The sequence below is a fragment of the Paraburkholderia sp. HP33-1 genome (assembly GCF_021390595.1).
GTDB lineage: Bacteria > Pseudomonadota > Gammaproteobacteria > Burkholderiales > Burkholderiaceae > Paraburkholderia.
Genome location: NZ_JAJEJR010000003.1, coordinates 461,374 through 517,774, shown reverse-complemented (window position 1 = coordinate 517,774; position 56,401 = coordinate 461,374). Strand labels below are relative to the sequence as shown.

Here is a 56,401-nt window from a genome sequence, read left to right as displayed (position 1 = left end):
GTGCGCCAGCAGCAGCCCCCACAACTCCTGCCGCACGAGCTCTGGCGTCTTGCTGCGCAGCACCGTGCTGTTGGCCCTCAGGTGCGTCTTGAATTCGTCGAACACACCCTCGATCTCCCAGCGCTCGTGGTACAGCGCCGCCAACTCCAGCGCATCGGCTTGGGCCGGCTCCAGGATGTTGGTCACCAGCCGGTAGCTGTCCTGTGGCGGGATCGCGCAGGCTTGCAGCGTGTAGTCGATGACACGCACCGTCAGTGGCCGGCGACGCTGGCGATCCTGACTGTCAAAGACCTCGCTCAGGTACGAGCCGTCGGCCAGTATTCGCCGCACCGGCAGCTTCAAGGAGGATTTGACCCGCCAGGCCAGCTTGGCCCCGCTGGCGCAGGCCAGCTCCCACAGCTTGAAGCCGTAGAAGTTGCGATCGGCCAGCACCAGCATGTCCGCTTGCAGCTTCGCAGGCAGCAGCTTGGCCGCCATGGCTTGCTCGCTGTCGCTGTACGGGCCGATCTGGGCGGCCGTCACCACGTGCGTGCCGCATTCCACCAACCCGAGCAGCCGCGCCTGCGGGAAGGCGCTGCTGCCGCGCGAGGCCGCCGGGTAGCCAAAGAACTGGGCGTTGGCGCGCTCGTCAGCCACGTCCATGGTGCTGCCATCGAGCGCCATCACGCGCAGTCCCCGGTACCACGCGCCTGGCAGCCCCGGGGGTGCCACCGGGCGCAGCACACGCTGGGCCAACTGGTGCATGACGTCGGCGCCCAGGCGTGTGCGCGCTTGCGAGATGGCCGACTTGCTGGCCTGCACCGCAGCGCCCTGACCCTGGCCCAGCCAGGACAATCCCTCGCAGACCACGCGCAGCACTTCTTCCAGCGGCGCCTCACGCCACAGTGCCAGGGCCATCACGTAGTACACTACCGCCGGCGCCGGCAGCCGCCGCTCGCGCTGGCTCGCCCGGCCCGTGTGCGCCAGAACTTCCTCGATCAAGGCTCTCGGGCATACGCTGGCCAGCACCCCCGCACTGATCAGGTGCGCTACATCGACCTTCGCTGGCAGTGTCTTGCGTGTTCGGGCCATCGTTCTCCAATTTGCATGTCTCGATGGCTTGAGATTATCGAGGGGAATATGATATCTAAACAGTGTTGGAGTAAGCCCCCAAGCATGCAACACGTCCTCGTCTACGCCGACTCGATGTCCTGGGGCATCGTCCCCGGCACGCGCCAGCGCCTGCCCTTCGAGGCGCGCTGGCCCGGCGTCATGGAGGGCGCGCTGGCGGCGCAGGGCCTGCGCGTGCGCGTGACCGAGGACTGCCTGAACGGCCGCCGCACCGTCTGGGACGACCCTTTCAAGCCCGGCCGCAACGGGCTCGAAGGGCTGGCGCAGCGCATCGAAGCCCAGTCGCCGCTGGCGCTGGTGCTGCTGATGCTGGGCACCAACGACTTCCAGGTCATGCACCCCGCCAACAACGCCTGGGGCAGCGCCCAGGGCACGGCCGCGCTGATCCACGCCATCCGCACCGCGCCCATCGAGCCCGGCATGCCGGTACCGCCCATCCTGGTGGTGGCGCCGCCCCCGGCCCAGGTGGCACGCGGGCCCATCGCGCCCAGGTTCGAGGGCTCGGAAAGCAAGTGCGTGGGCCTGGCCGACGCCCTGCGCGCCGTGTGCGAGGCGGAGGGCTGCGCCTTCTTCGACGCCGGCAGCGTCACGCCGGCCAGCGCGGTCGATGGCGTGCACCTGGACGCGCCGCAGCACGCGGTGCTGGGACGGGCCTTGGCGGATGTGGTGGTGCGCTTGCTCGCTTGAAGACTAAAATTCTGGCCAGTCTGTCAAGAAAAGGAGCCAATCATGTCCACAGTCTGGCAAGTTCAGGAAGCCAAGAACCACTTCAGCGAAGTCATCGACCGGGCGCTCTCCTAAAGGGCCGCAGACCGTCACGCGCCATGGCAAGCCCGTGGTGCGGGTGGTGGCGGTGGATGGCAAAGAGGTGACTGGCGGGCCGCGTGCGGATGACGGTTTTCTCGAATTTCTGCTGAGCATTCCCAAGGTCGAGGGCTTTGCCGAGGCGCCCGCAGCCGCCGCTCGCGCTGGCTCGCCCGGCCCGTGTGCCCCAGAACTTCCTCGATCAAGGCTCTCGGGCATACGCTGGCCAGCACCCCCGCACTGATCAGGTGCGCTACATCGACCTTCGCTGGCAGTGTCTTGCGTGTTCGGGCCATCGTTCTCCAATTTGCATGTCTCGATGGCTTGGGATTATCGAGGGGAATATGATATCTAAACAGTATTGTGCCTAGGTGCGCGCTTCGTACCGCATCAACGGACCGCGGCTACACGGCCTCCGGGCTTCCCCTCGCGCAAGCTCAGCCAGCGCGCAGGGGAGAGGAGCGCCGAGCTACGCGAGCAGTTGCATCGCGAGGTCCATCTGTTCGTTCTCGAACGCGGGTGCAAACGCGTCGAGGTCGTCCTCGGTCATCGCAACCGGCTCGGACTTCGCGATCGCTTTCCAGCCCTGCACAGCCGCGCATATCTCGCCGAGAACACGCAAAGCGTCGTCATCCGACAGATCAAAATAGCCTGCCTGGCCGACCACATCGAGGATGGAATTGACCGGGCCGGACTCGGGCGTGAGCCACAGCTTCAACTCCGGATCCTTGTCCGGGAACGGGTTGATGTCGAAGGCCGGGGCGAGCCGCCATTGGCCGTGCTCGACATGGAGGAACCCGTGATTGTGCAGGTGGTCGTCCACGTTCGTGATGAGCAGGTTAAACGCCATTCGGCGCCATAGCTCTTCGAGATCACGCGTCGGCTCGACCGAATGGATCCGGATCGTGTCGGCGATCTCGGTGTACGCGTGATCGTCCGCGCGCAGCGCTTGCAGCATCGACCCTGCCGACAGATAGGGGATGCGGCTGCCGTCGGCCGTGCGATCGAAGCGCCGCACAAGTGCCACCGGTATGTCGTCGGACATGACGATGCGCGATGAGGCCGCGGTGATGCCCGCCGCGCTCGCCAGATGCAGCGCCAAGATCTCGCCGCGCGTGACACTACGGTCGTCCTTCACGCTCGGGAACTTGCCGATCGCGAGGTGCCCGTCCTCGTCGAGAATTGTGCACTTCGGCCGCATGCCACCAAGCGACGTTCCGCGCCCGCGCAGGTACCGGAGATCCGCCTCTGTTTCCTTGTTCATCTCCACCGCGCGCGTGGCGCCAATGAGTTGCGCCAGCTCCATCAGGGGCGGCGTCCCGCGACCGCCATTCTCAATGGTCCGCAGAAAATTGCCCGCCTCGCCGACCAGGCGCAGCGCGCCGATACGGCTCATGTCGTCCACACCCAGCAGATAATCCATTTCTGTGAGCGCGGCCCGAGGCGCAGCCTGACCGGCCGCCAGCGCCGCCTTGCGGTTCCTGGCATGGTCGCGCGCAATCACGCGGCAGCCCCAGCCATCGGGCTCAGTGTCCGCCAGCGCGAAATGGAACATCGAGTCGTCCTTCGACGGCGCCTTGCGGAACTGGTGACCCTCGACGAGTCCGAGATCAGGCGAGATCTCGAATCGGTCCGGTGCTTCCAGCCATGCAGCGTCGTAAGCGAACGAGCTGAATTCGCGAGCACCTTCCTTGTTGTACGTGAGCGTTCCAACCGGGCGCGCCGCGGCGCCCAGCGCAACCCTGACCGTCTGCTTGATCGAGGCCTTGCTCATAGGGCTCCAGAGTTCGGCTTAACGCGCTTTCTGCGCACGCGCAGGGGCAACTGCTCGTTCATCAGCGACAGCCCGATATTGTCCGTCGATGTATCGAGCAGCTTCCCAATCTTGTCCACCTCGCCGAGCACAAAAAAAGCCAGAGCGATCGTCCCGATGGAGATTCCGGTGTCTCCGCGCTCCATGCGGCGCACCGTGACTTCGGACACGCGCAGTCGTTCCGCCATCGACGCCTGCGTCAGGTGGCGCCGCCGGCGCGCGAGCGCCAGGTCCGCACCCAGCTTCTTCACGGCGCGCGTCACGGGGGCCGGGAAAAAATCCCGCGGCGTTTTACCGATCGTATTTGACCGGTTATCTGGCTTTAACGTGCTCATTTGATCGATTAGTGAAAGAGAAGGCGGTCTGCCGATTTTCCCGCCACAGGCGCCGCGCGTCAAGCTACGGGAGCGGAAAGCGGTCATATTTGATCGGTTAAGGCGCTTGGCCGCTCAAATATGACCGATAAGGCAAATCGTGACGGGAGCAGAGGACAGGGTACTGCACCAACGGGATCCCCACGCAGATGATCAGTCGCGGGCGGCTGCGGCCGGACCCGACGGGAAACGTGGAGTTTCTCAAGGCGCCCTTCGAGTTGAACCGCACCCCTGGGCTGGTCGACAACGTCGTCTATCCCGTGCTCGTGTACGCCGATCTCGTCGCGAGCGGTGACTCGCGCAACCTCGAAACCGCGCAGCTGATTGGTGACCAGTACATCCAACGTGGCAATTAAGCTGCACGAGGCCCATCCTTTCCCCGAGATGTCCGTCGCCGTCCTGCGTGACGTCTCGATCGCCGCGAATCAGGCAGGCGCAGCATGGTTTGTGAGCGGGGCGACGGCCCGCGATATCCTGACCACGCACCGGTTTCGGGATCGAGCAGTCGCGGGCGACCGCCGACGTCGACATTGGTGTGTGCATCGAAAGCTGGCAAGGCGGCCGGGAACTGTGCGACGCGCTCGTTGGGACAGGAAGGTTCGAGCCCAGTGGGGAAGCTCAGCGGCTCTATTACACCGCGCCCGACTCAGGCGAAAGGATGTGGCTAGAGATCGTTCCCTTCGGGGGACTCGAGCGCGAGGGCGACCGCGAGATTGAATGGCCAGGTGGCGCATTCCGGATGAACGTCGCCGGTTTTGGCGAAGCGCTGGAGGCGGCCGTCGAGGTTGAACTGGCAGACGACGTCGTTGTCCTCGTTGCGTCCCTTCCGGCGCTCGCGATGCTCAAGATCCTCGCCTGGCGAGACAGGCACACCGCGCATGCAAGGGACGCGACAGATCTGCGGTTCCTGATGTCGAGATATGCAGACGCTGGTAACTACAATCGCCTCTACGACGGCGACGCTCTGGATCTTCTCGAAGCCTACGGTTTCGATCCGGATGTCGCAGGGGCTGCACTGCTCGCGCGGGACATGGCGGCTCTCGTCGCACCAGCAATCCGGCCGCTGATTCTGGAGGCGTTGGCACCGGGCGTTGCCTACCCGCTGTTGCTGAACCAGATGCTGGGCGGGGGACACCGTATGCTACAGCTCGAAGGAGAAGGAACTGGTGCGATCGAGGGCTTGTTCAACGCATTTCGAATGACGCTCGAGCGAGCATTCGCGGCCGCTACCTGAGTGGATGCGACGTTCGAATGTCCGTGTGAAAGCCTGAGCCACCGGCCGGTCCTGGCCGGCGGACTAAACCGCTCGCGCGGTAGGGGCTACGGTCAGACGCCGGTGGTCAGGGAGAGGCCGGCATCGCGGTTCCGTATGTTGGCGAATGAGGCAATCCGCCTCGTTCTCCAGCAGGAGCCGAATCATGACCTCCTCACAGTCAAACGTCAGTCCGCTGCGCCAGCGCATGATCGACGACATGCGCATGCGCCAGCTTGCCCCCAAGACGCAGGACATCTATCTGCACATTGTGCGTGAGTTCGCCCGGTTTCTCGGGCGCTCACCTGACACGGCCACCGTCGAGGACCTGCGGCGCTACCAGCTCTATCTGGTCGACCACGGCACCTCGGCCGTGTCCCTGAACCATGCGATCACCGGCCTGAAGTTCTTCTTCACAGTCACGCTCGACCGGCCCGAGCTGATGGTCAGGATGCAACCCGTGCGCGTGCCCCGCGTATTACCCGTCGTGCTCAGCCCCGATGAAGTGCGGCGGCTCATCGAGGCCGCCGGCAACCTGAAGCACCAGACCGCGCTGTCGGTCGCGTACGGCGCGGGGCTACGTGCCAGCGAAGTGGTCGCGCTGAAGGTCACCGACGTTGACAGCGAACGCATGACACTGCGTATCGAGCAGGGCAAGGGCCGCCGTGACCGCTACGCCATGCTCTCGCCGGTGCTGCTTGAGCGTCTGCGTGTGTGGTGGCGCGTGGCCCGTACGCAGGGCAGGATGCTCGATGGTGGGTGGCTGTTTCCCGGGCTCGACCCGCTCGATCCATTAAGCACGCGACAGCTGAACCGTGCCATTCATGCCGCCGCCGAGGCTGCGAACATCGACAAGCGCGTGTCCATGCACACGCTGCGCCATAGCTTCGCGACACACCTGCTCGAACAGAAGGTGGACATCCGCGTGATCCAGGTGCTGCTCGGCCATGCGAAGCTCGAGAACACCGCGCTCTACGTCCAGGTGGCCACCGACCTGCTGCACGAGGTCACCAGTCCGCTGGACCGTCTGCCCTCCGAGTAGGCCCGCGCGCTGTCACGCCTCATGCTGGAGGTTGCGGACATCTTCCGCAGCCACGGGCCAGCGTGGCGAGCCACGGCACACCTGAGCCTGGGGCAGCTGAAGGTCATGTCGGCCATCGAACGGTGCCGCACGGCGGCACTGGGCGGACATGTGCTGCGCTGTTCAGGCTGCGCAAGGTCAGAGGTGTCCTTCAACTCCTGTCGCAACCGGCATTGCCCGAAGTGCCAGGCCAGCGCCGCACACCGCTGGCTGGAGGCACGCCAGGCCGACCTGCTACCCGTCGAATACTTCCACGTCGTCTTCACGCTGCCCGCGCCCGTCAGTGCGATCGCCTGGTACAACAAACGGATCATCTACGGCCTGCTGCTCGACATCGCCGCCGACACGCTGCGCACGATCGCCGCCGATCCCAGGCATCTCGGCGCCCAGATTGGCGCCACCCTCGTACTGCACACCTGGGGCTCGGCGCTCACGCATCACCCGCATGTGCACGGCATCGTCCCCGGTGGCGGGCTGTCGCCTGACGGTGAGCGCTGGATTGCGTGCCGGCCCGGCTTCTTCCTGCCCGTGCGCGTGCTCTCACGCCTGTTCCGCCGGCGCTTCCTCGAAGCGCTCGAAGTGGCCCACCGGCATGGCCAGCTGCAGTTCTTCGGCGAGTACACCAGGCTCGCTGATCCCGCTTCCTTTGCCCGGTGGCTTGCGCCGCTGCGTAGCTGCGAATGGGTGGTCTACGCCAAGCGCCCGTTCGCCGGACCGAAGGCGGTGCTCGAGTACCTCTCCCGCTACACGCACCGCGTCGCCATCTCCAACCAGCGCCTGATCGCCTTCGATGAGCGTGGCGTGACGTTCCGCTGGAAGGATTACCGTACGAAGGGACGCACCCGCTACAAGACCATGACGCTGGAGGCCGGCGAATTCATGCGCCGCTTCCTGCTCCATGTGCTGCCCGGTGGTTTCCATCGGATCCGTCACTACGGGCTGCTCGCCAACCCGGTGCGCCGCGCCAGTCTCGCGAAGGTGCGCGATCTGCTGCACGTCGCACCCGGGGTCAGCCCGTCACCGCACGACACCGTCATCGCAGTCCGGACCGTGTTCATCTGCCGGCGCTGCGGCGCACCGATGATCGTCGTCGATATCCTCGCGCGCAGCGCCCCGATCCGCGCACCACCGATGTGCCGGGGTCAGACATGAGCGCAACGGTTCCCCGATATCTGAACCGACCGTCGGCTTTGCGGCAACGCGGCCCACGAGCGGACGTTTGCGCCTGGCGCTTCGCAAAGCGCCTCCCTCGTCTGCTTCACCATCGTGATTGCCCGACAGCGCCGCTTCGCTACGGCTTCCGCGCCTGTCCAGCATCCCGCCTGGCCGCACCGCATCCGACATCGCTGAGCATCCTGACCTATCAATCGCCATAGCGGCGAGTTCCGACCACATCGGAGCACTCCGCGGTTTCCTCCATCGGGTTTATTCGACGCCTGCCGGCACGCGCGGAAGCATTCACATTCCTGCGGCCGATGGCAGGCATCGAATAAACCTTAACGAACACGGACCGACATTGAATCGACGACGTCCGCTATGCCGACGCCTGAAATAGCGCCCGGTCGACCTTCGGCACGCTGGGCGCGAGCTTGAGAAAAAGCCCGGCCTGTCCGCAGACGAAGTCTGACACGCGCTGGACGAGCTCGCGTTCCTCGGCTGTGTAGAACGCCTCGCGCGCGAGCTCGGGCGCTATCTTGAGGGCGGCATTTGCCATACGCTGCATCTCGCGCGCGAGCATCGCGGGACGGGTGCCCGTGCGGTGCGCGAAATCGGCGAGGGCGTACGGGGTGATGTTTTCGATTCGGAACTCATCGCCATAGCCCATGGCCATTTCCTGTTCGACCGACTCTCCATAGGCATTCACTGACACCAGGTCGTACATGGGCGTGGGCTGGATTCCCGCCTCACCCACGAAGAACGAGAAGTTCTTGCCGTGTGCGTCGCTGTTGCCGACAAGCAGTTGCAGCAGCGCCCAGCGGATCATGTAGGTGCGCGCGGCCGCCGGGTTGTCCAGGTGCGGCGTGAGCGAAAAGAGCTTCTCGAAGCTCACTCCCTCCCGGATGTTGCGCACGTCCGGCGTATTGCCGAAGTTGCGTTCGTACTTGAACGTCACGGGAAGGTCGAGCGCCTGGCAGCCGTCGATGACGTGCCGGCGCAGCACCTTGAGCGCCTGTTGCGGGTTTTCCGGGGACCGCTCAACGATCCGGTCAAAGCGCTCGATCAGCAGAACCGGGTCGGGTGTCCGACGCAGCGTGACTGGCGCCACCGGCAGTCGCAGGCGTCGGGCGAACGTCATGCAGAAGTGCTCGTTGGCCACCATGAATGGCGTGTGCGCGTTGCGCGTCTCCGGCTTCAGGATGTGCGTCGAGCTCAGCGAGCCCTCGACGAGGAAGATGCGGCCATCCGCTTCGTCGACCAGCACCTGCAACTTGTCCTGGTAGCCGGCCACCGACAGGCGTACCTTCCCATCCCAGACCGGGAACGGAATGTTGTCGCGCTCGCGGATGCGCGCACTTAGCTCCTCATTGCTGATTTCCCGCCTGATAGGCTCAAGCTCGATGGCGATCGCAGGTTCGGCAGGACCTTCCGCAGACTGCGCCACACCGGCGTCCTGGCCCCGCGCGGCCTCAGCGAGAAAACTCAGCGCCCCGACGGGTTCCTTGCCGAGCATGCGCACCAGTCCGAAGATGTTGTCTTTCGACATCTGGTACATCACCGACGCGATTTCGAGCGCGCGCCCCTCCGGCAGCAGGTTGGCCAGAAACCGGTGGACGACGCCGGAGCGTGGCACATCGCCGGTCAGCGGAATGTGCGGCGACAGGGGGAACGCGCCCTCACGGCCGGGCCACGCCTGCGTGTAGTTGAAGGTGTACTGGTCCTGCGCGGCGTCGAAGCCGATATGCCCGACCCGTTCGGTGTTGGTGGCAACCAGCAGGCGGTGCTCCATCACGCCTCCTGCGACGGGCGCAGCACACGCACCGCCTTGAGCGCTTCGTTCTTTGTCACGACGAGCATGCTCAGGCCGAGGCCTTCGAGCACCCGAAACAGCATGTCCAGATTGACCGGTTTGCCGTTTTCGAGCCGGGACAGTGCACTCTTGGACACGCCGAGCTGGTCGGCGGCATCCACGATGCCCAGCTCACTCTGCGCACGCCGGTTGCGCACGAGCATGCCCAGCGCGGCCATGTCGCGTGCGAGCGGGTCGGGCGTCGGGAGGGGGCGCGTGACGGTACGGGCCATATTTCCTACCTCGCGGGAATTAATGTTTGCGGACAGGGCATCGTCCACATAATGACTCAAATATGGGAATTATAGAGGAAATTCGACGGTTCGAACTGATAATTCCCGCCATGAGGGAAAAACATGACATCGTGACCAGCCAATGCTTTAATTCCCGAAACGAGGGAATAAAGCGTGTGCTCGGCCGGACTGGATGATAATTCCCGCGTGACGGGATATTCGTGAAACCAGCCCGGACAGATGGGTGTTGACACCCATCTGTCCATCGACGCCTTTCCGCGCACACGCGGCTCGGACAAGGCATGTCGCGCAGTCGGGTTCGTGCATGCGCAATGCGCGGCGCCGGGGGTGCGCGGCGTGCAAGCCCAAGCTCACCTCGACAAGCCCAGACGCGCAGGCTTGGGTACGTCTCGACTGAAATGAGCCTGCATGTGCTGGCATATAACCTCAAGCGCGTCATCAGGGTTCTCGGCTTCGCCAGGACACTGCGAGCGATGAGGCTGGCAGGCGCGTGATCTCACGCCTGTTATGCTCGACGGCATAGTGCAATCAAAAAACTCGTAGGCGAACCGCAACTGCGAACACGCGGTCTCACACGTGCTCTGCCGGCCTGCCGGTTCAGGCGTTTTTACACAACCTCGGCCAGAGTAAGCCGCCCATCTCTCCGGTCCGGCTCAATGCAGCCCGGCGCCTGCTTGCGACAGCGACGCAGCCGGACACCAAACCGGCAAAGCCATCTGCCAAGTCAAACAAAAAGCCTCAATAACAATCGCGCATTCTCCAAGGAGTCGTATAGCCACGAAGAAGACATCAACAAAAACGGCAGCGAAGAAGATCACAGAACTGCGCCTTCCTCTGTCGATTGACAGCGCGGTGTTCGGCTTTGAGCGATTCGGCCTCCGGGAGCCGGGCGAAGTTGTCGAACATTTCGTTCTGCTCAACCCTGCCGTCGGCATCAACGATCGGGGTGTTATCACGCATCGCAAAGTCCAACGGACATACGTCTACGCCGGTCGCCTGCCGCTTTTCGGCCTTTGCTGACGTTGGAGTGTCGGTCACTGTGAGGCGGCTGATAGGCGCTTCGCCGTCGTTCGCGCCGTCATAGCCTCGAATGTCGGGTGCTGATGCAAGTGAACGCGTACTCGCGACCCGGAACGGACCTTCAGATCGGGCCCAAAGCGGCCGTTTGCCTCGGGTGCTGACTGCGGCACCCGAACGCAGACTTCTTAGTAGCCGATCGTGAAGCGCGCGCGCTGGTGTGCAGGCTTCTCCAGTTCATCGACCAGAGCAACCGCGTAGTCCTCGAAGGAGACCCAGCTCTTGCCTCGTTCGTCGACGATGAGGTCGTCATTACCAAGACGGAACTTGCCCGTGCGCACGCCCGGATCAATCAGCATCGGCGGGCTAAAATACGTCCAGTTGATATCCGATCCCCTCAGCGCCGCAAAAGCCTTGATATGGGAAGTTGCGATCGGAATCAGCTTCTCGGGCCAGTGACCGGAATCGAGCACCGTCACACCGGGCGAAAACCAGAGCGAACCGCATCCGCCTGCCATGATGAGGCGCGGAACGCCGGCCTTGCGAACGGCGGCAATCGCCCGCTCGATCACGTGGGCCAGTTGATCCGTGTAACTCACATCGCTGAAGAAGCGCGCGTCCTCCTTCGGAGGTCCGAAGGCGCTGATGACAGCATCCGCCCCGGCGATGATCTCCGCAATTCGGTCGGCACTGCTTAGATCATCGCGCACGCTGTTGATGCTCTTGGGAAGCTTGTCCGGGTTGCGCGCGACCGCCGTGACTTGATGTTCGCGGCTGATCAGTTCGCTGAGGACCGTGCGGCCAACCTGACCAGTGGCAGCGAGAACGACGACTTTCATATCAATTCCTTAAGGATTGGCACTTCGTTGGTTGAATAGCCGGGAGGCTCACGACGTCCATGGCGTGGTAAACGTCGACGTCACTCCGTCTGGCCCGCCGTTTCCAGCGCGGGATAATCGACATAGCCAGTTGCTCCGCCGCCGTAGAAAGTTGCGCGGTCGTGACGGTTGAGCGGCGCCCCCCGCTTGAGCCGGGCAGGCAGGTCGGGATTCGCGATGAACTGCCTGCCGAATGCCACTGCGTCGGCTTGTCCCGATCGGATCGATTCGTCAGCTGACTCCGCCGTGAACCCACCGGCGAGAATCAGGGTGCCCGGCCAGAAGGGGCGGAGCTGGCTGACTTCCTGCGGGGTATCGATCTCCATTCCGGCGCTCGTGCGTGCCTCGATCAGGCTGACGTACGCGATACCGAGTTCCTTCAGGCGCGTCAGCACGTACCCGTAAAGCCCCACCGGATCCGAGTCCCCGACATCGTTGTAGGTGCCGAACGGTGACAGGCGAGCGCCGACGCGATCTGCGCCACAGACTTCGATCACCGCTTCAGTTACCTCGATCAGCAGGCGCGCGCGGTTCTCGACCGATCCGCCGTAAATATCGGTGCGCTTGTTCGAGCAATCGTCCAGAAACTGCTGCAGCAAATAGCCGTTCGCGCCGTGAATCTCCACGCCGTCGAATCCGGCGGCCATGGCATTGCGCGCACCTTCGCGATAGCCGTCGATGATCCCGGGGATCTCGTCCAGTTCGAGTGCGCGCGGCGTCTCGTACGGCACCGTCTTCCAGTGCGGCGTCAGCGCGGTTTGTCCGGTGATGGCGATCGCCGAGGGCGCGACCGGAAGTTCGCCGTTCGGCTGGAAGCTCGAATGCGACGAGCGCCCCGTATGCCACAGCTGCAGGAAGATAATTCCTCCCTTCGCATGTACCGCGTCGGTCACGTTCCGCCATCCGTCCACCTGTTGCTGGGAATGGATGCCGGGAGTCGCCGGGTAACCCTGCCCGGAGACGGTGACCTGCGTGGCTTCGGCAATGATCAGGCCGCCTTCGGTAGCACGCTGGCCGTAGTACTCGGGGGCAAGTTGATTCGGGACATTCCCGGCGCCAGCGCGCATGCGCGTCAGCGGAGGCATGACGACACGATGGGCCAGTTTGTAACGTCCGACTTCAAGCGGTGTGAAGAGCGATGTCGTGGGCATCTGGAGATCCTTTGCACGGAGGTGCGGCGACAAGGGCGTAAGCCCGTTTCGAGACTTTCGGGGACAGAGCGGCAGGGGGTATCCGGCCAAAGTTGGTAAAGTTAGTATGACCGGTCGTCTTGTATTAGTCAAGAACGGGCGACCGGTTGCATGCGCGTCTGAATCTGCCCCCAAGGCCCATCACGCCACGTCACGCCACGTCACAGCGCGGAATTCTTGCCTGGCTTTGCTTTTCATGGACTTCGCGGCGCTTGACGAGCATCCAAAAATGATGGCGGCAAGAGATATATTCGCCTCTCTGTCCTTGACAGCCGATGCACACTCGCTAGAATAGAAGACGACCGGTCATTTATTTTATGGAAGAACTTCGATGGAAGCGAAGACGACGGCAGGCCGCCGTGGCCCCAGGCCCAACGTCCATACGCGCGGCGACCTGCTCCGGGCAGGTGTGCGGCTACTGCACGATTCCGGCTATGCCGCGACCGGCATCAAGGAAATTGTCGACGCCGTCGAAGTACCGAAGGGGTCCTTTTATAACCACTTCGAGAGCAAGGAAGATTTTGGGAAAGAAGTGGTCGACGCCTATTTCGAACGTGGCCTTGGCGAACTACGCGCGCTCCTGACCAACGAGAGCATCGCGCCGCTGGTGAGGTTGCGTACGTATTTCGACGAACGGATCCGTGGCTATCGGGCGGGCGGATATCTGCGAGGTTGCCTGATGGGCAATCTCAGTCTCGAAGTAGCCGATCACAGCGCGGTGATCCGGGAGCGGCTCGCAACGCATTTCCACACATGGGCAGCTCTCTTCGAGGGTTGCATTGCCGAAGCCCAGGCGACGGGCGCGATTGGCAGCCGACTGCCCGCGGCGTTGCTCGCTCAATTCATTTTGAACAGCTGGGAAGGCGCGCTGCTGCGGATGCGTGCGGAAAAAAACGACGTGCCGTTGTATGAGTTCATGGAAGTCGTCTTCCGATCGGTACTCGCCTGAGAAACGTGTAAGAGGTAGGAATGAATCCATTTGAAATGAGCGGCCTCGAGTTGTTGCGCGCGGTCGTGGCCGGTGACCTGCCACGCTCGCCGATGGCAGAGACCGTACCGATGGCGTTTCTGCAAGTCGATCCGGGGTACGTGAAACTGTCGGCCCGCGCAGGAAAACAGCATCTCAACCCTCTTGGTGGCGTCCACGGCGGTTTTGCTGCAACTGTGCTCGATTCCGCGACCGGTTGTGCCGTCCATTCGCAGCTGGAGCCAGGTGTCGGATACGGGACGATCGATCTTCAGGTGAAGATGTTGCGTCCCGTACCGGTTGATCAGGACGTGGTGGCTGAGGCCCGCACGGTTCACTTCTCGAGAAACATCGCGACCTCGGAGGGCACGCTGAAGTCCTCCGACGGAAAGCTGCTTGCGACTGCTACAGCAACATGCTTTTTGAAGAGAGGGTAGGAACTGGGTCACGGTCATCAGCCTGGTTTCGACTTCACTGAACTCCGTTCCGCCTACCTGAATGTCGCCCGGATGGGCAGATTGTCGGCGATCCAAGCATTCGAGTCGACTGCCGCTCTTGGCCGATAGCACCAGTTCACATCAGATGCCAGTGAGCAGCCATTCAGGATCTCAACGACCGCCCCGCAGAGAGTTCTCGAATTGGTGCTGTCGGCCAGGAACGGTCCTTCGCACTCTGTTGGCAAACGTCTGCTGACGAGTGACGAGCCGCCACTTTGCAAAGCGACGGCGAGTTGATTCGACAGACGAGCAACAAGGCCGACGATGATTCCCTTTCGAGCGATCCGCTCGCGTGCTTCTCGACAAGAGAGGGCTTGTCATCACGGCCAGCACTGTGATTGCCGGTTTTTATGGCCAGCCTATATGTGATAGAGGACATTGTCAGATATAGAAGCCGACAAGCGAATTTAAGACCCGTCCTCCTTGCTGGCCGCCCAATCGATCTGGCACTTTAGCTCTAGCTGATAAATAATATTAGTGCCACGCAACATGCCAGCTCTTAAGAATCGAATGATCTTCATCAGGGCCATGCGCGGTCGTCTAAACCGCGAAGCGCAGCGCGCTTCGACACCACATCACGGGGAAATTGATGGACCAACGCTCTACCAGCGCACAGCCGCGCCTCGCAGCTGACGGCCAGCGTTTCATGTCTGAAGTCTGGCTGAATTATGCAATCTTTGCCGCGCTCGCGGCAGTGTTCGTCGGGATGGTGCATCACTTCATCAGGTAAGCGCGCGAGCGGGGCGGTGAGCCTGCCCCAACCCCCGAATCCTCTGGATTAACAAATTTTTAAACATCATTTAAAAAATAATGCAGCCAAATAAAATCGAGATATTTGATTCATTCATTGAAATTTCTTGCGACAAGGTCAATACTAATTCGATCCACAAGGAATTTAATAGCCTAACAAGAGAGCAGGTCAATTTATTGGAGTCAAATTTCTATACGAGATTCGCCAATCTCGATGAACTATATGAGAAATCTGATGAATTGGCATATGATGTTTTACGCAAAGCCATTGATCAGGCGATGAAATCTTTGGCCACCCATGAAATATACGAAATTGCTGAGAAGCAGTTCTTATCTCGTTTTGTTGAACCGTATGCTACATGGGAGGAAGACTTTGAACCCATTGCCGCCCAATATGAAGCCATTGTTGAGAATACTGCCGAGCTAGATGCCCACAGAACGGCTCGACGCCAAAATCGACGCCAATGGGTTGGGTTCAATCAGGAGGCTGTTTATCAAGCAGACGCCAAGAATGTCATTTCCAATGTTGGTCATGGCGTTTTTAATTTAATGGCAAAAGGCGTAACAGCAATTGGGAATAGCGTCAAAAAAGATGAAATTTTTAAAAGCAGGAAAACAGTTTCGCAAATTATCAATGGTGTAACTAACATCATAAATGCCGCTTTTCTCGGAACAATAGACGCTATCAACTCGGTTAAGCCTGGAACCGTATATGCCTACTCCGCCGAAGAAATATCCAAGTCCAAAGCACTTGTCGAAAGCGTAGAAAATGGCCGGATTCCAATGGAAAAAATTCCTTTGAATCTCATACATGCTATTAATTTCTATCCGTACAGTCAAAAAATATACACATTGCTATTCCAGAATTGCGGAGGAGATAAGGGCAGATTAGATGCCATCATCACCTACTTTGGCATGAAAAATCTTGATGCCGAGAAGAGAAAATTATTTGAAAATAAACTTAAAGAGCTGAACGCCTCTACCGTTTTTGAATTTCAGGCAAATGTTGCAGCACTACAGCAGTATGCCGATACGATTGAGTATTCTGATTACGAATCCGTATTGAATAAGGCGCTGGAAATAGTCAAGGAGAATGATTTCAATAACGAAGTAAAGAAATATCCTTTGCAAACACTCGCAGAGTGCGATCAGAACCTACCACTCTTGGAGGATTATTGCACGCAAATAGGTTACAATAAATTCCGCGACTGGTCTTCTAATATACGTAGAAAAATTGAAGCGGTACACGAGCAAGAAGAAATTAAGAAGCAAAAAGCTGAAGCTCTTGCGAAAAAGTCTAAATTTATGCAATTCCTTTTGAGTGACGACCCCTCCACAAAAAAGAAGAGAGGCGCACTCAGCTTGGTACTTTTCGCCATTTTGTTTGTCTTATGGCACCGGAATTCATAAGCAGACAACTCACCCAATGGGTGAGAGGAGAAACGGGCAGATAGACGAGCTGGGGCCGGGCTGTTGAGCCGATGGTGGTCGATACGCTGGGTGGTCGCATGCATGTGTGCTGGGACGAGTCATCGCAGGCCACGTCCAACGGCCAGTTGGTGTTCGTCACGGAATTCCTGCGCGCGTCGGGCGTGTTTGACGAATGGGTGCGTGCCTGCCCGCTCGAATACCGCAGCGGCAACGCGCCCGGCAAGCGTGATGTACTGGGCACCTTGGCGCACGAAGCTCCCCCGTGGGCGACACGACATCGGACGGATCAACGATTTACTGCGGCGGTGCTGCGGTGGCCCGTCGTTACGCGACGATGTGGCCGGCAGCCAGCTCGTTTTCGGGGTAGGCGATCCACTCCACCGGGTTGAAGCCGGCGGCAATAATCTGAGTATGCAAGGCTTGCGGCACTGTGCAGACGGCCGCAGCGGATTGAACATAACACCTGATGTCTCACGAACACGACATCCACCGGGAGTCGCGCTTGGATCGACAACCGGTTCATCGAATGTGTACGGCCTGATCCTTCGTGAGCATGAACGGGAGAGAACACAAGTCGGCACCCTCCAGATACTCCGACCGCGCAGCGTGCGGCCGCTTTGGAGCACGTCGGTGACGTTCGCAGAAACTATCTGAGGGGCGGGAATGGGTCGAGAGGGTGAGTTCGCTGATGCAGGAAGCTGCCGTCCCGCTGCTCGATGCCGCCACCGTCGGCAATCCGCCACATTACTGATGTAGAACCCTGTCCGTTCCAATGTCGGCATTGGCCGAAAAGCGGCAGGCGACCGGCGTAGACGTATGTCCGTTGGACTTTGCGATGCGTGATAACACCCCGATCGTTGATGCCGACGGCAGGGTTGAGCAGAACGAAATGTTCGACAACTTCGCCCGGCTCCCGGAGGCCGAATCGCTCAAAGCCGAACACCGCGCTGTCAATCGACAGAGGAAGGCGCAGTTCTGTGATCTTCTTCGCTGCCGTTTTTGTTGATGTCTTCTTCGTGGCTATACGACTCCTTGGAGAATGCGCGATTGTTATTGAGGCTTTTTGTTTGACTTGGCAGATGGCTTTGCCGGTTTGGTGTCCGGCTGCGTCGCTGTCGCAAGCAGGCACCGGGCTGCATTGAGCCGGACCGGAGAGATGGGCGGCTTACTCTGGCCGCTTTCGGTCTGCTCTGCCGCGGCCAGCAGTCGTCGGGCAGCGTTGAGCTTGACTGCGGGGCTGGTGGCGCGTACGCGTGTCAGGGGGTGTCAGAATTTCCGTGTTCAAGGCGGGGTTGAGATTCACACGGATGGCCGAACGAATCGATCGGCGTAAAGGATAGCGAATTGGTTCATGGCTGTCTTCCAGTCCTGAGCGGCACGGCCCCAATCGGCGGTGATGTTGCGCAGCGCCAGCCAGATGAGTTTCGTTGCCGCATCGTCGCTCGGGAAGTGTCCCCGGGTCTTGATGATCTTGCGTAACTGGGAGTTGATGTTCTCGATGGCGTTCGTTGTGTAAATCACCTTGCGTACGGCCGGTGGAAACGCAAAGAACGGAATTACGCGATCCCAGGCGTTGCGCCACGCGGCACTGACAGGCGGAAATTTCTGACCCCATGGCCCTTGGGCAAATGCATCCAGTTCGGCCTGAGCCGCTTCCGCGCTTGGAGCGGTATAGATCGGGCGAATCGCGGCGGCCAGCGATTTGCGGTCTTTCCAGCTTGCGTAATCCAGGCTGTTGCGGATCAGATGGACGATGCAGGTTTGCAGCGTCGTGGCCGGAAACACGGCTGCCAGCGCTTCGGGCATGCCCTTAAGGCCGTCGGTCACGGCGATCAGGATGTCGTTGACGCCGCGAGTCTTGAGATCGTTGAACACCTTCATCCAGAACTTGGCGCCCTCGGTGTTCTCGATCCACAGACCCAGGATGTCGCGTGTGCCGTCGGGCAGAATGCCCAGCGCCAGATAGACGGCCTTGTTGCGCACGACGGCGTCTTCACGGATCTTGACGCGCAACGCATCGAAGAACACGACCGGGTACATCGGGTCAAGCGGCCGGGCCTGCCAGGCGGTGACTTCGCTCATCACCTCGTCGGTCACCGAGCTGATGAACTCGGGCGACACCTCGGTGCCGTATTGTTCCAGCACGAAGCCCTGAATCTCGCGTACGGTCATGCCCCGCGCATACATGGCGATGATCTTGTCGTCGAAGCCCGTAAAGCGTCGTTCGTGTTTGGGAATCAACAGCGGTTCGAAGCTGCCGTGGCGATCGCGAGGCACCTCGATGCGGATCGGGCCGTCTTCAGTCAGGACCGTTTTGGCACCCGTGCCGTTGCGCTGGTTGGTGACGGCGGCAGGCCTGGCAGCGCCAGACGGATAGCCCAGATGGTGGTTCAACTCGGCGCCCAGCGCCCGCTCGATCAAGGCCTTCTTGAGGGCCAGCGTCGCGGTATTGATGGCATCGGCCGTCATCGGGCCATTGCCGAACTGCTCAAGCAGTTCGGCGGGAATCGTCGGCAGGTCTGCCGGCGGGGCTTTCGGTTTGCGAGGCATATATTCTCCTGGGGAGCATCATATGCCTTGAACACGAAATTACTGACAGCCCCGCGTGTCATCACGCGGCTGGTCAACGTCAGCGGATTGACCGTCGCAACCGGAGCCACGGTGTCCAGCCACGACTCCCGACCGAGCGCGCGCACGACACTGAGCAGAGTCTTGACGGTCGAACCTTGCCCTGCCTCGATGTTGCGCAAGGCGCGCACACTCACTCCAGCGCGCGCCGCCAGCGTCTTCTGGTCCAGGTTCTTGTTAAGCCGGAGTCGCTTGAGCTTTTCGCCCAGGTCGATTCCCAGCTCGTCGAGCGTCTGGCTGGTGACCATCAAAAATTCTCCCGCCGCATAAGCGCCCCTATAATGCCGCCAAACAAGAAAAACCGTACACAAGCGCCCCTTTCTTGCCTCTACTGCAACTCCGCACTTCACGCATATCAAAATTCACAAGAGGCACATTTGGGGCGATTGATGTCATAAATCACCATTGCTCACTTATCCCATCATTGTCGGTACGCAGACACCCACTGAAACTTCCCGTCGTGATAACTGCCGCCTATCGCCTGCATCGCGCTGAATCCTGAACCGCGACCATGTATGCGCCGAGTCACCGGCGGCTTCTGGGGTGTCGCCGTTGCGCGCCCCCTGCGACAGGTCGTCTTCTCCAGAGCGCGCCGCCATGAATGAAATCCAGGAGCATGTAAGCGACTGCAGCCGGATGGCGCCACCCGTCAGACGTGCTCGTGATCAGGACACCGGGTCCTGATCCAGCCGTTGCGCAGGACCCTGCCGCGATTGCCGCACACCTCACATACGCGACCGCTCATATATTCGGCCAGTTCAATCATGCCCTCCTGCTCATCGTTGTGCCCCGCCGCCGCAAAGCGGAGTCCCCCGAATTTCTCTTTCATCTGTCTCGCAACGACCTGAGGCGCACCGTTTTTCGTCGCGTACTGCAACATTGCGCAGAGGGCGTCGATCAGGTCGTACCAACCATCGCCACACTCGAAGCCCCATGCCTCGAATGCCGACGGCAACGGAGGCACGTCCGGAGAGTCCGGATCGTCGATCGGCGGCGCCGTGAAAATCATCGGATAGTCGGCTCGGAGCCTGGCACTAAGCTCGGGACTCATGTCGGTCTTCTCCGTCGTTCAGCATCTGTATGTTGGTGCACGGTCCGGCCTGGATTTGACCGGCACGCACTTGAACAGGCCAGCAGTTCCCTGCGCAACCGGAATAGCGGCATTGCATGGCCAGGCGGATCACCCAGGTGCGGCAGGACCATTTCGCGGACGAATTTGCTACCCCGCGCACGCTCGAAGTCCGCGCATTCGCCGTAGAACTCGCATTCACGCTCCCCGACGATTGCACGGCTGATGAGCTCGCAGGCCTCGAACGACCTGAACCCCGTATCGAGGAAATAGAGCGCGCGCCCAGTCGCCACGCTCAGGGTCATGGGCGCGCTTTCCTGCGCGGAACCGACGCCGCACGCGCGCGTATCAGGGAACGCCGGCGTTCGCCCCAGGCACCCTGCCCGGCAATCGCCGCATTCATGTCCTCAATCGATACCGGCCTGGCCGGTTTGCAGACGATCCCCCTGAGCCCGGCCACCGGGCACGTGACCGGCACGACCTCATACCGGCCCGTTTCCTCACTGAGAAGAAATGCGATCCTGTCGCCCGCCAGCAATCCGAGGCGGATTCGTACGGGCGCCGGGATCGTGATCCTCCCCTTCGAACCCACCGTTGCGGATGTGATCCGGCCTTCCTGAATGCCCAAGACCTACTCCCTTTTCAACACGGGCGCCAGCAGGCCCAGTTGCCTGGCCGTCGCGGTCGGCAGGCGCAGCAACACCGTGTTCGGGGCTGCAACCATACTGCCAATCATCGTCACATCGACCTGGATGCCCTCGATCTCCAGATAGACGACGTCCTCGGTCTCGAACGCTTCCCTGTAAAGGTGCCATGCGGGCAGTTCGCCTTCCTTCTCCTGATAACGGACCGATGATTTGGTGCTCATGGTTCCCGCCCACCGGTGAGACACCTGGCCGCCCCAGCGCGGTGGTCTGGCGACTGCTGGAACAGCGGCACATCGATGTCATGGGACTCACTCTCCGTTGCGAACGCAACGTTGATCTCACCAGTGGACGGTGAAAGCGATGCCGCCACCGATGTCCGCATCCGCATCCGCATCCGCAACCTGCCACCTGTTACCGGGTACGGGTCTCGTCCGCGCCTCATGAGCACCGGCCATAACGCAGGTGATGCAGGCTGAGCATGACCTCCTCGCGCTGGCCCTGCGCCAGCAGCTCGAGCGCGCTCCGTCCGTCGAGATCGGCGGTGCGGCTGACAAGCCAGGCGGCCGCTCCCTCTTCCTTTCCGAACGTCTGAATGAGCCTATTGACTATTGCCGGATCGGCCACGCGGAGCGCTTCCATCGCCCGACGGCCTGCGTAATCCAGAGCTGCATGGAGCCTCGCCGCTTCTCCGGCCAGTATTTCAATCCCGATCATGATATCTCTCCGGTTGGTTGCGACTGGCGTGCCACGCAGGCAGGTCGCCGAGCCCCGCCTCGGGACCGGACTACACGGCGCCCCAGCTGGTCGAGGAAGCGCGGGTGCAGAACGACGAAGGGCACTTTGCCTGATCAGTCAGGCGTGCGCATTCCAGCTGCGCGGCGGATCAGATCTCAATCACCAGCGCCGGATCGAACGCCGGGTTTTCCCAGCGCAGGTCGCCGGGTGCCCCCGCGCCCAACCGATTCAGTGCATAGCCACGCGGATTGGCAATCACGCGCGAACTGCCAACGCGGTAATCGAACGAATCATGCACATGGCCATGAACCCACAGATCGGCCGATCCGAGCAGAGGTCGCAGATCACTCACAAACGCTGCGTTGCCCGGGTCGTCCAGGTAGCGCGGGTGTACCGACGGAGGCGCCACACCGTGATGACTCACCACGACCGTCCGGCCTTCGAAGGGTAGTGCCAGCTGTTCCTGCAGCCAGGCCAGCGCCTTCTCATGTTCGGCCAGCGCGTGCTCCGGCCGGAACCTTCCCCCTTCCGTGGTGCGGATCGCACTATGGTCATGCATCACGCGACCGGCCAGCTTCATGCTCTCCTCGCGGGTGCCGTTGAGCCCATAGTCTGTCCACAGGCAGCACCCCAGGAACCGCACGTTGCCCAGGATAAACACATCGCGCTCGAGGTACCGGACCGCCGTGCCGGCCGCGCGCGTGCGGATGTTACCGGCCAGTGCACCGTACTCCATGCCATACGCTTCGTGATTGCCGTGCACGTAGATGACCGGCACCGGCCAGTGCCCGAACAGGTCGACCGCAGTCGCGCCCGATGCGATGTCACCCGCGAGGACCAGCACGTCCGCACGGGACGGCGCGACCGGGTTATAGCCGGGAAAACTCCGCTGCAGCATTTCGAGATGCAGGTCGGACGCGATCTGCAGACGCATTCAGGAATCCCTTGATAGTTAGGATGACGGCCCTGCCGGCACACCCGCTGCATGCCTGCGGGGCGTCCGCCAGCCTGAGACTCAGGCACAGGCAGCACGGGCCTGTGGCTCCGGGACCAGCCTCACGGCCAGTTCCAGCCTCGAACGCGGCAGCAGCTGGGAAGGCGTGCAGGGCTTGAGTTCACCGGTGTCGTTGGCGTACCAGAAGCACGACGCGTCATCCGGCTGACCGACTTCCCGCCACAGCCCCGTGACCCGGCACAGCCGGGCGGTCTCCATCCCGACGCGGTCAAGCACGTAGACGGCAAGGGTGCCGGGTCCGAATTCGTCGGCGACGTCGCGCAGGGCCTGGGGGCCGGCTACCAGCCAGCCGTCCGGCGCATCGGGCGCGTCGGTGTCCGACCGGATCACCCAGAAGTTCACAGTCCCGCCGGTCCAGGCAACATACCGCCATGCCTGATATGGCTCCGCCAGAGGCCGTCGGGTGGAATCGGCCCACCCTCTACTTGTCACTAACATTGAAAAATTCCTCTCTACTGCCGGCAGGTGCGTCGGGACCCCGGTGGCCAGACATGCGGCCACATGAGGGATGGCGGTTCCGGGCGTATCAGCCTCGATAACCACACGCCACCGCCCATCGCGCACCCGTGGATGCGACGCAGCCACATCCCGTGTTCAGCCGGTACAGGCATACGCACTGGCCCGCGCGTCATTCAGTGCATGGTGCTCGCCGCCATGACGCGCGTAGTAGGCGGCACTCTTCGCCCGATCGCAGATGGGCGCGATGTTCCTGAGCCGCCAGCCGCGCGGCAGCGGACCGTCCAGCAGGAACCGGAACAGGTTCAGGTCCGTCCCGTAGTCATAACAGAGCACCGGCGCCCCATCGCCCGGGATGCCCGCGAGCCATTCGCGCAATGCCTCGCGCAGCCCGGCGAACGGCATCGCGCGCCCCTCGAACTGGCCGAGTTGCGGCAGGACCACGGCACGGACAAAGTCGCTGCACAGTGTCAGATCGAAGTCGGTGCGCTCGCCGTAGAACTCGTTCCCGTTCTCGCCGACGACAGCGAGACTGATCAGCTCGCAGTGCTGGAAATCGGTGAACTCGGTGTCGATGAAGTAGCGGTTGTCCCAGCTGGGAGCAGCCACGGTCGGGATGGGGTACACCAGCGCGCCGTGAAAGCGGGGATCGGTCATGGCCGCGCGCGCCTGTTCGCGTGACCGGGACGCACCGGTCCATCGCCATGACTGGTCCGTTCGACATCCAGCATCTGTTCACTCCTGCTTGATTGAACCGGCCCGGACCGCCCGCACGGTGTATCGTCGGGCGGCAGCGCCGCCAGTGTCCGGTGTTTTCCCATGTCCTTTTCCTGTGCCACCCGTCGGCGGCGATCGCCCGCCCGCCGTGATAAGGCGGATTATCACGGCGAGTCCTCTTCCGACCGGTGCAGCGCGGCGAGCCGCGCCTGCAGGTCCGCCAGCACCGCCGGCGCGCTGAGGCCCAGCACCGGATCGGTGCGCACCAGATGGCTCCGGCACACCGCCGGCCAGCCTGCGTCATCATCGTCGAGCGCGAGCCACGCCTCGGGCTGACGCCGGCACACGTCGCCCCAGACCTGCACGCCACGCGGCACGGACCGGAACCACTCCGGATCCATCCGGCCGTGGAAGGTCGCGCCGACCACGCGGCGGCGCAGGTCCGGCGGCAGACGGCGCGCGACCTTGCGGACGCTGCCGAACACCAGGACCCAGTTCGTGGACAGCACGATGCGCAGCGCGGGATACGCCTCGAGACAGCGCGCGAGCAGCGCCGCGTGTTCAAACACCTCATGCCCTGGCGGACTCGCGACATACGGCCCGGTGCCCGGACGGCGCCACACCTCCTCCGGATGCAGCACCCCGTCGAAATCCAGATACAGCACGAGGCCGCCCCGCCAGCGCGGCAGACTGTCCGTCTCCGGGATGGCCCTGCCCGGCACCAGGTGCGGATACGCGTCCACGGCCAGTCAGACTCAGCAGTCGGCCGGTGCGGCTCGCTTCTTCGCCCGCCAGAGCCGCCGGCCGCGCGCCGGGCGCTCTGCCAGCGAAACCGGCACGGAGAAGGTGCGCCCGGCCGTCGTCGTGTAGCGGGTCACCGTCACCAGCCGCTCGCCCCCGCTGTACTGTTCGGCCTCGGTGCCCCCCACCCGGATCTCGCCCAGTGGATCGAGTGTCCACTGGTCAACCTCCCTCGCCCGTCGCGTACTCAGCACGGCGGCGCCGCGCAGCACGACCTCCCCGCCGACGAACTGCTCGAGGTACGGCGCCGTGGCGAACAGGTCGAGCATGATGATGCTCGGGACGACCCGCGAGCGGGCCGGCGACACCCGCAGCATCAGCACGTCCCGCGGACTCAGCTGCTCGATTGCCGCCCACACGGAGGCACCCTCGGCGTGGGGCAGGAGCATTTCCCACGGCGCCAAACGGTTCTTTTCACTTGTCACAAACATACAGCCAGCTACCTCAAACGCTTTCAGAACTAACGGACTACTCGCCAACCTGTGCTCTTCGCGGCAAACCTCGACGGTAACGAACCCACAGACAGACGAGCCGCGAAACTCATCCCGGCTTATCCACTCGCCAGCGCGCCCACGCAAGCCATTGCGTAGGAATCAGTTGAGCGCACCCGGGACGGCACGACCAAACTTCGACTGGACCACAGAGTTGGATCCGACACAGGACCGCTTGCTGCGAGGGTGTCTGCACCCCGCCTGAAATCGGCCCGCGCCCAAACACCGTTATGCAGGCAATTTCAACATCAGATGTTGCCAATCAACATTTTGTGATGTTACCAGAAGCAACGCCTAAGTAGACGATTCGTGTCGAGTCCCAACATGAGGTGATGCCCCGGTGGCAACGATCGAAGAAGAAAAGTTTGCCCGTAGACTGGGTCGCGCATTGGCCTCGGCCAGGACCGAAGCTGGCCTGACGCAGGAGCAGGTCGCCGCCGAATTGGGCGTGTTTTCGGAGACCATTAGTCGATTTGAGCGAGGCGCCAACTGGCCAACGCTGCCTCGTCTGATTGCCCTCGCAAATCTCTACGCGGTTCCCCTCACGAAGCTGATAGGACCAAGTTCTCCGAGGGCTCTTGATGCCGCAACTACCCTGAATGAACATTTGGCAAGGCTTGGTGAAGAGGACCTTGCCTGGGTAACCGGTGTTGTGACGGAACTCTGCGAGCGACTGTCCAAACCAGCCGGACGACGGAGACATTGAATCGGGCCATCGCCCGTTTGCCGATGCCGCGTAGTGCCGCGGAATGCGAGTCAATGGTGGCTGCTGATTAATGACCGTCGTGCAACCACCTGACTAGATTTTCAACCTGATACGGAGGAAAAAGAACGGAAGGAGTTAGTGAAGAGTGACCGTTGTACGCGAAACCATATTTAGTCGACGACGACAGGTATAAAGAATGGGCCGGAAACAGTAGAGCCAAGCGTAGCAAAACAGCGCCTGACGAGATCCGAGTCAAGTCCGCGCCTTTGCCGTGCGGCTGCTGGGTACGCTGTCAGGGACGATGAACTCAATCGATACCGATCTGGTGCAGGCTGGCATCATGGAAGTCACGCCGACGTGTTGAAACCTATCGCCAACAGATCCGCGCACTATAGAGTTGAATAGTCGAATGTCAGCGTGTAATCGGCGAGGGAAGGGGTACCCGCTAAGCAAGGCGCACCCCACCGTCATCGTCGAGGCACACATCGCGGGGCATGATGCCATCATGCGCCGAGAACCGCTGGAGTCAAGCAGTCGTGGAAAACTGAACTGGTAGCGCTGCGCGCGGCTACCGCAGTTGCTCTTCTAGCGCGGCCAGGTGACCCGCCAATGCTTCCGAGCGGTCGAGATCACTCCAACTGCGGAGGAGCCCGCGAGCAATCGACGTCCGGAGCCGAGACCCCTCATATTGGACGGGATTCAAGACTGGTGGCTTCACGGGCAGCAACATCGGTGCTGACAAACAAGGCTGGAGGTCGCATGTCCGTCCACCGGCGTCGAGAGGGCATGTCCCCGCTGTCACCATGAACGCTCTGATCTGCGCGGCCTGCAGGTCTCGCACCCGCGGCGAAACATAGAAGTGGTCCGCCATCACCTGGCTCGCATGTCCTAGCTGAGCTGCCAGCATCCTTTGGGCTTCGCGCCTGTCTATATCCATTTCGCCCCCCTCCGTCCGAAGTCGAACTTGGGTTCATACTGCCGCAGACAACCTGCCTGGTGGCTTCGACAGTTAGCCTAGGCTGCGCGCACCAAATATGCAAACTTGCGTCGGAGTATGAGCGGATCACCATGCTGCTGTCCGGCGCACAAATGCGTCGTCGCGCTCCTTTCATGCAAGTGCCGCCTCCGAACCCCTTCTTCGAGCGGGATCTCGTCTTCGAGAAAGAATGGTTCGTAAGGCTCGGATTCACACGCAAACCGGATAGCTCCGACCGGCTTCAAGCGCTCGTACACATCGTGACACAACGCGACATCAAACCCAGTCTTGCTGCCGATTCGATCGCACAGATTGAGCGTTTTCTGGATGTATCTATGGCTACCTAGATAGATCCCGTTCGCTACACCGCGTCACCTCCGGCAGGCGTATTCGACGCGGCGAGAATCTCGAAGATTTTGTCCATCCGTCCGCTGCGTTTCAATTGGACCCACCGCCTATATGCTGTCTGCGATGGCCCGAACTCAGCTGGCAGCCGACGCCACTTCTCATCATTGGCAATGGCCCAAATGATCGCATTGAAGACAATGCGTGGGTCGCACGACGGACGTCCACCACGACCCACTCTTTTTCTCTCAACCAGATGCCGGATCGCGTGCCACTGGTCGTTGGTAATAGGACACTGAACCAAAGATCAATCTCCGGATAACAAGCCGTCGCGACCGTGGTCGGTTCGCTTACTCAAGCCCTTGGCGGCAAGGCATTCCTCGCACCTGTCGTTATCTTGAAAAACGAACAAAGTTTCGCCTTGCGCGCGCAACGCGATCGCTGTGCGGGCCCAGTCCAGTACGCAGGCCAGAATCTTTTCGGTCAAGTGTTGGGCATCGGCGGGACGGTCCATCGAAGCATCTCCCTTGAGGAAGCTCCCAGCTCAGAGGACAATCGCTCCCCTTGAAATCTGTACCGATATATGGTACACATGCACTATATTGTGGTCGAAGAAATGGTAGTGGGTCACGACAATGACGCACATCAGGTCGAACCCCAACGGACGTGAGTGACCGATTTGGCTGTGTATGGATTTGATAAGGGTTGCGCCACGCCGCAGCCCCTCTGGCAAACTGCCGACAACTACTTAATCAAAGGATCAAAGTGAGCACGTCTCCTTCAGACGAACTGCGACAAAACGGGACCGACGTTCCGTCTAATGACCGCTCGGGCGTTCAGGTGATCGCACGTGCAGCATCGGTGCTCCGGGCGTTGAAAGAGCACCCCGATGGATTGTCCCTTGGCGAACTTGCGAAGCTGCTTTCACTGCCGCGGTCGACTGTCCAGCGTATCGTTGATGCACTGCATGCAGAGAACCTCGTCATCGCAGCATCGCTCTCACGAGGCGTTCGTCTAGGACCAGCGCTATTGCCGTTGGCTGCTGCTGCCCGTTTCGTCATCGTCGACCTGGCGCGTCCCACGCTTCAGCAAATTGCGAGGGAATGCGGAGAGACCGTTGATCTATCGCTACTCGACGGCGATAAGGTTGTCTTTGTCGACCAGGTGCGCGGTGTTCATCGACTAAGAGCTGAGTCCGAGATAGGCATTTCTTTTCCCCTGCACTCGAATGCTCCGGGGAAGGCCATGCTCGCCTGTATGAGCGAAGACGACCTAGCCCGACTGAAGCCGACTTTGCACTTGACAAGACTTACGTCCAAAACCATCACTGAGTGGCCTCAACTCGAGGATGCGCTCGCCGAGATCCGGGTCACAGGACTGAGCAGCGACCTGGAAGAAAACGGTGATGGCGTATGCGCATTGGCTGTTCCACTGCGATTGCCCAACAATGAGCTGGCTGCAATTTCCGTCCCGGTCCCGACGCAGCGTTTTGCCGCTCTCCGGCCTCAACTGGAGACACTACTGCTCGAACAGTGCGAGAGGCTCCAGCAAAGGCTCGGGGGCGCGCGATCAGCGTAGGTCCTAGTCAATGGCGGGCGCATCGTCGCAGGGTCGGCTGTGCAACATGGCCGAGGCGCATGTCCCTGCTGCCGGTCGCACCGCCCCTCCGACTACAACACCTCGAGCAGAGCCGCGGCACCTTGACCGCCGCCGATGCACATCGTCGCGACCACCCACCGTGCGCCGCGTCGTCGCCCCTCGAGCAGCAGATGCCCAACGACCCGTCCGCCCGTGGCGCCATATGGATGACCAAGCGCGATCGCACCGCCGTTGACATTCAGCCTCTCATCGGCGATGCGGAGACGGTCACGACACAGAAGAACCTGTACGGCGAAGGCTTCGTTCAGCTCCCACAAATCAATGTCTTCGACATTGAGCCCATGGCGCTGCAACAGCTTCGGCACGGCGTAGATTGGTCCCAGACCCATCTCGTCGGGCTCGCAACCAGCCACCGCGAAGCCGTGGAAGCGACCCAACGGTGTCGCTCCGCAACGACTTGCCAGGCTTTCCTCCATTAGCACGCACGCCGAGGCGCCATCGGAAATCTGGCTGGCATTACCGCCCGTGACGGAGCCGCCCTGCATGGCGGTGCGTATCGTGGCGAGGCCTTCGAGCGACGTGTCAGCGCGGATGCCCTCATCGGCACCGACGAGGACAGCCTCAGTTCGCAGATCGCCATTGCGATCGGCGCGCGCGGTTAGCACCTCAATGGGTTCGATCTCGTCGTCAAAGCGTCCTGCCTCCTGTGCTGCAGCCGCACGCTGCTGGCTGGACAGTCCCAGAATATCCTGCTGCTCTCGCGTCACGCCGTAGCGCGAAGCCAGTACTTCTGCGGTCCTAAGCATCGGCCAGTACAACGTCGGCCGCTCGCGAGCGAGCCACGTCTCCTGCGCCATGTGCTGGTTCATCTCGTTCTGCACGCACGAGATCGATTCCGAGCCGCCAGCCACCAGCACTTCGCACTCACCGGTCTGAATGCGTTGCGCCGCGAGCGCAATGGCCTGCAGGCCGCTGGAGCAAAATCGATTGACGGTTACTCCCGACACCGTTACCGGCAGCCCGGCCCGTAGAGCGCTCTGACGCGCGATATTGCCGCCGTTGGCGCCTTCCGGATTGGCGCAGCCGAGCATCACGTCCTCGATGCGATCGGGCTCGACGCCGGCCCGGGCCACTGCGGCGCGGATGACGTGTCCGCCCATCGTGGCTCCGTGAGTCATATTGAAGGCGCCCCGCCAGGACTTGGCGAATGGCGTGCGAGCGGTCGAGACAATGAGGGCATTCTTCATAGTGGGTGGTCGTTCAGCATTGAGTTCTACGGCACGCAAAAGACTGATTAGGCATGCCAACGTCCGTCATCCTGCGCGCACTGTTGAAGCAGGGGCGCAGGCAGGAAGCGGTCGTCGCCAGTCTCGCTGGCTAGCGCTTCGAGTTGCTGGCACGCGCGGCCCAGCCCCAGTTCGGTGGCGGCAAACATGGGACCGCCGAGCAGGCGCGAAAACCCATAGCCAAGGAGAAAGGCCACGTCGATGTCCGAGGCCCTCTGCGCCACCCCCTCCTTCAGCACCCGCGCACCCTCATTGACCATCGCAAAAAGGCAGCGCTGCGCGATGGCTGAAGCAGACGGCTTCTTCGCGATCTCTGACGGCAACAACGTATCGATGGCAGGATCGGGCATCGCGCGGCGCCCGTCCGCCGAGTAGCGATACCAACCTTTGCCGGTCTTCTGGCCCAGACGTCCTTCGATCACGAGGCGATCCTGGATCGCCTCGCCCGCCGTGGGGGGGCGGTGGGCGCGGGCCCTCGTGAGCACATCGTGACCAATCAGGTCCATCGTGCGGAAAGGGCCCATCCGCCACCCCTCTGCCTCGAGAGCGGCATCGACGTCGGCTGGCCGCACGCCCTCGGCTGCTAGCGCAAGGGCCTGTGTCACCAGCACGTCGAAGATGCGGTTGCCGATGAAGCCCGGGGACACACGCGACACGATAGCGACCTTACGCATCCGCCGGGCCAGCTCCAGTGCGGTAGCAAGCACCTGAGGCGAAGTACGTGCGCCACGTACGATCTCGAGCAGGCGCATCACGGGTGCCGGGCCAAAGAAGTGCAGGCCCAGCACATCGGCGGGCCGTTCGGTTGCCGCAGCGATCGCATCCACATCCAATGTGGACGTGTTGGTCGCAAGAATGGCGCCGGCCTTCACCGTCCGATCAAGGCGGGCGAAGAGCTCGGATTTGGCGTCCAGTTGTTCGACGATGGCTTCGATCACCAGATCGGCGCTGGCAAGGTCCTCCAGGCGCTCGACAGCTTCGACGTTGCCACCGGTCTCAGCCTGCGCCGACAACGCGGCGGCCGCGCGCGCCGCGGCGTCGGGCTTTTCATCGAACAGCTTGACGGGAATGCCTGCGCGCGCCAGACAGTGCGCAATGCCGGTACCCATGAATCCGGCGCCGACGACGGCAGCGGATAGTACGGCACGGGGCGAGGTACCCGCCGGCAGATCTTCGATGCGCGGCGCGCGCCGCTCGGCGAAGAACGCATGACGGATTGCGCGCGCGGCGGGGCTGCCTACCAGTGGACGAAACATCTCGAATTCGCGCGCCATGCCTTCGATGGCAGAGCAAGCCAGGCTCATCTCGATCGCATCGATTGCCAGCAGCATCGACGGCACGAAGTCGCGCCTCACCCGGGCTTGCGAGCGGGCGAACTGGAGAAAAGCATCAGGCTGCGGATGCGAGACCACCCGTTCGCTTAAGTGGAGCCGGGTCACGGCGCCCGAGGCCAGGCTGCTGGCTAGGCTATGTGCCGCCGAGATGAGTTCGCTGGCTGGCACCAAACCATCGAGCAAAGCGGTGCCATCGAAAGTTGCTGCACGCTCCAGGCGCCCGGAGACGATCAGGGACGTTGCTCGCTCAAGACCGATGGCACGAGGCAGCAGTTGCGTGCCGCCAGCTCCCGGCATCAGTCCCAGAGTCGTTTCGGGTAGGCCCAGAAGGCAGTCGGCTGCAGCCACACGGGCGTGACACCACAATGCCAACTCAAAGCCTCCGCCGATTGCGCGGCCCTCGAGCGCCGCGACTACCGGCTTGCGCATCGCTGCGATGTAGGGCAGCACATCACCATGAAACGACGGCGTATCGAATGCCCGCCCTTCGGTGAACTCCTGCAGATCGGCGCCGGCGCTAAAGAGGCCTCCCGCACCGTGAATGACGACGCCGCGAATGGCGTCATCGGTCTCTGCACGTTGCAGTCCACGCCAAAGCGCTGCGCGCAGCGGAGTCGCAATTGCATTAACCGGTGGGTGGGACAGTGTGAGGACAAGAATGCCCCCGTCGAGGTGTTCAGATACGCTCATAGCGGATTGGGCTGCGGATCGCCGACGCGATTGACAACCTTGGTTGACAAGATGAGCGGATACTGGACCCTTCAGATTATTTTGTCAACCTAGGTTGACCATAAGCCGGTCCTGAATAACCCTGATAGTCATCGGCGTTAGCCCGCGCGCTGCTCTGCCTCGGACCAGGGCATCGACAGAATGCGCTTCAAGGCCTCGAGGTTGTCCGCGCCGATCTGCAAGGCCAGCTCAAGCTCGATGCGCTCGAAATCCTGAGCAGCCTGCTCCGACATGGCCCACCCCTTCTGCGAAAACCGCAGGAGTTTCACTCGGCCATCGACTTCGCTGTCCACAAACTCGACCAGACCGAGTCTCTCCGCTTCCAAGGCTAGTTTATGTACCGCCTGTCGACTGATCGACATACGTCGGGCAAGATCGGACAAACCAAGAGGACGCCCACCAAGATGTGCGAAGAGACGGTTCAGCGCGATGGTGACGTGGCCGTAACCATTGCGTTCGGCGCGCTCCATGACGCGCGCCTCCATCCAGTCGGAACGTGCCAGGAGCCAGTGCCGAAGCAGCGATTTGTGAGTAGGAGTCATCGCGCGATTGTAATCCAACCACGATTGACGTTCACCTATCCAGCGGCAGACCAAAACCGAGGCTTTATTTCCTGAGCAATTCCATTTCGTTAACTCGGTTGACATTACGATTCATTGACGCCATCATCGGATATCTCTTGCGGGTCCGCCTTGTGTCCAGCCCCGAACCGATTCAGCCGCCGGCCGGAATCCCTGCGACGTTGGGCGCTGTGACGGGCAACGGTAAATGGTCCACCGACACACGACGCCCGGAATGACGCACATAGCTCCCGCTTCCGGCAGCCATCACAGATCGAAAGACCATGGACACGAAAGCAGCACTGAACACCGATGTCGCCGCAATACATGCGGCAATGCGCGAGGAGGCATCAGGCGCTTCTCTGCACGGCAACCCAATGGCCGTAACGCTAGGCGCGAAGATCGTGGAAGCGCGAGCCGATTTCGTGGCGCTGGAGTTTGAGCCGTCGCACCACCTGCTGCAGGGCGCCGGCGTATTGCAAGGGGGCGCGGTCACCGCAATGCTCGACTTTGCGATGGCGTTCGCAACATTGACAGGCATGCCGACCGATGGCACCTGCGGGACGGTAAGCCTTAACGTATCGTTTCTACGGCCTGCCGAAGCCGGCCACTACCGGGCCGAGGGGCGTGTGGATCGTCGCAGCAAAACCATGGCCTTCACGAATGCCCGACTGTGGGTCGAGGGGTCGGAGGCACTCGTCGCGACGGCCACGTCTGTTCTCGCTGTGCGAGCGCGTTGATCCAGCATGATTCAACAAGGGAACATCATGGAAAAGAAAAAGGTCTTTGCCTATGTCGGAACATGGCCAGCGCTCCTACGCGGTTCGATTCCAGGATTTCGGGCGACTCAGCAAACCGATGCGGTAGAAAAAACAGGGATTTTCGGATTTCACGTCGACCTCGAAACAGGCGATTGGACGCCAGCAAGCACCTTCTTCACGTCTTCGATGACAAGTGAAATATGCTTCAGCCACGACGGCAGATTTCTCTATGCCAATGATGAAGATAGAAACAGGAATGGCGTCTTGCACGCAGGCGGCGGCATACTTGCTTTTTCCATCAATCGCGAGAATGGTGAGCTCGAGCTCCTGAACGAGCAGTCGAGTATGGGAACCTCGCCAACCTACGTTGACACAGACACAACCGGTCGCTTCGCGTTTCTTGCAAACTTGGGAAATCCGCATGATAAGTTCGTCAAGGTCATCCGGACTCGAGATGGTAGCTTTGCGATGATCACCGAGGAAGAAGAGGGCTCCCTTGCGATGTTCAGCATTCGGCAGGACGGAACGCTGACGTCGGCTATCGAACTTGCGGGTGCTGGAAGTATCAATCCCGAATCACCCCGGGCAGGGTTCTCACACTATCACTGCGTCAAGGTGGACCCTTCGAACCGGTTTGTACTCGCCTGCGACACGAACGACAAAATTCACGTTTTCAAAATCGATCACAAAAACGGGAAGCTGGTTCCGTCGGAGTGCCCATTTTTTGAAACGCGCGCCAGAAGCGGCCCGAGGACTCTGCTTTTTCACCCGTCCAGACCGTGGTTTTTTGTGAATAACCAGAACAACTCAACCGTCTATTCGTTCTCATTCGACAGCGGGAATGGCGCAATCGAGGAGTTGGACTGGGCGTCTGCGGTCGTCAACAACGAGGATGCCGCAAAGAGCTGGACTTCCGACATGGCGATCTCGCCAGACGGCAATCACTTATACGTTTCCAACAGGTCGCTACGAAAGCTCATGCCGCATGCCGGCTGTCCGCCTGATACTATCGCGATCTTCAAGATAGATCAGCAGACAGGCAAGCTGACACTCAAGGCCGTGACTCCCGTCGAGGCAAATCATCCAAGAGGCGTTGCATTCGCTCCTGGCGGCAAGTTTCTTTATGTGGCGGGTATGGATGCTAATGCGGTCTATCGCTACACCGTGGACCCTGATAGCGGTACGCTGAGTGACGCTGCAGTCGTCGCCAACATGCCTGTTCCGTCAAGCGTTAGATTCCTGACCGTAGACTAATGACCGACCTCGGGTGGGGCACCGTGCATGTGACGTTGCCCTGACCACCAACGAGATCGTGAGAATTGCAGGGCACGGACGTGCTGACGCACGAACCCTCGCTTCGCCAGGCGTCAGCGCTCTAGTCGTTCATGTAGGGGAAGAAAGCAAGCTAGGGCTTGCTGGCGAGCGGCGCGGCCGCAACTAGTCGCACTCTCGAGCATTCCCGAGTCTCGTCAGGAACCTCTACCGCGGTCAGCCCGGCATGGCGCACAGCCACGACTGCTGGTGCAAATGCCTCATCCCTGTTCGGACGACTCACCGCCGTCGGTGGTCAAAACAGCAAGCTCAGCACGACGCCTCGCCAGACTCAGCACGAGCAGGAGTCCAGTGAACATGATGATACCGCCCGAAACCAGGCTCGCAGCGATAGCCACGCGATAAGCCTCCACTACCTCTGCACGCACTGTTGCCGGGAGTTGCGAGATCGCCGCCAGACCGTGGCCGAGAATATCGTCGCCACTTACTGCGGTTGTCAATTCGCTCAATTGGCGGTTGAGCGAAAAATTCATGATTGCTCCGGACACCGCAACACCCAGGGCGGCGCCAAGCGATCGAACGAACGCCATCGATGCGGTTGCCGCGCCAAGCACCTGCTCCGGCACGGCGTTTTGCACGATCACTGTTGCGTTAGGCATGCCGATGCCCATTCCCGCTCCCAACACGGCGACCGCGACCAGAAATCCTGTCGCTCCTGCGCCCATATGCGCCAGCGCCGCGAGCAGCGCGAGCCCCATCGTTTCCAGTGACAGTGCCACACACAGGATTATCACGGTACGTCGTGCACCTACCGAAAATCGGCCGCCCAACACCGACGTAAGGAGCATGGCGATGACCTGCGGCAATATCATCGTGCCCGACTGCGCCGGGGTTTGCCCAAGCACGAGTTGGTAGTAAAGCGGCATGAACACAAGCGAGCCCATCATCGCGAATGCCATGATGCCCGACGCGGCAACGCACGTCGCGTAGGGAACGATCCGGAACAGACGCAGATCGATGACAGGTTCGGCAGCCCGAAGCTCGACGACATAGAGCAGAGCAAAGCTTGCGATCGTCACGACGGCCATCAGGACAGGAATCAGCAAATGAGACGACAGACCCACGGCTTTCGCGTTGGTCAGCAACAGCAGTACGGTCGAGCCAAAGCAGATCAACGCCGTACCCGCGTAGTCAATTGAATGAGAACTCCTCTTAGACGCGTTCGGTAAGTACCGCATCACGAGCCAAAGCGAACACGCGCCGACCGGCAGATTGATATAGAAATTCCAGCGCCACGACGCATGCTCCGTGATCAAGCCACCGAGCACCGGGCCCACTGCACTGCAGACTGCAAACGTTCCCGTGAACAGGCCCTGGTAGCGTCCTCTGTCGCGCGGTGAAACGATGCTACCGATCACCGTCTGCGACAAGGTAATCAGTCCCCCCGCTCCGAGCCCCTGCAGAGCGCGACAGACGATCAGGGCACCCATCGAGCCAGCCATGCCGCACAGCGCGGATGCCAGCAGAAAGATCCCAATGCTCAGCACGAACAACGGCTTTCGTCCGTACATATCGGAGAACTTTCCGTACAGGGGCGCACTCACGGTCGACGTCAGCATGAACGCCGTAACGACCCAAGTCAGATGGCTCAGTCCGTCAAGATCCGCAGCAATCACTGGCAGTGCGGTCGCAACGATACTCTGGTCGAGCGCAGCGAGGATCATGGCCAGTATGAGGCCGATGAACACGCGTTGTCGCTGCGGTGCAGGAAGCTCTAGCGCGCTGGACGGTATTGTCATCACAGGCTCCAAAGCTCAGGAGCACAGAGCCAGAATGTCCGCCGGGATCGGAATCGTGCGCAATCGACCCGGGATATCGGCACGCCTCACGCAGAAGGCACGAAGTTCCATTCCTTCACAAATGATGTCGCTGCCCCGCTTGACCACGTGACATTGCCGGAACGTGCGCTCGTTCCACTCGTCAAGTTCGGTGTGAATCTCCAGCTCCTCTCCATACGTGGCGGGCAGCAGGAACCGCGTTTGAATCTCCAGCAGCGGTGTCCCGACGATGCCTCGCTCCGCCTCGAGCTCACGCCAGGGTGGTACGCCGCACGCGCGAAAAAACGCAAGCGAGGCCTGGTCCATCCAGCGCGAGAAATTGGGAAAGAACACTATTCCCGCCGGATCGCAGTCACCAAAGGTGACCTCGACACGATGAATCGTAACCCTGCTCATTTTTCTGCCCCTGTATCCTTCATCACAAATGCAGCACCTTGGCCCAAATACATGACGCGGTGACCGCTCGGCTGCAGTCACCGCGTCAACGGCTCGAATTACCGATTTAGCTGGCCTTCACGAGAGCTACCCGTACATCCAGGGTAGCTCTCTCGCATCGAGATCCGCGTCTCAGATCTTCTCCAGTGCTTCGGTCCGGAAACCGAGAGGCACTCGCGTGTCGATTCCAGTTACGTCTTCATCCAGCTGGACGAGCACGTAGCCCTCCGGTGAATCGACGACCTGATAGATGGTGCCTGTACGGTTCGCGAGCTTGTAGCCCCCGGGCATCGGCCAACCCGGGCGATCCATGATCCTGATCCTGTCGCCCGCCAGCAACTGGGCCTCAACGTTTTGACCGTGAGAACCGGAATCGTACTCATACGGGCCAGTCAACGCCGCCGCCTTGAACTTCGGCGGCTCGTTCTTCGAGAAGATCTTTTCCCTGGAAAAAAGGCTGACCGTTGCAGGCCCGACATTGCTGATGAAGCCGCGATTGGATTCCATCCACACATCGACATCGACGAGGTATTCGCCGTTCTCAACATACTTCCGCGTGACGCGACCACGGCCAAAAATCGTGTCTCCCATCGGAGTGTTGGCCAGCTTGGTCCAGGTCAGCCTTCTCACGAAGCCGTCGTCACCGGCCCAGTTGGTGACCAGGCGCGAGAAGAAATGGAGGATCGGCGGCCCCAGCAAGGTGGTGGAATAGGAACTGACGAGTTGCGCCATGTTGTCCAGCAGATGGAGCTCGATATCCTGGTGCGGAATGTTGGTGCGAGGATCCACAAGGACAGTATCAGCGCCAATGGTGCGCAAATCGTTCATCGTGACGGAGCCCGCACCGAAGCCCTGCATCGCGACAACCGTGTCCCATGCTGTGAGCGGACCCATGACGATGGAAGGAAGCTCCTCACCGACCTGCACATCCTCCCAATAGCGGATTTCGCCGCCTCGACGCTGCTCATGTGCGTAAAGGCGATCGATCGTCTCGATCTCCTCTTTCGTATAGCTTAGCTCCTTCGTGTAGGACATCGGCTTGTCGTCGCCCTTCTCGCCCTCATTCTTCTCCATCACGAAGTGCATGTAGGCGCCCGCCTCCTTTTTCGGCGGATACAGCGTATAGAAGTGAGTGTCTGTATTCGAGCAAACGACCTCATCGCGCTGATTAATGTAGCTGACCACACGGACGAGTTTGAACTGGCGCAATGAATTCTCGCCCGACTTCGTGACGTCAATGATCTTCGTGGGGCCGAGCCAGATCTTGAACGAGTCACCAGGGCGGATGGGCTGATAGAAATCGCCTTGCTGGATCATCAGCACGCGCTCACTGCGGACAATTCCGTCTTCCGGGGGCATTGTCAGGAAGCAGATTCGCCCACCGTGCAAAATGGCGTGATAGTAAAACGGCGGAGCGATGATACCGCCCCAGCGGGTATTTCTCGCATATTGCTCGTCGCGATAGAGCGGGTTCTTGAAATCCGCCGCGGTCGCCATGTGGTGGATCAATTCCTTTGATGCCACACGATGTCCTGGGAAGGCGAACTCTGCCGAAGGCATTTCTCCCACCCAACCCGTCAACTCAGCGGATTTCTTTTCGAACTCCGCGATCATTCTCTCTTCGGCTTTTGAATAGACACCTTTCACTGCCACAGTATTTCTCCTCAGATTTTCTCGACCAGATCCATCTTGAAGCCAAGCGGCACGCGAGTGTCGATTCCGGTTACCTCATCGTCGAGTTGAGCCACCACATAGCCCTCAGGGTCGACGAAGTAGTCGTAGACCGTGGCCGTCTTGCCCGCCAGCTTGTACTCGCCAGGCATCGGCCAATCCGGCCGGTCCTTGATGCGGATTCTGTCACCCGCCTTGAACTTCGACGCCGGTGCGCGCGGATAGGAGTCGGCCTCAGTGCCGTACATCTTTCCGTCCGCCATGCTGGCGGGCACAAAAACCGGAGGCTCGTTCCGAGTGAATATTTTGTCCCGGGAAAGCAGGCTGACCGTCACCAGGCCTACTGTGGACACGTAGCCCCGGATCGTCTCGATGCGAACGTAGATGTCGACCAGGTACTCGCCGTTTTCGACATAGGTCCGCGCGACCTCGCCCCGGCCAAAAATGGTGTCGCCCATGCAGACATTGCAGAATCGCTGCCAGCGAATCTTTCTGAGGAAGCCGTCGTCGCCCATCCAGTTCGTTACCAGGCGGCCTAGGAAGTTTTCCACGCTGATTGGCTGCAACGACGTCGAGTAATGGGCAAGGTCGAAGGGCTGAAGCTCCGCGATTTGCCGCACCATGTGAGATTCGGCGCTTTTGTGGGGGATGTTGGTCACGGGGTCGACCACCATTCGCCCCGGCGTTTGCTTGCGGCATTCCCTGACAGGAAGGTTCGCCACACCCATCGCTTGGATGTCGATCACCGCATCCCACGGGGTCAGTGGACCCTTGACAATCGGATTCAGTTCATCGCCGGCCGAGACGTCTTCCCAATACCGGATCCTCGCGCCGCGGATCTCCTCGGCATCTTCGACCGCGTAAACTGCCGCCAGATCTTCCTTCGAGTAGGCCAATTCCTCGGTAAACCTGAGCCTCTCATCAAGAAAGTGTTTCGAACCCGGGGGTAGAATGTGCGTAAACCCGCTGCGGTAGAACGTACTCGTCAACTCGCCTCGCTGGTTCTCGAACAGCAGTGTGTCGGAGACCTTGAATACGCGTTCGGACTCGCCGTCCTCTCTCGTCACGTCCTCGAGTTTCGGGGCACCAATGAATACCTTGAAGGAGTCGTTCAAGCGAATCGGCTGGAAGAACTCCCGGTAGGTCATGACATATAGGTGAGTGAGGACTCCCACGTCCGGCGCCACTTTCAGAAAGTACGCCCGAGGTCCGGAGTGCGAGATGCATTCGTAATAGAACGGGGGTGCGATGACTCCACCCCAACGCGTATTGATCGCGTATTTCTCATCGCGCCACAACGGGTTCCAGTAGTCTGCTGCACAGGCAAAGTGCTCGATGAGATCTTTGGTGGCGACACGATGAAAGATCGGATAGGGAATTTCCCGCGACCGGGTCTCGCCCATCCACCCTACCAGGCTTCGCCAGTCCTCCTCCCACGCTTTCATCATCCGCTCTTCTGCCGCTGTATAAACGCCGCGTACTGCCATAGTTGAAAATTCCTCAGTAGAGTTGGTCAATCCGTTTGCGCTTCGCCTGTCGGCGATAAATTCAAGCACCTTAAATGGACCCGTTCTGCGGATGCACGCCATGCTTCAGACTTTGTCCCGGAACTGCCTGCTTCAGGAATAGCGAGGCAACCGCTAATACCCCGAAGCCGATTACGCTCATCCAGTACGGTGTTCGCATCGAAGTGGATCCGATCAGGCTCATGACCCCGGCAAAAATCAACGGAGAAGCAAATGTTCCAGCATTCATTCCTGTCAATGTGATCGACATGGCCAAGGCAGATTTTTCACGACCGACCGACTTTCCGGCGGCCATACAGAGCCCCGCGAAAGCGAGCCCCAAGGATCCGAATCCCAACAGCAATTCACCAATAGCAAACTCGTAGAAGGTGCTGCCGGTTGCGAACAGCCATTGAGACGCGCAGGCCGCGGCGAATCCTACGGTGATGGTGCGCAACCCGAAGTTCTTGAACAATTTGCCGAAGATCAGGCCTGCGACCGTTGCGCCTCCCGTCAGCAGCATGAGGGCGGTACCTGCGAGCGCAGGGCTCAGTCCTAACTGGTGAAAAACGATTGAGATGTTTCCCATGGAAGGGAAAATCAGCACCGCATAGGCGAACGTCAGAATGCCGTAGACCCAGAATACCGGCGGCAAACCCTCCAGCAGCTTCGGCTTGACCACCAGTGCAGCGCCCGAAGGCACTGCTCCCCTTGCCGGCTCTGGCAAAAAGATCAACACAATGACCAACGTCACGAGCGTAACCGCATTGAGCAGGAATGGATAAGTCCAGCTCATTCCCGCCAGCACACCGGCTGCCAATGAGAAAACCATTCCCGCAATGCCGGAAACAACATTCTGCATGCCCATCATGGTCGCCTGATTTTCGGGCGCCACCAGGCCGAATATCAATGCCAATACCAGTGGCATGATGATTCCCTGCCCAATGCCGAACATACCTCTGGCGACGAGAATCATCGTCCAGTCCCGTAACCAGAACGGCGCCATGCCGCCTATGGCCATCAATAGCAGGCCGGCCGATATAACCGTCCTGTACCTGACGAAGGTGCCGGTAATCGGACCCACCAGTAGGGCTATCGGCATCGAAATCAGGACCGGTATCGTCAGCAATAGCATTAAGGAGGTATAGGGAACATTCAATGCACTTCCGATCGAATGAAGCCCGGGCGACACAGTTTCCAGAAGCTTGCTTACGAAGGTAATCGATAGCACCGCCAGGATGATCTGTGCCTGTTGTCGTTTGCTCATGTTAGTGTCTCCGCCATTCATGTTTAGGTAAGCAGGACACCAACAGCGCCCCGTACTTAGCCTTTCTCCACCGCAGGTTATTGCCTCAAGCCTTGCTCTACACCTCCGGTACGACGATGCCGGCTCGGGTGATCGCCTCGCGCAGCGCTCCTTTATGACGGGGGCTCGCTTTGCGAACGGGGTAGTGGATACACCACTCGAAGTACCTGAAATTACTCATGATCCCCCAGCGGCATGCGGCATCCATTTCGTTGTACATCTTCGCCATGTCGACGTTCGGTACATTGAGGATGTGCAGCGACTTGTCGGGGCCCGCCGGGCCCACGCCCCAATCGATTCCCATCGTCCCGAGCCCACCCTCCGCATGCCGGTTGAAGACATGCATCACATGAAAGATGGACATTTGCCCTTGTTTGTCCATGTCCTTCATCGCGAGTTCGAGGTCGAAATCTCCGAAACAGGCGACTAACGTTCGCGGCGTTGTCTCATGGACCTTGAACTCGATCACCTGCTCCGGCATGGGCGGCATGGCGCTCTTGTAGATCGGCGAATGAATGTGCCATTCGAAATACCAGGGATCGTGAAAGACGCCTTCCTGATAGAACGGGTCGGCCTCCATCAGTTTTCTGGCCTCGTCCAGGCTTTGTGCTCGGTAGATATAGAGCACCTCGGAAAAATCCGCCGAAGGGCCGGCTTCGTAAAACTGCTCGCCTAGCCCGACACAGTAGGACAAGTGCTTGTCGAACTGGACCTTCAGTTCGTCGGACAGCTCCGCCCCAGTTTCGAACTTGTTCTTCAACTCCCGGGCTACGTCACTGCAAACTTTGGCGGAGCAGACAAAAAGGGCGGGAGGGACCGGCTCGGTGAGCACGAGCCGCAACGTCCTCAGTTCCCCCGGAAACGGAGGCAATGCGGGTGATTGACTAGACATTTACGCGTCTCCACGGATTGTTGCTTCATAAAGGTTCGAGGCATGCGCTAGCGATGCCGCCCCAGGCATAACTCTCAAACCTTCGCGATGGAATCCACCTTGAGACCGAGGGGCACTTTGGTGTCGATTCCCGTCACTTCTTCGTCCAGCACAACCAGAAGGTACCCGTCCAGACTATCGACGGTATCGACAACCCGACCCGCTTGATTGGCGAGCTTGTAGCCACCAGGCATTGGCCAATCCGGGCGATCCTTGATCTTCACGCGATCGCCCTTCTTGAAGCCGGCCTGCGACCGCTCGGCCGCTGTGACCGACTCTCCCCGCGCCGCCCCAGCGCCGGGGAATGCAGGAGCCGGCCTGAAGAGCGGCGGATCGTTGCGGTTAAAGACCTGCTCGCGTGACAGGAGGCTGACGGTCGCCGGCCCCACATTGGTGATGAAGCCACGAACAGATTCCATGCTGGTGTCGAGGTCGACCAGATATTCGCCATTCTCCACATACTTCCTGACGACCTTGCCGCGCCCGAAGATCGTGTCGCCGAATGGCGTATTGGCAAGCTTGTGCCAGCTAAACCTCCGCAGGAAGCCGTCGTCTCCCGCCCAGTTGGTGATCACCTTCGACAGGAAATGAAAGATCGGGGGACCGACCAAGGTGGTCGAGTAAGAGTTCACGAGTTTGGCGACGCGATCGGACAGATGCAACTCGATGTCTTGATAGGGAATATTTGTCGAAGGATCGACGATCACCGTATCCGCGTTCACCTTACGTAAGTCGTTCATGGTGTGGGCGGCCACACCGAAGCCCTGCATCGAAACGACAGAGTCCCACGTTGTCAACGGACCCATCACGATCGGTGGCAGTTCGTCGCCAACGTTCACGTCTTCCCAGTACCGGATTTCCGCTCCGCGCCGCACTTCGGCGTCATACAGGCGGTCGATGGTCTGGATGTCCTCCTTGCTATAGACGTACTCCTCGGTCCAGCTGAGCGCCCGCTTTGAAGTGTGGTCTTCCGAAGTTTCCATTACGAAGCTCTTCTGAATTCCCACATCGGACGAAGGCGGCAAGATCGTGTAGATATGCTTGTCGGTGTTGGTGCAGACGACCTCGTCACGCTGGTTGATGTAGCTGATGACCCGCGTAAGCCTGAACTGGCGCATCGAATCCTTGCCGGGCCGAGTGATGTCGTCGATCAGGGTCGGGCCGTACCAGATCCTGAATGTGTCGTTCACGCGGATCGGCTGGTAGAAATCTGACTTGTGCTCCATGAGCACGCTTTCGTTGACGACGATGCCATGCTCGGGTGGTAGCTGCAGAAAGACAATTCCGCCACCGTGCAGGATGCAGTGATAGAAGAAAGGCGGGGCGATAATGCCCCCCCACCGGGTGTTACGAGCGTAACTCTCATCGCGATAGAGCGGATTCTTGAAGTCCGCCGCAGTTGCCATGTGTTCGATGAGCTCCCTGCTGGCCACGCGGTGCGCGGGGAAGGAGAACTCTTTTTGCAGGCCTTCCTTGATCCATCCTGTCAGTTCGGCAGACCTCCTCTTGAAATCTGCGAGCATCTTCGCTTCAGCCGCGCTATAAACACCACGCTCTGCCATGATAGTTTTCCTTAGATTTTTTCAATCGAATCGGATCGGAAGCCAAGCGGCACCCGGACGTCTATGCCGGTCGCCTTCTCATCGAGCCTGGCCAGCACGTAACCCCGCGAATAGTCGACAACGTCGTGGACTGTGGCAGTCTGATTTGCCAGCCGGTAACCGCCGGGCATCGGCCAATCAGGACGATCCTTGATCCTGATCCGGTCGCCGATCTGAATGCCGGAAGAACATGCTTCAGCCTGGATTCCCGCCGCACGCGCGTCTGATTCGACCAGCGAAGCGGCCCTGAACGCCGGCGACTTGTTGCAGGCGATGGTCTCTTCCCTGGCAAGCAGGCTGACGATCGACGGGCCAACGTTGCTGACGTAGCCCCGGATCGATTCCATCCAGACGTCGAGTTCGACCATGTGTTCGCCGTCCTCGACAAACTTGCGAGTCACCTTGGCCCGGCCGAAGACCGTGTCGCCGAATGCAGTGTTGGCGAAGTTGCGCCAGGTCAGGCGTCGCAGGTAACCATCGTCGCCAGCCCAGTTGGTGATCAGCCGCGCGAAGAAATGCAGGATCGGCGGACCGATCGGCGTCGTGGAATAGGAGTGGAACCGCTTGGCGCCCTGATCGGTCAGGTGGAACTCGATGTCCATCACTGGAACATGGGTCTTGCGATCGATGATGACCGTATCTGCGTTCATCTGGCGCAGGTCGTTCATGGTGACGCAGGCGGCGCCGAATCCCTGTAGGGCCACCACCGAATCCCAGGTGGTCAGCGGGCCCATTACGACAGGAGGGAGCTCGTCGCCGACGTTCACGTCTTCCCAGAACAGCGTCTTGCCGCCGCGCCGCATCTCGGCGTTGTACAGCCGGTCAATGACCGCAATGTCCTCTTTGGTGTATCGGTATTCCTCGGTGTATTCGAGGTCCATCGTCATGCCGGGCATGGGAGGCAGGCTTTCCATGATGGAAAACTTCTCCGGCCCGCGGTTCTCCGCCGGAGGCAAGATCGTGTAGTAGTGGTAATCCGTGTCCGAGCAGACGACCTCGTCGTTCTGATTGATATAGCTGATCACTCGGGTGGACATGAACTGGCGCAGTGAATCCTTGCCCGGCCTGGTAATGTCAACGAGCTGCGAAGGTCCGTACCAGATCCTGAAGTAGTCGCCCAGACGTATGTGCTTATAGAAGTCGGTCTTGTGCGCCATGAGCGAAAGCTCCATGCGCACGATGCCTTCCTCCGGCGGTATGAATAGCGGGCAGATGCCTCCACCATGAAGGATCGCGTGGTAGTAGAACGGCGGCGCAACGATGCCGCCCCATCGCGTATTCCTCGCGTACGCCTCATCGCGGTACAACGGGTTTCGGAAATCGGCTGCCGACGCCATGTGCTCGATGAGCTCCCTGGTCGCGATCCGATGTGCCGGATACGGAAATCCTTCGGCAGGGGTTTCTCCGATCCAGCCTGTCAGTTGCGCGGATCTCTCTTTGAAATCCGCCAGCATCTTCTGCTCTGCTGCCGTGTAGACACCACGCTCTGCCATGATCAGAAATCCTGTTGCGCTCTTTTTGAGTTGGATTCACCTTGAATCCGGCGCGGATTCAAGGTGTGCTCGCATCACGTTCGTTTAGTCGGGTACCGGTTGAAACTGGTTAAATTCGTGAGGGTGGTAGGGTTTGAATCTGGCTTCCGGGCGATCCGGTTTTGCCCAAGGCGGTACCAGGAACCGGCGCGCATCCGGCTGCTTGATCCAACCTTGTTCGAACGGAGTGCGGAAATACAATTCCAGGTGGTACGTACGGATCCGCCACTGCCCGTCTTCCTTGGCGAACTCGATCACGTACTTCACCATGATCCAGAAGGCGGTCAGCTTTTCCTCATCTCCGGGATACGGCGTGCAGGGGAAGCTATTCGGTCCGAATCCGTGCCACAAACCCTTTGCGGTCTTCCCGTCCTTGCTAACTTCGATGTAGGGAGTCGAGTTTGCGACGGTTCCCATTACGCCATTGGCCGACATGACGGCACTCGCCATTCCGTCCCACAAACGTCGAACTGACTCGATACCCTCGTAGATGCCAGCCAGGTCCGTTTTTACGTTCGGGTCCTTCTGCGCAATAATGTCATTCGCAATCTTGCGCACACCGCCTGTGTCCAGGTTGTGGTTGTACTCACCCTGCAAATTCATTAACTCGAAGTAGTCCACCATTCCGTCGATCTGGGCGGCAAGCTCAGCGACGCGATGTTCCAGGTCCTTCGTCGACACAATTAATCTCCCGTCTTTTCTTGCAACTAGTAGACCAACCCTCGCGGCTCGTGGGCGCTAGGCAATATCGAATTTTGAGTAGCAGGATCGTAGGGGAAATGCCCCGACCCAGGCTTATCGGGACTGCACTCCGAGACTGGCGGAGCGAACCGATATACGTCCGGCGCTTCCACCCAGCTCTGGTCGTAGGGACATTGCATATACTTCAATGCATGCAGTGATTTGATCCTCCACTCCCCGTCTTCCTTGACGTATTCATTCTGGTATTTGCCCATGTACCAGGTCGCGGTCAGCTTGGCTCGTTCCCCCGATGCCTGTTTGACTTTGTGCTGATTCACGGGAACGCTGTTGGGGCCAAAGGCATGCCATATACCTCTTGCATGGGTCCCATCCTTACTGATCTGAACGTGAGGCGTCTCGAGCATCACCGTGCCGAGATATCCGCGGATCGACTGAATGTTGTGCCGAGCGTTCCAGAACCGTCGAATGGATTCGATACCCACGTAAATCCCGGTGTCTGCAATTTCACACCGTACCTCCGGATCACGCTGCGCGAAGAGTTCGTTCACGATCCGGTCAGTGTTGTTCAGCTCCAGGCAATAGTTGAACTTCGCCTGCAAATTGATAACCGCGATGATGTCATCCAATAGCTCGGCCTTACGTTCCAGTGCGGCTACCATAGCGGCAAACTTTTGTGTCTCCATGCACAGCTCCTTCAATTCGATATTTCAAGGTGTATTGCGCTCAGGTACCAGATCAGTCCGGCTCCGGAATCTGCCTCAGGAAGTCATTGTCGCCGTGAGGGTGATACATGTAGCTGAGCGCACTGGGCTCGTTCGGCCGGCACACGGACGGCGGGGGCGCGATACGGTATGCGTCTGACTGCTTGATCCAGCCCTCTTCATAGGGCGAGTAGAAGTAGTGAATCAAACGCAGGGATCGGATCTTCCAGCGACCGTCTTCCTTGACATACTCATTGGAATACTTCCCCATGAACCAGATGGCAGTGAGCTTTTCCTGGTCGCAGGGATACGGAGTCGCGAAAAGGCTGTTTGCGCCAAACGCATGCCACATTCCCTTGGCCGTATTTCCGTCCTGATTTACGCGAACGTGCGGTGTTCGCAGCATGATGGTTCCAAAGTAGCCGCGTTCAGCCTGGATTTCATGCCGCGCTGACCAGAATGCCCGGATCTGATCAATGCCTTCATAGACGCCGCTGTCGGAGATCTCGCAACGTACTAACGGGTCCTTCTGGGCAAACAGCTCATCCACTATCCTGTCGGTTTGATTTGCCTCGAGATAGTAGTTGAACCTCGCCTGCAGATTCATGATTTCAATGAAAGCCGATGACTGCCTGATTCTGGCCTCAAGCTGGTCGATCCTGACTTCAAGCTCACTGTTTCCCATCGTCATTTCCTATCTAATTGCAAGGTGTCCACTTGTGATCATTCGCGATGCGTGCGGCAGCCGACTACCGACCCAGAACGTGAATACAGCACGCCCCGGCTTCCAGGCCAGCTGCAAAACCGCCAATCATTTGCGCGAGGCCCAGCCTGGCGCCGGGCACCTGACGCGCGCCGGCTTCTCCGCGTAGCTGTAGCGCGATTTCGCAGATGTTTCGCACGCCGGAAGCACTGGGGGGGTGTCCGAGCGAAAGCAGGCCACCGCTCGGATTGACCGGGATTCGGCCACCCAAAGCCGTATCCCCGGAACGCAAGAGCCGCACACTATCGCCAGGGGCGCAAAGGCCCAAGTCCTCGTAGTGGACCAGTTCTTCGGGAGCAAAGGCATCATGGACCTCTACGACGTCAAGATCCTCAGGTCCGATGCCGGCCATCTCGTATGCGGCAGCAGCCACCTTCCTGCCCACGTCGAAGGAGATCAGATCCGTCTGGTCGAATGAATAGCTCCCGGAACGCAGAACCGAGGCAAGTATCTTGACGCCGTGATTGACGAAGCGCGGTGCCAACTCCGCGGCACATAACACAACTGCTGCGGCTCCGTCTGTGTTCGGGCAGCATTCGAGCAACCGTATCGGGTCGGCAATCATCCGCGACTGGAGCACCTCTTCGACGGTAAGCTCTTTCTGATACTGTGCCATCGGGTTGAGGGCCCCGGCGTGATGCGCCTTGACAGACACTTGCGCGAAATCTTCTTCTGTCGCGCCACGCATGTGCATAAGCCGACGTGCGATCAAAGCGAAGTCGACGGGAATAGCGCCGCCAAGTTGTCCGGCCAGATCTTCTTCGCGAGGCGTAATGAGCTTTCCCGCAAAAGGGCTTCGAGTCACGGACTCCAGGCCAACTGCCAGCCCGATATCGCACAGCCCAGAGGCAATGTCTTTCCACAAGCTGCGCACTGCCGTTGCCCCACCCGCGCAGGCGTTCTCGACGTTGACCATTTCGATGCCGGTGATGCCGACATCTGAAAGAAGCACTTCTGACGTGATCTGATCCACGTACAGACGGGCCGTAAAAGCTTCCTGGATTTGCCGCGGGCCAACATTGGCATCCTTCAACGCTGCCCGCACGGCCTCGCGTCCCAGGTCAATAGCATCTGTCTGGGGAAACTTGCCGAAGCGGCTTTGTCCCACTCCGATAATGGCGACATCTCGCATGAACTCAGGTCTCCAGTCTCAATGTTCTCAAACGTCCAACGCTGCGCTATGCCGGTATGAATTCAAAGCCATCGACTTCGCCGCTTTCTTCGGCCCACAAGACTCTCGGGCGTGCGCGCATTGGCATGCCGACAGCGAATTTCTGATCCCCGGTCTCCGAGATGGGCGAAAAGACTCTGAGGCCATCGGCGAACTCGATCAGGCCGACGGAGTATGGAGGCTTGAAGTGCACCGTCGGCATATGCACGGTTGAGAATGAAAAGAGACGGCCATCCGGTCCTGCTTCCGCATCGCGTGTGGCGCCGCCGCATTTCAGGCAGCTTTGCCGGCGGGGAAAGAAGGACTGTCCGCATGATGCGCAGCAACTTGTAAGCAATGCCACGCCCTTTTCACGAGGTTCAAACAATCCGGTTCTGAAGGGTTGCGCCATGGTTACATGCCCTCGCTGCCGCCACTTACATGCAATATCTGGCGCGTGATGTATCGAGCTTCGTCAGATGCGAAAAATACGACAGCAGCCGCCACATCCTCCGGCTCCCCCATGCTTCGCATCGGGATACGCTTAAGGATCCGGTCTCGCATCTCAGCCTCGAAGCTTTCCGTCTTGGGCGTCTTGATCAGGCCCGGTGCAATACAGTTCACCGTAATTCCATTGGTGGCCAGCTCCAGCCCCAATGCCTGAGTCATCCCCACCACACCAGCCTTGGCCGCACAGTAATTGACCTGTCCGATGTTTCCTCGATAAGACATCGAAGAGATGTTGATGATGCGGCCGTACCCGTGTTCGATCATTCGGGAAACTACGGCACGCGTACAGTTGAACGTCCCGGTCATGTTCAACTTCAGCGCGGCTTCCCAGGCCTCGTCGCTGAGGTTCTGTATCAGTCCATCACCGATCCCACCGGCATTGTTGACAAGAATGTCCACACCTCCGAGCTGGTCCGCGGCCTCCGAGATCATGCTATTGACTTGCCGTGAGTCCGTGATATCCGCGAAGTTCGCCATTGCCTTTGCGCCCACATGACGCACCAGTTCAACGGTTTGCGCAGCCAGCTGCGCATCAATGTCATTGACCAGAACGTTAGCTCCGGCCTTTGCCAATGCGATGGCAATGCCACGGCCCAGCGGTCCACCGGCCCCGGTAACCAGAGCCACTTTATTCTCAAGACTAAAAGACATTCTTCTCTCCTCGCGAGTCACCTGTTCAATGTTCCGGGCGCAACGGCTCACAACTTCCGCTCGCGCGATGCCCAGTGCACCGCTCGCAACTGGATCTTCGCGATCTTTCCCGAAGAGTTCTTCGGCAACTCATTGTGAAACTCGAAGACGCGAGGTCGCTTGTAACGGGCCATGTTCGCGACGCAGAACTGTTCAAGCTCGACTTCGGTAACTGTCGCCCCGTTGCGCAAAGACATGGCCGCACAAACTTTCTCGCCGTAGACATCGTCCGGAATGCCAAACACTGCCACTTCATGGATGGCCGGATGCTGCGAAAGCACCGACTCCACTTCGCGCGGATAAATGCATTCTGAACCGCTGATGATCAGCTCCTTGCGTCTGCCCACGATCGTCAGCAGCGAGTCCTCTTCTACCCGTGCGAGGTCTCCGGTATAAATCCAACCGTCCCGGATCAGATCGGAGGTTGCCTTTGGGTTGTTCCAGTACCCCAGCATGCCGTTATCGCTTGCACGGACGATGACTTCACCTACCTCACCCAAAGCGACGTCCCGCATGTTTTCATCGACGATGCGGCTTTCAGCGTTGAAGGCTTCACGCCCCGTTGTCTGCGAGTAGCGGGAATGGTCTTCCGGCAGGAGCACCGTGACCGTCCCGCATTCAGTAGCCCCGTAGACCTGATAGAAGCTGGCGGAGAATTTCGCTTCTGCGCGACGCAGAAGGCTCACCTCGATTGGCATTCCGCCGTAGTAAATCTTTTTCAAACTTGATACGTCGAACCGATCGAACCCATCGTAATTGCAAAGCATGGCGAGCATCGTCGGCACCGTGTGGGCAGCAGTAATCCGATGCCGCTGGATCTGCCCCAGGATCGTCTCGGGGTCGAAGGATCCCCGGTGAACCACGCCGCTGGCACCGATCATCATCATTGAATTCAGCGCGCCGTTCAGCCCCGCGTTGTGAAACAGCGGCATCGCCAGATGCAGAACGTCTTCCCTCTTGATATCAAGTTCGACGATGTTGGAGATGAACAGCCGGAAATACCCGGCATGCGAGTACATGACACCCTTGGGAACTCCCGTCGTTCCGCTGGTATACATGATCGTCGACACACTGTTGGGATCGACCTCGATTTCCAGGGCCTCGGCGGATTGATTGCCCAGCAGATCGTAATGGTTTGGCGATCTCGAGCGAGACGAATCGCTCTCATCGCCGAGGAGTATCAGCTCGGGCTGTGACGCGAGGCCGGTCAATGCATCGGAGACAGTCGCCGAATATTCATCTTCGAAGAACAGCACCTTGGTTCCGCAGTTCTCCAGCACGAACCTGATTTCAGCCGCAACAAGGCGGAAATTGATGGGCACGAGAACCGCACCGCATTTGGCCACTGCCTGGGTGATTACGCCGTAGTCGAGACGGTTCTGCGCAAGAAGCCCGACCCTGTCACCCGGCTGCACGCCTTTGAGGATCAACGCGCGTGCGAGCTGATTCGAAAGGCCATCCAGTTCCGCGTATGTAAGATGCCTGTCGCCCATTGTCAGGGCCACTTTAGATGGGTATCGCCGTGCCGCTAGACGCGACAAATCGCCTATCACTCGCACTTTATTTCCTTAGCGTTGTTGCCACGACGAATCAAGAATCGTTGGCAGATCATAAAAATTGTTCCGGGGCACTGACCGCGTGATCGCTTCAAAGTCCTTGTTGCGCCACTGGTCTTTACAAGCCGGGATGTCGATCTGCATCGCTCAACGCATCTCCTGCAATCAGCACTCTGGCCACCATCAGCATCAGATGCTCGACCAGCGCGCCACGGGGTAGTAGCGACAACTCAATCAGGCGATGCGCCAATACGCTCACGACTGTTCTCCGGTTGGCCCCACGGTTCTGGCCGAGAGGCTTGACTGCTCTGGTCACACCACTACCGATCGGCCGCGGCCTTCACATCTTGCGGCCCATCCCAGCGACCACCCTTCCACACGAAAGGCGCCGCTTCCACGGTGGCCTTTGACCGCCTCGTTCTTCAGCTGAAACCTACGGCCGCTGCTGCGCGAGTTGGTGTAGCCACTATAGTCTACGGTACAACTGTATCGTATAGGGGTACACCATAATACCCGACTCCGCCCGTAATGCAATACAGTTGATCCGCAATGTAGTACAAGACGGGCTGAAACACCAGCTGGGAGAGCGGCCTGCTTTCCCTTTTCGAGACACCAATACGGATGCGAGGCTAAAGGTGACGATCACGATTCGCGGCGTCGAATTTCAGGAAAATCTCAACAACGACATGGGGCTTGAGTTCTATGACCTCAGTCACCCGTGGGGCTTGGGTCAGCCGTGCTGGCCGTACTTCGAGGACGTAAAAATCGAACGCCTGCATTCGATGGCCAAGTCAGGCGTCCTCACACAACGCATCACGACGGTGATGCACTCGGGCACGCACATCGATGCGCCGGCACATGTCGTCGAAGGCACGCCCTTCATGGACGAGGTGCCGCTGCCGCACTTCTTCGGCACAGGCGTGGTGGTCTCGATCCCGAAGCAGAAGTGGGAAGTGATCACGGCCGAGGACTTGGAGAAGGCCACGCCGCAGATCCGCGAGGGTGACATCGTCATCGTCAACACCGGTTGGCACCACCACTACGGCGACAACCGCATGTACTACGCGTATTCGCCGGGCTTTTACAAGGACGCTGGCGAGTGGTTCGCGAAGAAGAAGGTGAAGATGATCGGCACGGACACGCAGGCGCTCGACCACCCGTTGGGCACGGCGATCGGCCCGCACGGCCCGGGCTGGCCGAATGGACTGCTGCCCGATGTGAACCGGGAGTACGAACGCGTCACCGGTCGCAAGGTGATCGAAGACTTCCCCGAATGGGAACCGTGCCATCAGGCGATCCTCAAGCACGGCATCTGCGGCATCGAGAACATCGGCGGCGAACTGGACAAGGTCACCGGCAAGCGCGTGACCTTTGCCGCCTTCCCGTGGCGCTGGACCAAGGGCGACGGCTGCATCGTTCGTCTGGTGGCGATCGTCGACCCCAAGGGCACATATCGTTTCGAGAACGGCCAAGGCTGAGGGGGTACGAAATGAAAGTCGTCCGCTTCGACGAAGCGCCTCCCTACGAAGCCCCGAACCACTTTGACATGCGTTCCCTGCGGCTTCAGGGATTTGCGTCCGGCGGTCCGGAAAAGTTCTGGGTCGGCCTGTCGCATTTCCTGCCTGGCGGCGGCGCCGGGCCCGACAGTTCTCCGCTGGAGAAGGTCTACGTGCTGCTGGCCGGAGAGCTCACGGTCGAGGCTGGCGGCGAATCGGTAGTGCTTTCGCCGATGGACAGCTGTTGCATCCCCGGCAATGAAATGCGCAGCGTGAAAAATCACGGCAACGAGATAGCGACGATGCTGGTCGTGATGCCCTACCTGGAGAACAAGCCATGACGTCACACGCGGACTGGTTGCGCAACCCCGGCTCGCTGTTCGACATTCGCGGCAAGGTAGCCGTTGTCACCGGCGCTTCCGGCTCATTCGGATCACTGGCCGCTGCGGTACTGGCAGGCGCAGGCGCGCGGCTCGTGTTGACAGCGGGCAACGGGAAAGCACTGCAAGAGACGGCGGCACAGTGCGCCGACCTCGGCGCCGAGGTCGAGACCGTGCAGCGCCGTCCCGGCACGGAATCTGATTGCGACGCCATCATGGACGCGGCAATTGCGCGCTTCGGTGCTCTCGACATTCTTGTCGTCGGTTCCGGCCTCAACGATCCAGCACCGATCGTCGAGCAGTCGCTAGAACGCTTTGAAAAAGTGATGGATGGCAACGTCACCAGCGCCTGGCTCCTGTGCCGCGCCTTCGGGCAGCGCGTGATATCGCGAGGCACGCTGGCCAAGGTGGTACTGGTGTCGTCGGCTCGAGGCAAGTTGGGCCACCCGGCTGGCTACTCGGCCTACTGTGCCTCGAAAGCCGCCACCGATGGTCTGACGCGTGCACTCGGCTGCGAATGGGGCAAGCACGGCATCACCGTCAACGCAATCGCCCCCACCGTGTTTCGCAGCCCGCTCACGGCCTGGATGTTCGAAGACAACGAGAAGGCCAACGCAGTGCGAGCCGGGTTCCTGTCGCGTGTGCCGCTAGGCCGCCTGGGTGAACCGGAAGACCTTGCCGGGCCCCTGCTGTTCCTGTGCTCGAAGGCCTCGGACTTCCACACGGGCCACACTGTGTATGCCGACGGCGGCTACACCGCGGGTTGACGACGATGGCAAATCACGAATGCATTGCCGTAGTCGGCGCGGGTCTGATGGGCCATGGAATCGCGCAGGTGTTCGCGCTCGCCGGACACGAAGTTCGCGTGTTCGACGTCAACCATGAGGCGCTCAGAAGTCTTCGCGAACGTATCGGCCGCAATCTGGCCGACCTTGGCCAGGATATCTGGGCAACCTCGCGCGTGCATAGCTTCGACGACCTCGGCGAGGCCGTGGCCAACGCAGACATCGTGTTCGAGGCCGGTCCGGAAGACCTCGAGTGGAAGCGCAGGCTCTTCGGGCAACTGGAGGAACTCGCGCCCGCGCATGCCACGCTAGCCAGCAACACTTCGGTAATTCCGATCACCGAGATCATGCGCGGCCTGCGCACCGGTCAGCGCGCACTCGGCACGCATTGGTGGAATCCCCCGTACCTGGTGCCGCTCGTCGAGGTGATCAAGACACCGCAGACTGAGGCAGCTGTGGCGCATCGCATGGCCGACCTGTTGGCCGCGGTTGGCAAGACGCCTGCGATGGTCGAGAAGGACGTGCCGGGTTTCATTGGCAATCGCCTGCAGCATGCGCTATGGCGCGAGGCTATCGCGCTGGTCGCTGAAGGCGTGTGCGACGCGCGGACGGTGGACACAGTCGTCAAGGCCAGCTTCGGCCGCAGGTTGCCGGTGCTGGGGCCGCTCGAAAACGCCGACCTTGTCGGCACCGACCTCACGCTGGCGATCCACCGCACCGTACTGCCGGCAATCGACGCCACGCCCGGTCCGGCGCCCTACCTCGAGAAACTCGTAGAGGCCGGGCGCCTGGGCTTCAAGTCCGGCGAAGGCTTCATGCGGTGGACCATCGAAGAACAGCAGGTACTTCGCGCGAGGGTGCTTGCGCACCTGAAGGCAATGAACGCGGCTGAGGGCCGCTGAAAGGAACCATGATGGCAAGAAAGCCGCACAAGGTGATCATCACCTGCGCCGTGACGGGGGCGATCCACACACCGTCGATGAGCCCATACCTCCCGCTGACGCCGGCCGACATTGCCCGTCACGCGATCGACGCCGCGAGGGCCGGTGCCGCGATTCTGCACATGCATGCACGCGACCCGCGCGACGGCCGGCCGAGCGCCGACCCCTCGGTGTTCGGCGAGTTCCTTCCGGTCATCAAGGCGGAGACCGACGCGGTGATCAACATCACCTCCGGCGGCTCGACCAAGATGACGCTCGACGAGCGCCTCGCACCACCGCTGCGCTTCGAGCCCGAGATGGCATCGCTGAATATGGGCTCGATGAATTTCTCGATTCACCCGGTAGCTTCAAAAATCAACGAGTGGAAGTATGACTGGGAAAAGGCCTACGTCGAAGGTACCGAGGACATCATCTTCCGCAACACCTTCCGAGATATCGGACGCATTCTGGCCCACCTCGGCGAAGGCTGCGGCACGCGCTTCGAGTTCGAGTGCTATGACATCGGCCATCTCTACAACCTCGCGCACTTCGTCGACGCAGGGCTCATCAAGCCGCCGTTTTTCGTGCAGTCCATCTTCGGCATCCTAGGCGGTATCGGCCCCGATCTGGACAACGTTGCCTACATGCGTCAAACCGCCGACCGTCTGTTCGGCGACGACTATCACTGGTCGGTGCTCGGCGCCGGACGCCATCAGATGCCCGTGTTGACCTACGCCGCGCTGATGGGCGGCAACGTGCGCGTCGGGCTCGAAGATTGCCTCACGTTGGGCCGCGGCCAGCTCGCGCCCGACAGTGCGTCGCAGGTGCTCAAGATCCGCCGCATTCTTGAAGAGCTGGGCTTTGAGATCGCCACTCCCGCCGAAGCGCGCGCAATGCTCGCTCTCAAGGGCGGCGACCGGGTCCGGTTTTAACGAACGATGGCTCGGCCCATGCGGTGTGTCGCGAAACGTACGTCCACGACGCTGAACGCAGCCTCGGCAGCCGTCAGGCGCCGACGTCGGACTCGCGACCTCCGGGAAGCCGCATCTTCAAAACAAGCCCTGTGGTCGTCGTCACAGTGCTTTGCAGCGAACCACCTTCGCATGGCGAGGTGGCAGGAATGACAGACGTACGGTAACAAAGCCAGAAGTATGCGGTAGTCGCCATGACGAAGTTAGGTGCATCAAAGACGAGCTTTCTGCTGAGTGCTCATGCGCTTTGACGGAAAGCCTCAACTTATAAAATACTGGAGACGAAAGATGAGGATGGTTCGCCGTAATCTCGCCCGGAAGGTCATTCCGACGTTAATACTGCTCTGTTTTGCTCGCGCCGGATCCGCTCAGGAGAACAATACGGCGCAAATCGACGTGCCAACTG

The 56,401-nt window shown here is 60.2% G+C and carries 61 protein-coding genes and 1 pseudogene (2 of these 62 running past the window's edge); 21 read left to right on the top strand and 41 right to left on the bottom strand.

The annotated features are described in order from the left end of the window. On the bottom strand, positions 1-1,071 hold the 5' portion of the coding sequence (locus L0U81_RS29430; protein WP_233808973.1) for an IS4 family transposase. 129 nt of this gene lie to the left of the window's left edge; only the first 1,071 of its 1,200 coding nucleotides appear in the window; the start codon lies at positions 1,069-1,071; its stop codon lies beyond the left edge, outside the window. Between the two features lie 84 nt (positions 1,072-1,155). Between L0U81_RS29430 and L0U81_RS29425 the strand changes: the two genes are divergently transcribed. Beyond that, positions 1,156-1,797, top strand: a complete 642-nt coding sequence (locus L0U81_RS29425) for an SGNH/GDSL hydrolase family protein (protein ID WP_233808971.1) — start codon at positions 1,156-1,158, stop codon at positions 1,795-1,797. A gap of 257 nt (positions 1,798-2,054) precedes the next feature. Here the strand turns inward: L0U81_RS29425 and L0U81_RS29420 are convergent. The 3 genes and pseudogenes from L0U81_RS29420 to L0U81_RS29410 all read right to left on the bottom strand — a co-directional run. Then, a pseudogene (locus tag L0U81_RS29420) lies at positions 2,055-2,210 on the bottom strand (transposase domain-containing protein); the annotation flags it as partial. Between the two features lie 173 nt (positions 2,211-2,383). After that, entirely contained in the window at positions 2,384-3,688 is a 1,305-nt protein-coding gene (locus L0U81_RS29415; protein WP_233808969.1) for a type II toxin-antitoxin system HipA family toxin, read from the bottom strand. After that, entirely contained in the window at positions 3,685-4,062 is a 378-nt protein-coding gene (locus L0U81_RS29410; RefSeq protein WP_233808968.1) for a helix-turn-helix transcriptional regulator, read from the bottom strand. The genes L0U81_RS29415 and L0U81_RS29410 overlap by 4 nt, the downstream gene beginning before the upstream one ends. Positions 4,063-4,250: 188 nt before the next feature. Here L0U81_RS29410 and L0U81_RS29405 point away from each other — a divergent pair, with 188 nt between their 5' ends. The 4 genes from L0U81_RS29405 (at position 4,251) to L0U81_RS29390 (ending at position 7,586) form a co-directional block, all read left to right on the top strand. After that, complete coding sequence (locus tag L0U81_RS29405) at positions 4,251-4,457, top strand: type IV toxin-antitoxin system AbiEi family antitoxin (RefSeq protein ID WP_233808966.1); 207 nt, start codon at positions 4,251-4,253, stop codon at positions 4,455-4,457. A 179-nt stretch (positions 4,458-4,636) separates the two neighbouring features. Next, positions 4,637-5,335, top strand: a complete 699-nt coding sequence (locus L0U81_RS29400; protein WP_233808964.1) for a nucleotidyl transferase AbiEii/AbiGii toxin family protein — start codon at positions 4,637-4,639, stop codon at positions 5,333-5,335. 184 nt (positions 5,336-5,519) lie between these two features. Next, positions 5,520-6,395, top strand: coding sequence for a site-specific integrase (locus L0U81_RS29395; protein ID WP_233807405.1), 876 nt, complete (start codon positions 5,520-5,522; stop codon positions 6,393-6,395). Positions 6,396-6,416: 21 nt separating this feature from the next. Further along, on the top strand, positions 6,417-7,586 hold the full coding sequence (locus L0U81_RS29390; RefSeq protein WP_442793451.1) for an IS91 family transposase: 1,170 nt from the start codon (positions 6,417-6,419) through the stop codon (positions 7,584-7,586). A 382-nt stretch (positions 7,587-7,968) separates the two neighbouring features. Here L0U81_RS29390 and L0U81_RS29385 read toward each other — a convergent pair whose 3' ends face one another. From L0U81_RS29385 to L0U81_RS29365, 5 genes are all read right to left on the bottom strand, one after another. Further along, positions 7,969-9,381 carry a HipA domain-containing protein gene (locus L0U81_RS29385; RefSeq protein ID WP_233808950.1) on the bottom strand — a complete coding sequence of 471 codons (1,413 nt, stop codon included), beginning with the start codon at positions 9,379-9,381 and terminating at the stop codon, positions 7,969-7,971. After that, positions 9,381-9,674 (bottom strand): helix-turn-helix domain-containing protein, encoded by a 294-nt coding sequence (locus L0U81_RS29380; protein ID WP_233808941.1) that lies wholly within the window; start codon positions 9,672-9,674, stop codon positions 9,381-9,383. The genes L0U81_RS29385 and L0U81_RS29380 overlap by 1 nt, the downstream gene beginning before the upstream one ends. A gap of 810 nt (positions 9,675-10,484) precedes the next feature. Continuing rightward, complete coding sequence (locus tag L0U81_RS29375) at positions 10,485-10,733, bottom strand: hypothetical protein (RefSeq protein ID WP_233808939.1); 249 nt, start codon at positions 10,731-10,733, stop codon at positions 10,485-10,487. A 167-nt stretch (positions 10,734-10,900) separates the two neighbouring features. Continuing rightward, positions 10,901-11,551 carry an NAD(P)-dependent oxidoreductase gene (locus tag L0U81_RS29370; RefSeq protein WP_233808937.1) on the bottom strand — a complete coding sequence of 217 codons (651 nt, stop codon included), beginning with the start codon at positions 11,549-11,551 and terminating at the stop codon, positions 10,901-10,903. 80 nt (positions 11,552-11,631) lie between these two features. Further along, on the bottom strand, positions 11,632-12,741 hold the full coding sequence (locus tag L0U81_RS29365) for an alkene reductase (RefSeq protein WP_233808935.1): 1,110 nt from the start codon (positions 12,739-12,741) through the stop codon (positions 11,632-11,634). Between the two features lie 370 nt (positions 12,742-13,111). Between L0U81_RS29365 and L0U81_RS29360 the strand changes: the two genes are divergently transcribed. The 5 genes from L0U81_RS29360 (at position 13,112) to L0U81_RS29340 (ending at position 17,431) form a co-directional block, all read left to right on the top strand. After that, positions 13,112-13,729, top strand: a complete 618-nt coding sequence (locus L0U81_RS29360) for a TetR/AcrR family transcriptional regulator (RefSeq protein WP_233808933.1) — start codon at positions 13,112-13,114, stop codon at positions 13,727-13,729. Between the two features lie 20 nt (positions 13,730-13,749). Next, positions 13,750-14,184: a PaaI family thioesterase gene (locus L0U81_RS29355; protein ID WP_233808931.1), complete on the top strand. Its 435-nt coding sequence runs from the start codon at positions 13,750-13,752 to the stop codon at positions 14,182-14,184. A gap of 649 nt (positions 14,185-14,833) precedes the next feature. After that, positions 14,834-14,974: a hypothetical protein gene (locus tag L0U81_RS29350; RefSeq protein WP_233808929.1), complete on the top strand. Its 141-nt coding sequence runs from the start codon at positions 14,834-14,836 to the stop codon at positions 14,972-14,974. Between the two features lie 80 nt (positions 14,975-15,054). Continuing rightward, positions 15,055-16,404 (top strand): hypothetical protein, encoded by a 1,350-nt coding sequence (locus L0U81_RS29345; protein WP_233808927.1) that lies wholly within the window; start codon positions 15,055-15,057, stop codon positions 16,402-16,404. A gap of 856 nt (positions 16,405-17,260) precedes the next feature. Further along, entirely contained in the window at positions 17,261-17,431 is a 171-nt protein-coding gene (locus tag L0U81_RS29340) for a hypothetical protein (RefSeq protein ID WP_233808925.1), read from the top strand. 293 nt (positions 17,432-17,724) lie between these two features. On the opposite strand, the gene L0U81_RS29335 is transcribed toward L0U81_RS29340, so the two are convergent. The 11 genes from L0U81_RS29335 to L0U81_RS29285 all read right to left on the bottom strand — a co-directional run bounded on the left by L0U81_RS29335 (position 17,725) and on the right by L0U81_RS29285 (position 24,924). After that, positions 17,725-18,975, bottom strand: coding sequence for an IS256 family transposase (locus tag L0U81_RS29335; RefSeq protein WP_233799570.1), 1,251 nt, complete (start codon positions 18,973-18,975; stop codon positions 17,725-17,727). Then, positions 18,891-19,301, bottom strand: a complete 411-nt coding sequence (locus L0U81_RS29330) for a helix-turn-helix domain-containing protein (RefSeq protein WP_233808917.1) — start codon at positions 19,299-19,301, stop codon at positions 18,891-18,893. The genes L0U81_RS29335 and L0U81_RS29330 overlap by 85 nt, the downstream gene beginning before the upstream one ends. Positions 19,302-19,702: 401 nt before the next feature. Further along, positions 19,703-20,104 (bottom strand): hypothetical protein, encoded by a 402-nt coding sequence (locus L0U81_RS29325; protein WP_233808915.1) that lies wholly within the window; start codon positions 20,102-20,104, stop codon positions 19,703-19,705. A 319-nt stretch (positions 20,105-20,423) separates the two neighbouring features. Further along, positions 20,424-20,729 (bottom strand): AbrB/MazE/SpoVT family DNA-binding domain-containing protein, encoded by a 306-nt coding sequence (locus tag L0U81_RS29320; protein WP_233810039.1) that lies wholly within the window; start codon positions 20,727-20,729, stop codon positions 20,424-20,426. Positions 20,730-20,753: 24 nt separating this feature from the next. Further along, the gene (locus L0U81_RS29315; RefSeq protein WP_233808913.1) at positions 20,754-20,990 is read right to left on the bottom strand and encodes a hypothetical protein; all 237 of its coding nucleotides are present in this window, start codon (positions 20,988-20,990) and stop codon (positions 20,754-20,756) included. Positions 20,991-21,207: 217 nt separating this feature from the next. Continuing rightward, entirely contained in the window at positions 21,208-21,483 is a 276-nt protein-coding gene (locus L0U81_RS29310) for an antitoxin Xre/MbcA/ParS toxin-binding domain-containing protein (RefSeq protein ID WP_233808911.1), read from the bottom strand. A 169-nt stretch (positions 21,484-21,652) separates the two neighbouring features. Continuing rightward, a complete protein-coding gene (locus tag L0U81_RS29305; protein ID WP_233808909.1) occupies positions 21,653-22,438 on the bottom strand; it encodes a metallophosphoesterase in 786 nt (261 codons plus the stop codon). Between the two features lie 81 nt (positions 22,439-22,519). After that, a complete protein-coding gene (locus tag L0U81_RS29300) occupies positions 22,520-22,861 on the bottom strand; it encodes a hypothetical protein (protein WP_233808901.1) in 342 nt (113 codons plus the stop codon). A 252-nt stretch (positions 22,862-23,113) separates the two neighbouring features. Further along, positions 23,114-23,632, bottom strand: a complete 519-nt coding sequence (locus tag L0U81_RS29295) for a 3'-5' exoribonuclease (RefSeq protein WP_233808899.1) — start codon at positions 23,630-23,632, stop codon at positions 23,114-23,116. A gap of 224 nt (positions 23,633-23,856) precedes the next feature. Next, positions 23,857-24,435: an HAD domain-containing protein gene (locus tag L0U81_RS29290; protein ID WP_233808897.1), complete on the bottom strand. Its 579-nt coding sequence runs from the start codon at positions 24,433-24,435 to the stop codon at positions 23,857-23,859. Positions 24,436-24,447: 12 nt separating this feature from the next. Beyond that, positions 24,448-24,924 (bottom strand): hypothetical protein, encoded by a 477-nt coding sequence (locus L0U81_RS29285; RefSeq protein ID WP_233808895.1) that lies wholly within the window; start codon positions 24,922-24,924, stop codon positions 24,448-24,450. Between the two features lie 400 nt (positions 24,925-25,324). Here L0U81_RS29285 and L0U81_RS29280 point away from each other — a divergent pair, with 400 nt between their 5' ends. Then, positions 25,325-25,690, top strand: a complete 366-nt coding sequence (locus L0U81_RS29280) for a helix-turn-helix domain-containing protein (RefSeq protein WP_233808893.1) — start codon at positions 25,325-25,327, stop codon at positions 25,688-25,690. Between the two features lie 1,068 nt (positions 25,691-26,758). Beyond that, complete coding sequence (locus L0U81_RS29275; RefSeq protein WP_233808891.1) at positions 26,759-27,013, top strand: hypothetical protein; 255 nt, start codon at positions 26,759-26,761, stop codon at positions 27,011-27,013. A gap of 14 nt (positions 27,014-27,027) precedes the next feature. Here L0U81_RS29275 and L0U81_RS33870 read toward each other — a convergent pair whose 3' ends face one another. Further along, positions 27,028-27,315, bottom strand: a complete 288-nt coding sequence (locus L0U81_RS33870) for a transposase (RefSeq protein ID WP_442793467.1) — start codon at positions 27,313-27,315, stop codon at positions 27,028-27,030. 3 nt (positions 27,316-27,318) lie between these two features. Beyond that, positions 27,319-27,525: a hypothetical protein gene (locus tag L0U81_RS29270; protein WP_233808889.1), complete on the bottom strand. Its 207-nt coding sequence runs from the start codon at positions 27,523-27,525 to the stop codon at positions 27,319-27,321. Positions 27,526-27,776: 251 nt separating this feature from the next. On the opposite strand from L0U81_RS29270, the gene L0U81_RS29265 reads away from it, so the two are divergent. Continuing rightward, a complete protein-coding gene (locus L0U81_RS29265; RefSeq protein WP_233808887.1) occupies positions 27,777-28,589 on the top strand; it encodes an IclR family transcriptional regulator in 813 nt (270 codons plus the stop codon). 92 nt (positions 28,590-28,681) lie between these two features. On the opposite strand, the gene L0U81_RS29260 is transcribed toward L0U81_RS29265, so the two are convergent. The 3 genes from L0U81_RS29260 to L0U81_RS29250 all read right to left on the bottom strand — a co-directional run bounded on the left by L0U81_RS29260 (position 28,682) and on the right by L0U81_RS29250 (position 32,606). Next, positions 28,682-29,857, bottom strand: a complete 1,176-nt coding sequence (locus L0U81_RS29260) for an acetyl-CoA C-acyltransferase (protein WP_233808885.1) — start codon at positions 29,855-29,857, stop codon at positions 28,682-28,684. Positions 29,858-29,904: 47 nt separating this feature from the next. Then, positions 29,905-31,920: a 3-hydroxyacyl-CoA dehydrogenase NAD-binding domain-containing protein gene (locus L0U81_RS29255; protein ID WP_233808883.1), complete on the bottom strand. Its 2,016-nt coding sequence runs from the start codon at positions 31,918-31,920 to the stop codon at positions 29,905-29,907. A 137-nt stretch (positions 31,921-32,057) separates the two neighbouring features. Next, complete coding sequence (locus tag L0U81_RS29250; protein WP_233808881.1) at positions 32,058-32,606, bottom strand: MarR family winged helix-turn-helix transcriptional regulator; 549 nt, start codon at positions 32,604-32,606, stop codon at positions 32,058-32,060. A gap of 197 nt (positions 32,607-32,803) precedes the next feature. Between L0U81_RS29250 and L0U81_RS29245 the strand changes: the two genes are divergently transcribed. Continuing rightward, positions 32,804-33,259: a PaaI family thioesterase gene (locus L0U81_RS29245; RefSeq protein WP_233808879.1), complete on the top strand. Its 456-nt coding sequence runs from the start codon at positions 32,804-32,806 to the stop codon at positions 33,257-33,259. 27 nt (positions 33,260-33,286) lie between these two features. After that, complete coding sequence (locus tag L0U81_RS29240) at positions 33,287-34,534, top strand: lactonase family protein (protein WP_233808877.1); 1,248 nt, start codon at positions 33,287-33,289, stop codon at positions 34,532-34,534. A gap of 278 nt (positions 34,535-34,812) precedes the next feature. Here the strand turns inward: L0U81_RS29240 and L0U81_RS29235 are convergent, their stop codons facing one another. The 16 genes from L0U81_RS29235 to L0U81_RS29160 all read right to left on the bottom strand — a co-directional run bounded on the left by L0U81_RS29235 (position 34,813) and on the right by L0U81_RS29160 (position 51,702). Next, positions 34,813-36,351 (bottom strand): MDR family MFS transporter, encoded by a 1,539-nt coding sequence (locus L0U81_RS29235; RefSeq protein ID WP_233808875.1) that lies wholly within the window; start codon positions 36,349-36,351, stop codon positions 34,813-34,815. 15 nt (positions 36,352-36,366) lie between these two features. After that, complete coding sequence (locus L0U81_RS29230) at positions 36,367-36,786, bottom strand: acyl-CoA thioesterase (protein ID WP_233808873.1); 420 nt, start codon at positions 36,784-36,786, stop codon at positions 36,367-36,369. Between the two features lie 171 nt (positions 36,787-36,957). Further along, positions 36,958-38,478, bottom strand: a complete 1,521-nt coding sequence (locus L0U81_RS29225) for an FAS1-like dehydratase domain-containing protein (protein WP_233808871.1) — start codon at positions 38,476-38,478, stop codon at positions 36,958-36,960. A gap of 11 nt (positions 38,479-38,489) precedes the next feature. After that, a complete protein-coding gene (locus L0U81_RS29220; protein WP_233808869.1) occupies positions 38,490-39,983 on the bottom strand; it encodes an FAS1-like dehydratase domain-containing protein in 1,494 nt (497 codons plus the stop codon). A gap of 70 nt (positions 39,984-40,053) precedes the next feature. Then, positions 40,054-41,268, bottom strand: coding sequence for an MFS transporter (locus L0U81_RS29215; protein ID WP_233808867.1), 1,215 nt, complete (start codon positions 41,266-41,268; stop codon positions 40,054-40,056). Positions 41,269-41,365: 97 nt separating this feature from the next. Further along, positions 41,366-42,199: a YciI family protein gene (locus L0U81_RS29210; RefSeq protein ID WP_233808865.1), complete on the bottom strand. Its 834-nt coding sequence runs from the start codon at positions 42,197-42,199 to the stop codon at positions 41,366-41,368. 74 nt (positions 42,200-42,273) lie between these two features. Then, positions 42,274-43,800, bottom strand: a complete 1,527-nt coding sequence (locus L0U81_RS29205) for an FAS1-like dehydratase domain-containing protein (RefSeq protein WP_233808863.1) — start codon at positions 43,798-43,800, stop codon at positions 42,274-42,276. Between the two features lie 11 nt (positions 43,801-43,811). Continuing rightward, a complete protein-coding gene (locus tag L0U81_RS29200) occupies positions 43,812-45,332 on the bottom strand; it encodes an FAS1-like dehydratase domain-containing protein (protein WP_233808861.1) in 1,521 nt (506 codons plus the stop codon). Positions 45,333-45,416: 84 nt separating this feature from the next. Next, on the bottom strand, positions 45,417-46,052 hold the full coding sequence (locus tag L0U81_RS29195) for a nuclear transport factor 2 family protein (RefSeq protein ID WP_233808853.1): 636 nt from the start codon (positions 46,050-46,052) through the stop codon (positions 45,417-45,419). 26 nt (positions 46,053-46,078) lie between these two features. After that, on the bottom strand, positions 46,079-46,756 hold the full coding sequence (locus L0U81_RS29190) for a nuclear transport factor 2 family protein (RefSeq protein ID WP_233808851.1): 678 nt from the start codon (positions 46,754-46,756) through the stop codon (positions 46,079-46,081). A gap of 52 nt (positions 46,757-46,808) precedes the next feature. Next, entirely contained in the window at positions 46,809-47,459 is a 651-nt protein-coding gene (locus L0U81_RS29185; protein WP_233808849.1) for a nuclear transport factor 2 family protein, read from the bottom strand. A 64-nt stretch (positions 47,460-47,523) separates the two neighbouring features. Further along, positions 47,524-48,669: a thiolase family protein gene (locus L0U81_RS29180; RefSeq protein ID WP_233808840.1), complete on the bottom strand. Its 1,146-nt coding sequence runs from the start codon at positions 48,667-48,669 to the stop codon at positions 47,524-47,526. Positions 48,670-48,715: 46 nt separating this feature from the next. Next, positions 48,716-49,099: a Zn-ribbon domain-containing OB-fold protein gene (locus tag L0U81_RS29175; RefSeq protein WP_233808838.1), complete on the bottom strand. Its 384-nt coding sequence runs from the start codon at positions 49,097-49,099 to the stop codon at positions 48,716-48,718. Positions 49,100-49,101: 2 nt separating this feature from the next. Then, the gene (gene fabG, locus L0U81_RS29170; protein WP_233808829.1) at positions 49,102-49,848 is read right to left on the bottom strand and encodes a 3-oxoacyl-ACP reductase FabG; all 747 of its coding nucleotides are present in this window, start codon (positions 49,846-49,848) and stop codon (positions 49,102-49,104) included. 47 nt (positions 49,849-49,895) lie between these two features. Next, positions 49,896-51,440 (bottom strand): class I adenylate-forming enzyme family protein, encoded by a 1,545-nt coding sequence (locus L0U81_RS29165; protein ID WP_326489889.1) that lies wholly within the window; start codon positions 51,438-51,440, stop codon positions 49,896-49,898. Positions 51,441-51,561: 121 nt separating this feature from the next. Continuing rightward, positions 51,562-51,702: a hypothetical protein gene (locus L0U81_RS29160; protein WP_233808823.1), complete on the bottom strand. Its 141-nt coding sequence runs from the start codon at positions 51,700-51,702 to the stop codon at positions 51,562-51,564. 280 nt (positions 51,703-51,982) lie between these two features. Between L0U81_RS29160 and L0U81_RS29155 the strand changes: the two genes are divergently transcribed. The 6 genes from L0U81_RS29155 to L0U81_RS29130 all read left to right on the top strand — a co-directional run. After that, positions 51,983-52,921, top strand: a complete 939-nt coding sequence (locus L0U81_RS29155; RefSeq protein ID WP_233808821.1) for a cyclase family protein — start codon at positions 51,983-51,985, stop codon at positions 52,919-52,921. Positions 52,922-52,932: 11 nt separating this feature from the next. Continuing rightward, positions 52,933-53,280 (top strand): cupin domain-containing protein, encoded by a 348-nt coding sequence (locus L0U81_RS29150; protein ID WP_233808819.1) that lies wholly within the window; start codon positions 52,933-52,935, stop codon positions 53,278-53,280. After that, positions 53,277-54,086 (top strand): SDR family NAD(P)-dependent oxidoreductase, encoded by an 810-nt coding sequence (locus L0U81_RS29145; protein ID WP_233808817.1) that lies wholly within the window; start codon positions 53,277-53,279, stop codon positions 54,084-54,086. The genes L0U81_RS29150 and L0U81_RS29145 overlap by 4 nt, the downstream gene beginning before the upstream one ends. A gap of 5 nt (positions 54,087-54,091) precedes the next feature. Continuing rightward, positions 54,092-55,006 carry a 3-hydroxyacyl-CoA dehydrogenase family protein gene (locus L0U81_RS29140; RefSeq protein WP_267957333.1) on the top strand — a complete coding sequence of 305 codons (915 nt, stop codon included), beginning with the start codon at positions 54,092-54,094 and terminating at the stop codon, positions 55,004-55,006. An 11-nt stretch (positions 55,007-55,017) separates the two neighbouring features. Continuing rightward, positions 55,018-55,956: a 3-keto-5-aminohexanoate cleavage protein gene (locus L0U81_RS29135; protein ID WP_442793483.1), complete on the top strand. Its 939-nt coding sequence runs from the start codon at positions 55,018-55,020 to the stop codon at positions 55,954-55,956. A 327-nt stretch (positions 55,957-56,283) separates the two neighbouring features. Next, positions 56,284-56,401, top strand: the start of a protein-coding gene (locus tag L0U81_RS29130; RefSeq protein ID WP_233808811.1) for a carbohydrate porin. It continues 1,331 nt past the right edge of the window; only the first 118 of its 1,449 coding nucleotides appear in the window; it begins with the start codon at positions 56,284-56,286; its stop codon lies off the right edge, out of view.

Bases quoted from the DNA above. Each gene is read 5' to 3' on its own strand.
- L0U81_RS29425 (WP_233808971.1), top strand. From the start codon at position 1,156: ATGCAACACGTCCTCGTCTACGCCGACTCGATGTCCTGGGGCATCGTC.
- L0U81_RS29415 (WP_233808969.1), bottom strand. From the start codon at position 3,688: ATGAGCAAGGCCTCGATCAAGCAGACGGTCAGGGTTGCGCTGGGCGCC.
- L0U81_RS29410 (WP_233808968.1), bottom strand. From the start codon at position 4,062: ATGAGCACGTTAAAGCCAGATAACCGGTCAAATACGATCGGTAAAACG.
- L0U81_RS29405 (WP_233808966.1), top strand. From the start codon at position 4,251: ATGATCAGTCGCGGGCGGCTGCGGCCGGACCCGACGGGAAACGTGGAG.
- L0U81_RS29395 (WP_233807405.1), top strand. From the start codon at position 5,520: ATGACCTCCTCACAGTCAAACGTCAGTCCGCTGCGCCAGCGCATGATC.
- L0U81_RS29390 (WP_442793451.1), top strand. From the start codon at position 6,417: ATGCTGGAGGTTGCGGACATCTTCCGCAGCCACGGGCCAGCGTGGCGA.
- L0U81_RS29385 (WP_233808950.1), bottom strand. From the start codon at position 9,381: ATGGAGCACCGCCTGCTGGTTGCCACCAACACCGAACGGGTCGGGCAT.
- L0U81_RS29380 (WP_233808941.1), bottom strand. From the start codon at position 9,674: ATGGCCCGTACCGTCACGCGCCCCCTCCCGACGCCCGACCCGCTCGCA.
- L0U81_RS29370 (WP_233808937.1), bottom strand. From the start codon at position 11,551: ATGAAAGTCGTCGTTCTCGCTGCCACTGGTCAGGTTGGCCGCACGGTC.
- L0U81_RS29365 (WP_233808935.1), bottom strand. From the start codon at position 12,741: ATGCCCACGACATCGCTCTTCACACCGCTTGAAGTCGGACGTTACAAA.
- L0U81_RS29360 (WP_233808933.1), top strand. From the start codon at position 13,112: ATGGAAGCGAAGACGACGGCAGGCCGCCGTGGCCCCAGGCCCAACGTC.
- L0U81_RS29355 (WP_233808931.1), top strand. From the start codon at position 13,750: ATGAATCCATTTGAAATGAGCGGCCTCGAGTTGTTGCGCGCGGTCGTG.
- L0U81_RS29350 (WP_233808929.1), top strand. From the start codon at position 14,834: ATGGACCAACGCTCTACCAGCGCACAGCCGCGCCTCGCAGCTGACGGC.
- L0U81_RS29345 (WP_233808927.1), top strand. From the start codon at position 15,055: ATGCAGCCAAATAAAATCGAGATATTTGATTCATTCATTGAAATTTCT.
- L0U81_RS29340 (WP_233808925.1), top strand. From the start codon at position 17,261: ATGCGTGATAACACCCCGATCGTTGATGCCGACGGCAGGGTTGAGCAG.
- L0U81_RS29335 (WP_233799570.1), bottom strand. From the start codon at position 18,975: ATGCCTCGCAAACCGAAAGCCCCGCCGGCAGACCTGCCGACGATTCCC.
- L0U81_RS29330 (WP_233808917.1), bottom strand. From the start codon at position 19,301: ATGGTCACCAGCCAGACGCTCGACGAGCTGGGAATCGACCTGGGCGAA.
- L0U81_RS29325 (WP_233808915.1), bottom strand. From the start codon at position 20,104: ATGAGTCCCGAGCTTAGTGCCAGGCTCCGAGCCGACTATCCGATGATT.
- L0U81_RS29315 (WP_233808913.1), bottom strand. From the start codon at position 20,990: ATGAGCACCAAATCATCGGTCCGTTATCAGGAGAAGGAAGGCGAACTG.
- L0U81_RS29310 (WP_233808911.1), bottom strand. From the start codon at position 21,483: ATGATCGGGATTGAAATACTGGCCGGAGAAGCGGCGAGGCTCCATGCA.
- L0U81_RS29305 (WP_233808909.1), bottom strand. From the start codon at position 22,438: ATGCGTCTGCAGATCGCGTCCGACCTGCATCTCGAAATGCTGCAGCGG.
- L0U81_RS29295 (WP_233808899.1), bottom strand. From the start codon at position 23,632: ATGACCGATCCCCGCTTTCACGGCGCGCTGGTGTACCCCATCCCGACC.
- L0U81_RS29285 (WP_233808895.1), bottom strand. From the start codon at position 24,924: ATGTTTGTGACAAGTGAAAAGAACCGTTTGGCGCCGTGGGAAATGCTC.
- L0U81_RS29275 (WP_233808891.1), top strand. From the start codon at position 26,759: ATGCTGCTGTCCGGCGCACAAATGCGTCGTCGCGCTCCTTTCATGCAA.
- L0U81_RS29270 (WP_233808889.1), bottom strand. From the start codon at position 27,525: ATGGACCGTCCCGCCGATGCCCAACACTTGACCGAAAAGATTCTGGCC.
- L0U81_RS29260 (WP_233808885.1), bottom strand. From the start codon at position 29,857: ATGAAGAATGCCCTCATTGTCTCGACCGCTCGCACGCCATTCGCCAAG.
- L0U81_RS29255 (WP_233808883.1), bottom strand. From the start codon at position 31,920: ATGAGCGTATCTGAACACCTCGACGGGGGCATTCTTGTCCTCACACTG.
- L0U81_RS29250 (WP_233808881.1), bottom strand. From the start codon at position 32,606: ATGTCAACCGAGTTAACGAAATGGAATTGCTCAGGAAATAAAGCCTCG.
- L0U81_RS29245 (WP_233808879.1), top strand. From the start codon at position 32,804: ATGGACACGAAAGCAGCACTGAACACCGATGTCGCCGCAATACATGCG.
- L0U81_RS29240 (WP_233808877.1), top strand. From the start codon at position 33,287: ATGGAAAAGAAAAAGGTCTTTGCCTATGTCGGAACATGGCCAGCGCTC.
- L0U81_RS29235 (WP_233808875.1), bottom strand. From the start codon at position 36,351: ATGACAATACCGTCCAGCGCGCTAGAGCTTCCTGCACCGCAGCGACAA.
- L0U81_RS29230 (WP_233808873.1), bottom strand. From the start codon at position 36,786: ATGAGCAGGGTTACGATTCATCGTGTCGAGGTCACCTTTGGTGACTGC.
- L0U81_RS29220 (WP_233808869.1), bottom strand. From the start codon at position 39,983: ATGGCAGTACGCGGCGTTTATACAGCGGCAGAAGAGCGGATGATGAAA.
- L0U81_RS29215 (WP_233808867.1), bottom strand. From the start codon at position 41,268: ATGAGCAAACGACAACAGGCACAGATCATCCTGGCGGTGCTATCGATT.
- L0U81_RS29210 (WP_233808865.1), bottom strand. From the start codon at position 42,199: ATGTCTAGTCAATCACCCGCATTGCCTCCGTTTCCGGGGGAACTGAGG.
- L0U81_RS29205 (WP_233808863.1), bottom strand. From the start codon at position 43,800: ATGGCAGAGCGTGGTGTTTATAGCGCGGCTGAAGCGAAGATGCTCGCA.
- L0U81_RS29200 (WP_233808861.1), bottom strand. From the start codon at position 45,332: ATGGCAGAGCGTGGTGTCTACACGGCAGCAGAGCAGAAGATGCTGGCG.
- L0U81_RS29190 (WP_233808851.1), bottom strand. From the start codon at position 46,756: ATGGAGACACAAAAGTTTGCCGCTATGGTAGCCGCACTGGAACGTAAG.
- L0U81_RS29185 (WP_233808849.1), bottom strand. From the start codon at position 47,459: ATGGGAAACAGTGAGCTTGAAGTCAGGATCGACCAGCTTGAGGCCAGA.
- L0U81_RS29180 (WP_233808840.1), bottom strand. From the start codon at position 48,669: ATGCGAGATGTCGCCATTATCGGAGTGGGACAAAGCCGCTTCGGCAAG.
- L0U81_RS29175 (WP_233808838.1), bottom strand. From the start codon at position 49,099: ATGGCGCAACCCTTCAGAACCGGATTGTTTGAACCTCGTGAAAAGGGC.
- fabG (WP_233808829.1), bottom strand. From the start codon at position 49,848: ATGTCTTTTAGTCTTGAGAATAAAGTGGCTCTGGTTACCGGGGCCGGT.
- L0U81_RS29150 (WP_233808819.1), top strand. From the start codon at position 52,933: ATGAAAGTCGTCCGCTTCGACGAAGCGCCTCCCTACGAAGCCCCGAAC.
- L0U81_RS29145 (WP_233808817.1), top strand. From the start codon at position 53,277: ATGACGTCACACGCGGACTGGTTGCGCAACCCCGGCTCGCTGTTCGAC.
- L0U81_RS29140 (WP_267957333.1), top strand. From the start codon at position 54,092: ATGGCAAATCACGAATGCATTGCCGTAGTCGGCGCGGGTCTGATGGGC.
- L0U81_RS29135 (WP_442793483.1), top strand. From the start codon at position 55,018: ATGGCAAGAAAGCCGCACAAGGTGATCATCACCTGCGCCGTGACGGGG.